51 protein-coding genes (2 of these 51 cut by a window edge) are annotated in these 56,881 nt (G+C 66.3%); 41 read left to right on the forward strand and 10 right to left on the reverse strand.

Annotation, left to right across the window (positions count from 1 at the left end; genetic code table 11):
• The 11 genes from fabG to EBB56_RS11020 form a co-directional block, all read left to right on the forward strand.
• Window positions 1-168, forward strand: the 3' portion of a protein-coding gene (fabG, locus tag EBB56_RS10970; protein ID WP_045993432.1) for a 3-oxoacyl-ACP reductase FabG. It extends 576 nt beyond the left edge of the window; the window shows 168 of its 744 coding nt (coding positions 577-744); its start codon lies off the left edge, out of view; the stop codon is at window positions 166-168.
• 121 nt (window positions 169-289) lie between these two features.
• Window positions 290-523 (forward strand): acyl carrier protein, encoded by a 234-nt coding sequence (acpP, locus tag EBB56_RS10975; protein WP_021820799.1) that lies wholly within the window; start codon window positions 290-292, stop codon window positions 521-523.
• Window positions 524-789: 266 nt separating this feature from the next.
• Entirely contained in the window at window positions 790-2,028 is a 1,239-nt protein-coding gene (gene fabF, locus EBB56_RS10980) for a beta-ketoacyl-ACP synthase II (protein WP_108447679.1), read from the forward strand.
• 3 nt (window positions 2,029-2,031) lie between these two features.
• Entirely contained in the window at window positions 2,032-2,850 is an 819-nt protein-coding gene (pabC, locus tag EBB56_RS10985; RefSeq protein WP_124804365.1) for an aminodeoxychorismate lyase, read from the forward strand.
• Between the two features lie 106 nt (window positions 2,851-2,956).
• Complete coding sequence (gene mltG, locus EBB56_RS10990) at window positions 2,957-3,961, forward strand: endolytic transglycosylase MltG (protein WP_108447681.1); 1,005 nt, start codon at window positions 2,957-2,959, stop codon at window positions 3,959-3,961.
• Window positions 3,962-3,993: 32 nt separating this feature from the next.
• Window positions 3,994-4,674: a dTMP kinase gene (gene tmk / locus EBB56_RS10995; protein WP_124804366.1), complete on the forward strand. Its 681-nt coding sequence runs from the start codon at window positions 3,994-3,996 to the stop codon at window positions 4,672-4,674.
• Window positions 4,665-5,666 (forward strand): DNA polymerase III subunit delta', encoded by a 1,002-nt coding sequence (locus EBB56_RS11000; protein WP_124804367.1) that lies wholly within the window; start codon window positions 4,665-4,667, stop codon window positions 5,664-5,666. Before tmk ends, EBB56_RS11000 begins: the two co-directional genes overlap by 10 nt.
• Before the next feature lie 106 nt (window positions 5,667-5,772).
• Window positions 5,773-6,609 (forward strand): TatD family hydrolase, encoded by an 837-nt coding sequence (locus tag EBB56_RS11005; RefSeq protein ID WP_108132686.1) that lies wholly within the window; start codon window positions 5,773-5,775, stop codon window positions 6,607-6,609.
• Window positions 6,610-6,704: 95 nt separating this feature from the next.
• Window positions 6,705-7,295 (forward strand): DUF1285 domain-containing protein, encoded by a 591-nt coding sequence (locus EBB56_RS11010; protein WP_124804368.1) that lies wholly within the window; start codon window positions 6,705-6,707, stop codon window positions 7,293-7,295.
• Window positions 7,295-9,499, forward strand: coding sequence for an ATP-dependent helicase (locus tag EBB56_RS11015; RefSeq protein WP_124804369.1), 2,205 nt, complete (start codon window positions 7,295-7,297; stop codon window positions 9,497-9,499). Before EBB56_RS11010 ends, EBB56_RS11015 begins: the two co-directional genes overlap by 1 nt.
• Window positions 9,500-9,665: 166 nt before the next feature.
• On the forward strand, window positions 9,666-10,526 hold the full coding sequence (locus tag EBB56_RS11020; RefSeq protein WP_124804370.1) for a sulfurtransferase: 861 nt from the start codon (window positions 9,666-9,668) through the stop codon (window positions 10,524-10,526).
• Between the two features lie 201 nt (window positions 10,527-10,727).
• Here EBB56_RS11020 and EBB56_RS11025 read toward each other — a convergent pair whose 3' ends face one another.
• Window positions 10,728-11,987: a dicarboxylate/amino acid:cation symporter gene (locus EBB56_RS11025; RefSeq protein ID WP_124804371.1), complete on the reverse strand. Its 1,260-nt coding sequence runs from the start codon at window positions 11,985-11,987 to the stop codon at window positions 10,728-10,730.
• A 310-nt stretch (window positions 11,988-12,297) separates the two neighbouring features.
• Complete coding sequence (locus EBB56_RS11030) at window positions 12,298-13,965, reverse strand: electron transfer flavoprotein-ubiquinone oxidoreductase (RefSeq protein WP_045993415.1); 1,668 nt, start codon at window positions 13,963-13,965, stop codon at window positions 12,298-12,300.
• A 379-nt stretch (window positions 13,966-14,344) separates the two neighbouring features.
• Between EBB56_RS11030 and EBB56_RS11035 the strand changes: the two genes are divergently transcribed.
• The 11 genes from EBB56_RS11035 (at window position 14,345) to EBB56_RS11085 (ending at window position 23,347) form a co-directional block, all read left to right on the forward strand.
• On the forward strand, window positions 14,345-15,097 hold the full coding sequence (locus EBB56_RS11035; protein WP_124804372.1) for an electron transfer flavoprotein subunit beta/FixA family protein: 753 nt from the start codon (window positions 14,345-14,347) through the stop codon (window positions 15,095-15,097).
• Entirely contained in the window at window positions 15,094-16,020 is a 927-nt protein-coding gene (locus EBB56_RS11040) for an electron transfer flavoprotein subunit alpha/FixB family protein (RefSeq protein ID WP_045993417.1), read from the forward strand. The genes EBB56_RS11035 and EBB56_RS11040 overlap by 4 nt, the downstream gene beginning before the upstream one ends.
• Before the next feature lie 306 nt (window positions 16,021-16,326).
• A complete protein-coding gene (locus EBB56_RS11045; RefSeq protein WP_124804373.1) occupies window positions 16,327-17,181 on the forward strand; it encodes a DUF3450 domain-containing protein in 855 nt (284 codons plus the stop codon).
• Window positions 17,181-18,647, forward strand: coding sequence for a MotA/TolQ/ExbB proton channel family protein (locus EBB56_RS11050; RefSeq protein ID WP_260425334.1), 1,467 nt, complete (start codon window positions 17,181-17,183; stop codon window positions 18,645-18,647). The genes EBB56_RS11045 and EBB56_RS11050 overlap by 1 nt, the downstream gene beginning before the upstream one ends.
• Window positions 18,625-19,164: a MotA/TolQ/ExbB proton channel family protein gene (locus EBB56_RS11055; protein WP_045993418.1), complete on the forward strand. Its 540-nt coding sequence runs from the start codon at window positions 18,625-18,627 to the stop codon at window positions 19,162-19,164. Before EBB56_RS11050 ends, EBB56_RS11055 begins: the two co-directional genes overlap by 23 nt.
• A complete protein-coding gene (locus EBB56_RS11060) occupies window positions 19,157-19,567 on the forward strand; it encodes a biopolymer transporter ExbD (protein WP_045993419.1) in 411 nt (136 codons plus the stop codon). The genes EBB56_RS11055 and EBB56_RS11060 overlap by 8 nt, the downstream gene beginning before the upstream one ends.
• The gene (locus tag EBB56_RS11065; protein WP_108447688.1) at window positions 19,564-20,385 is read left to right on the forward strand and encodes an energy transducer TonB; all 822 of its coding nucleotides are present in this window, start codon (window positions 19,564-19,566) and stop codon (window positions 20,383-20,385) included. The genes EBB56_RS11060 and EBB56_RS11065 overlap by 4 nt, the downstream gene beginning before the upstream one ends.
• Window positions 20,386-20,418: 33 nt before the next feature.
• Complete coding sequence (locus EBB56_RS11070) at window positions 20,419-21,633, forward strand: lipopolysaccharide assembly protein LapB (protein WP_185696419.1); 1,215 nt, start codon at window positions 20,419-20,421, stop codon at window positions 21,631-21,633.
• A 51-nt stretch (window positions 21,634-21,684) separates the two neighbouring features.
• Window positions 21,685-22,020 (forward strand): hypothetical protein, encoded by a 336-nt coding sequence (locus tag EBB56_RS11075; protein WP_045993471.1) that lies wholly within the window; start codon window positions 21,685-21,687, stop codon window positions 22,018-22,020.
• A 100-nt stretch (window positions 22,021-22,120) separates the two neighbouring features.
• A complete protein-coding gene (locus EBB56_RS11080) occupies window positions 22,121-22,558 on the forward strand; it encodes a copper chaperone PCu(A)C (protein WP_124804374.1) in 438 nt (145 codons plus the stop codon).
• A 135-nt stretch (window positions 22,559-22,693) separates the two neighbouring features.
• Window positions 22,694-23,347, forward strand: coding sequence for an SCO family protein (locus EBB56_RS11085; protein ID WP_311767532.1), 654 nt, complete (start codon window positions 22,694-22,696; stop codon window positions 23,345-23,347).
• Window positions 23,348-23,365: 18 nt separating this feature from the next.
• On the opposite strand, the gene EBB56_RS11090 is transcribed toward EBB56_RS11085, so the two are convergent.
• The 4 genes from EBB56_RS11090 to EBB56_RS11105 all read right to left on the reverse strand — a co-directional run bounded on the left by EBB56_RS11090 (window position 23,366) and on the right by EBB56_RS11105 (window position 25,439).
• The gene (locus EBB56_RS11090; protein WP_260425335.1) at window positions 23,366-23,572 is read right to left on the reverse strand and encodes a type II toxin-antitoxin system Phd/YefM family antitoxin; all 207 of its coding nucleotides are present in this window, start codon (window positions 23,570-23,572) and stop codon (window positions 23,366-23,368) included.
• Between the two features lie 179 nt (window positions 23,573-23,751).
• A complete protein-coding gene (locus EBB56_RS11095) occupies window positions 23,752-23,997 on the reverse strand; it encodes an AbrB family transcriptional regulator (RefSeq protein WP_124804376.1) in 246 nt (81 codons plus the stop codon).
• Between the two features lie 363 nt (window positions 23,998-24,360).
• The gene (gene xthA, locus EBB56_RS11100) at window positions 24,361-25,176 is read right to left on the reverse strand and encodes an exodeoxyribonuclease III (protein WP_124804377.1); all 816 of its coding nucleotides are present in this window, start codon (window positions 25,174-25,176) and stop codon (window positions 24,361-24,363) included.
• Entirely contained in the window at window positions 25,176-25,439 is a 264-nt protein-coding gene (locus EBB56_RS11105; RefSeq protein ID WP_045993474.1) for a hypothetical protein, read from the reverse strand. The genes xthA and EBB56_RS11105 overlap by 1 nt, the downstream gene beginning before the upstream one ends.
• Before the next feature lie 214 nt (window positions 25,440-25,653).
• Between EBB56_RS11105 and rhlB the strand changes: the two genes are divergently transcribed.
• Both rhlB and dinG read left to right on the forward strand, forming a co-directional pair.
• Entirely contained in the window at window positions 25,654-26,928 is a 1,275-nt protein-coding gene (rhlB, locus tag EBB56_RS11110; RefSeq protein ID WP_124804378.1) for an ATP-dependent RNA helicase RhlB, read from the forward strand.
• 102 nt (window positions 26,929-27,030) lie between these two features.
• Window positions 27,031-29,178, forward strand: coding sequence for an ATP-dependent DNA helicase DinG (gene dinG / locus EBB56_RS11115; RefSeq protein ID WP_124804379.1), 2,148 nt, complete (start codon window positions 27,031-27,033; stop codon window positions 29,176-29,178).
• Between the two features lie 157 nt (window positions 29,179-29,335).
• On the opposite strand, the gene EBB56_RS11120 is transcribed toward dinG, so the two are convergent.
• A complete protein-coding gene (locus EBB56_RS11120; protein WP_045993477.1) occupies window positions 29,336-30,409 on the reverse strand; it encodes a 3-deoxy-7-phosphoheptulonate synthase in 1,074 nt (357 codons plus the stop codon).
• A 301-nt stretch (window positions 30,410-30,710) separates the two neighbouring features.
• Between EBB56_RS11120 and rpoE the strand changes: the two genes are divergently transcribed.
• From rpoE to acpS, 12 genes are all read left to right on the forward strand, one after another.
• Complete coding sequence (gene rpoE / locus EBB56_RS11125) at window positions 30,711-31,313, forward strand: RNA polymerase sigma factor RpoE (protein WP_108447692.1); 603 nt, start codon at window positions 30,711-30,713, stop codon at window positions 31,311-31,313.
• Window positions 31,314-31,589: 276 nt separating this feature from the next.
• Window positions 31,590-32,330, forward strand: a complete 741-nt coding sequence (locus tag EBB56_RS11130) for a sigma-E factor negative regulatory protein (protein ID WP_045993479.1) — start codon at window positions 31,590-31,592, stop codon at window positions 32,328-32,330.
• Window positions 32,331-32,421: 91 nt separating this feature from the next.
• A complete protein-coding gene (locus EBB56_RS11135) occupies window positions 32,422-33,525 on the forward strand; it encodes a MucB/RseB C-terminal domain-containing protein (RefSeq protein ID WP_162816352.1) in 1,104 nt (367 codons plus the stop codon).
• Window positions 33,522-33,947, forward strand: a complete 426-nt coding sequence (locus EBB56_RS11140) for a SoxR reducing system RseC family protein (RefSeq protein ID WP_045993480.1) — start codon at window positions 33,522-33,524, stop codon at window positions 33,945-33,947. The genes EBB56_RS11135 and EBB56_RS11140 overlap by 4 nt, the downstream gene beginning before the upstream one ends.
• Before the next feature lie 195 nt (window positions 33,948-34,142).
• Complete coding sequence (locus tag EBB56_RS11145; RefSeq protein WP_124804380.1) at window positions 34,143-35,564, forward strand: DegQ family serine endoprotease; 1,422 nt, start codon at window positions 34,143-34,145, stop codon at window positions 35,562-35,564.
• 206 nt (window positions 35,565-35,770) lie between these two features.
• A complete protein-coding gene (lepA, locus tag EBB56_RS11150; RefSeq protein ID WP_045993482.1) occupies window positions 35,771-37,588 on the forward strand; it encodes a translation elongation factor 4 in 1,818 nt (605 codons plus the stop codon).
• 93 nt (window positions 37,589-37,681) lie between these two features.
• Window positions 37,682-38,485, forward strand: coding sequence for a signal peptidase I (lepB, locus tag EBB56_RS11155; protein WP_108447696.1), 804 nt, complete (start codon window positions 37,682-37,684; stop codon window positions 38,483-38,485).
• A gap of 57 nt (window positions 38,486-38,542) precedes the next feature.
• Window positions 38,543-39,232, forward strand: coding sequence for a ribonuclease III (gene rnc, locus EBB56_RS11160; protein ID WP_045993484.1), 690 nt, complete (start codon window positions 38,543-38,545; stop codon window positions 39,230-39,232).
• Complete coding sequence (era, locus tag EBB56_RS11165; protein WP_045993485.1) at window positions 39,229-40,128, forward strand: GTPase Era; 900 nt, start codon at window positions 39,229-39,231, stop codon at window positions 40,126-40,128. Before rnc ends, era begins: the two co-directional genes overlap by 4 nt.
• Window positions 40,129-40,207: 79 nt before the next feature.
• On the forward strand, window positions 40,208-40,906 hold the full coding sequence (recO, locus tag EBB56_RS11170; protein WP_108132702.1) for a DNA repair protein RecO: 699 nt from the start codon (window positions 40,208-40,210) through the stop codon (window positions 40,904-40,906).
• A 194-nt stretch (window positions 40,907-41,100) separates the two neighbouring features.
• Window positions 41,101-41,916 (forward strand): pyridoxine 5'-phosphate synthase, encoded by an 816-nt coding sequence (pdxJ, locus tag EBB56_RS11175; protein ID WP_124804381.1) that lies wholly within the window; start codon window positions 41,101-41,103, stop codon window positions 41,914-41,916.
• 84 nt (window positions 41,917-42,000) lie between these two features.
• Window positions 42,001-42,381: a holo-ACP synthase gene (gene acpS, locus EBB56_RS11180; protein ID WP_108132704.1), complete on the forward strand. Its 381-nt coding sequence runs from the start codon at window positions 42,001-42,003 to the stop codon at window positions 42,379-42,381.
• A 35-nt stretch (window positions 42,382-42,416) separates the two neighbouring features.
• Here the strand turns inward: acpS and EBB56_RS11185 are convergent, their stop codons facing one another.
• Window positions 42,417-45,311, reverse strand: a complete 2,895-nt coding sequence (locus tag EBB56_RS11185; protein ID WP_185696420.1) for an ATP-binding protein — start codon at window positions 45,309-45,311, stop codon at window positions 42,417-42,419.
• A gap of 149 nt (window positions 45,312-45,460) precedes the next feature.
• Between EBB56_RS11185 and cysM the strand changes: the two genes are divergently transcribed.
• The 5 genes from cysM (at window position 45,461) to ppc (ending at window position 53,679) form a co-directional block, all read left to right on the forward strand.
• On the forward strand, window positions 45,461-46,357 hold the full coding sequence (gene cysM / locus EBB56_RS11190; RefSeq protein ID WP_124804383.1) for a cysteine synthase CysM: 897 nt from the start codon (window positions 45,461-45,463) through the stop codon (window positions 46,355-46,357).
• A gap of 1 nt (window position 46,358) precedes the next feature.
• Window positions 46,359-47,813 carry a TRAM domain-containing protein gene (locus EBB56_RS11195; RefSeq protein WP_124804384.1) on the forward strand — a complete coding sequence of 485 codons (1,455 nt, stop codon included), beginning with the start codon at window positions 46,359-46,361 and terminating at the stop codon, window positions 47,811-47,813.
• A complete protein-coding gene (relA, locus tag EBB56_RS11200) occupies window positions 47,806-50,064 on the forward strand; it encodes a GTP diphosphokinase (RefSeq protein ID WP_045993189.1) in 2,259 nt (752 codons plus the stop codon). The genes EBB56_RS11195 and relA overlap by 8 nt, the downstream gene beginning before the upstream one ends.
• Window positions 50,061-50,942 carry a nucleoside triphosphate pyrophosphohydrolase gene (gene mazG, locus EBB56_RS11205; protein WP_124804385.1) on the forward strand — a complete coding sequence of 294 codons (882 nt, stop codon included), beginning with the start codon at window positions 50,061-50,063 and terminating at the stop codon, window positions 50,940-50,942. The genes relA and mazG overlap by 4 nt, the downstream gene beginning before the upstream one ends.
• Before the next feature lie 88 nt (window positions 50,943-51,030).
• Window positions 51,031-53,679 (forward strand): phosphoenolpyruvate carboxylase, encoded by a 2,649-nt coding sequence (gene ppc, locus EBB56_RS11210; RefSeq protein WP_124804386.1) that lies wholly within the window; start codon window positions 51,031-51,033, stop codon window positions 53,677-53,679.
• A gap of 127 nt (window positions 53,680-53,806) precedes the next feature.
• Here ppc and EBB56_RS11215 read toward each other — a convergent pair whose 3' ends face one another.
• Together EBB56_RS11215 and EBB56_RS11220 are read right to left on the reverse strand one after the other, a co-directional pair.
• Window positions 53,807-55,282, reverse strand: a complete 1,476-nt coding sequence (locus EBB56_RS11215; protein ID WP_124804387.1) for a sigma-54-dependent Fis family transcriptional regulator — start codon at window positions 55,280-55,282, stop codon at window positions 53,807-53,809.
• A gap of 120 nt (window positions 55,283-55,402) precedes the next feature.
• A protein-coding gene (locus EBB56_RS11220; protein WP_108447706.1) for a sodium:solute symporter family protein crosses the window boundary here: on the reverse strand, window positions 55,403-56,881 show its 3' portion. Its footprint extends 114 nt past the window's final position; 1,479 of the gene's 1,593 nt are visible here — the last part of the coding sequence; the start codon falls outside the window, past its right edge — the gene reads right to left on this strand; its stop codon occupies window positions 55,403-55,405.

Below are 56,881 nucleotides of genomic sequence, written 5' to 3' on the forward strand. Positions count from 1 at the left end.
CAGGCGCTGTCCGAGGATCAGCAGACGATGCTCAAGGGGCAGGTGCCTCTGGCGCGTCTGGGGCAGCCCGAGGAAATCGCCGCGGCGGTCGGGTTCTTGACCAGCGATAGCGCAGCCTATATCACTGGCGAAACCCTGCACGTCAATGGCGGGATGAACATGCGCTGAATGCGCTTCCTGCGTGTGTTGCGTCGACCCGAAGGGGTCTATAAACTACCCCGCAGTTTACTTGCGGAATTAACCAGCTGGTCATCAGAACGGCTAACGTGAACGACTGGAGTATGTCTAAATGAGCACCATCGAAGAGCGCGTGAAGAAAGTTGTGGCAGAGCGCCTGAACGTCAAGGAAGAAGATATTCAGAACTCCTCTTCCTTCACCGAGGACCTGGGCGCTGATTCCCTGGACACCGTTGAGCTGGTGATGGCGCTGGAAGAGGAATTCGATACCGAAATTCCTGATGAAGAAGCCGAGAAGATTACCACCGTTCAGGAAGCGATCGACTACGTCAACGCCAACCAGTAAGACCGGCTCGGTGTTCCGAGTCAGTCTGCCGGTGGCGGCGATGGCCGCTTGCTGAAAGGCGGGGATGCAATCCCCGCGGAAGCCGTCCTGGTTCGCCAGGGCGGCTTTTGCGTGTCCAGGCCTCGAAGGCAGGGTCCTGTGCCAGCGTTCCCGGTAAAGCCTCGGCGCCGGGGGGAGCACAGCGGCCTGTGTCTCGGGTATAATGCGCGCAACCGACGGTCCTCCACAGTTGGGCCGTAACTTTTTGGATGTCTGGAGGAAAGCTGATGTCTCGTAGAAGGGTAGTGGTGACGGGCCTCGGCCTGGTCACACCGGTGGGCAACACCGTCAAGGAAAGCTGGGACAGCATCCTGGCCGGCAAGAGCGGTGTGGCGCCCATCGAGCACTTCGATGTCAGCGGCTTCAACACGCGCTTCGGCGGTTCGGTGAAGGACTTTGATATCAGCCCCTACCTGAACCCCAAGGATGCCAGGAAGATGGACCTGTTCATCCAGTACGGTATTGCCGCGGGGGCTCAGGCCATCGAGGACGCCGGTATCGAGTGCACCGAGGAAAATGCCGATCGCATCGGCGTGGCCATCGGCTCGGGGATCGGTGGGCTGCCGATGATCGAGCACAACCACAACGCACTCAACAAGAGCGGCGCCCGGCGTATCTCGCCGTTCTTCGTGCCCGGCTCCATCATCAACATGATCTCGGGCAATCTGGCGATTCAGCACGGCTTCCGTGGCCCCAATATCGCCATCACCACCGCCTGCACCACCGGTACCCACAATATCGGCTACAGCGCCCGCACCATCGCTTACGGCGACGCCGACGTGATGGTCTGTGGCGGTGCCGAGATGGCGACCACACCGTTGGGGCTGGGCGGCTTCTCCGCCGCGCGGGCACTGTCCACCCGCAATGACGATCCCCAGGCGGCCAGCCGCCCCTGGGACAAGGATCGCGACGGCTTCGTGCTGTCCGACGGCGCCGGCGTGGTGGTGCTGGAAGAGTACGAACACGCCAAGGCACGTGGGGCGACCATCTACGCCGAGCTGATCGGCTTCGGCATGAGCGATGACGCCTACCACATGACCCTGCCGCCGGAAGACGGCCGCGGCGCGGCGGCCTCCATGGCCAACGCGATCAAGGACGCCGGCATCGACGCCAGCGAGATCGACTACATCAACGCCCACGGCACCTCGACCGCCGCCGGCGACCTGGCCGAGAGCCGCGCGGTGGAGAAGGTCATGGGCAGCGCCGCCGAGAGCGTCGCGGTCAGCTCCACCAAGTCGATGATCGGCCACCTGCTCGGCGCTGCCGGTGCGGTGGAGGCGGTCTTCAGCATCCTGGCGATTCGTGATCAGGCGCTGCCGCCCACCATCAACCTGGACAACCCCCAGGAAGGGTGTGTGCTCGACTACGTGCCGCATACCGCCCGGGATGCCAAGGTCGACGTGACCCTGTCCAACTCCTTCGGCTTCGGCGGCACCAATGGCACCCTGGTGTTCAAGAAGGCCTGATGGATGAATAGGCCGTCCGAGCCGACATTGCCCCTGAGTGATCGGGGGTTGGCCTACGGCGATGGCCTTTTCGAGACGGTGCTGGTTCGCGACGGCACGCCGCTGTTGTGGTCTGAGCACCTGGCACGACTGCTGAAGGGCTGCCGGGTGCTCGACCTGCCCCCGCCCCGTACAGAGGCCCTGGCATCCGCCCTCGCTGGCGCGGGGCCGGGGCTTGGTGTGCTCAAGCTGGTCTACACCCGGGGCAGCGGTGGACGGGGCTACGCGCCGCCGGCGTCCTCAGACCCCAGGCTTGAGGCGGTGTGGTCGAGCTTCGCACCCGATCAACAGCGCTGGGCAGCCGGGGTCAGGGTGCGTCGCTGCCGCCTGCGCCTGGCACGCCAGCCCGTGCTGGCCGGGATCAAGCATCTGGCCCGCCTCGAGAACGTGCTGGCACGAGCGGAGTGGCGGGATCCCGACATCGCCGAGGGGCTTCTCGAGGATGATCGAGGCCAGCTTGTCGAAGCCACCGCCATGAACGTGTTCTTTCTCGCCCGGGGCGCCGAACAGGTATCGACCCCGCCGCTGGATCAGTGTGGCGTGGCAGGTACCCTGCGGGCCGCCTTGCTGGAACAGGGCGCGGTGGTGGAGGCGCCGTTGCTGGCCGACGAGCTTTCGTCCTGCGAGGCTGTATGGCTTGGCAACAGCGTCCAGGGGGTGTGGCCCGTCGCGCGGCTCGACGACAGCGAAGGGCAGCCCCAGCATGGCTGGGAGCTGAATGATGTCCATCGCGCCTTTCAGCACCGAGCCCACCGCCTGCTGGGGTATGCCGGGGCCGACTGAGTCACCCGGGCGCTTCCAGCCGGGGTGCCTGCATCCGCTTTGCCGTACTATTCTGACCGCTTCAGACAAGCGCCGTGCGCCGGCGCGACCAGACTAAGGAACTTCCATGCGCACCGCGCTCAAGGTCTTGCTCACTCTTGTCGTCATTGCCGCTATTGGCGGCTACGGCGCTTATCACTATTGGCAGACGCGTCTGCAGGCTCCGATCACCCTCGATGAACCGATGCTCTACGAGGTGCCGCCCGGGGCCGGTTTCAATCGGGTGGTGGATGATCTCGAGGCCCAGGGTGTGCTGGCCGACGCCTGGGCCTTCAAGCTGTTGACGCGAGTGGAGCCTGATCGTGTGCCGTCGCTGAAGGTCGGCGAGTACTCGCTGGAGCCAGGCATGAGTGGCATGCAGGTACTCGATAAGCTCGCCAGCGCCGAGGTGGTCACCTACAGCGTGACCATTCCCGAGGGCTGGACCTTCCAGCAGATGCGCGCGGCCCTGGCCGAGGCCGAGAAGCTGGCCCACGCCAGTGCCGAGATGAGCGACGACGAGATCATGACGGCGCTGGGGCACGAGGGCGAGCATCCGGAGGGGCGCTTCTTCCCCGATACCTACACCTACCACAAGGGGGTGGAGGATCTGGAGATTCTGCGCCAGGCCAATCAGAGCATGGAGGCCCTGCTTGAGGAAGTGTGGGCCGATCGCGCCGAGGATCTGCCCATCGATACGCCGTATGAGGCGCTTATCATGGCCTCGCTGATCGAGCGTGAGACCGGCGCCCCCGAAGAGCGGCGTCAGATTGCCGGGGTGTTCAAGCGCCGCCTGGAGCGTGGCATGCGGCTGCAGACCGATCCCACGGTGATCTACGGCATGGGCGATCGCTTCGAGGGCAATATCACTCGGGCCGACCTGCGCGAGGCCACCCCCTACAACACCTACGTGATCGATGGCCTGCCGCCGACCCCGATCGCATTGCCGGGGCGGGCTGCACTGGAGGCCGCCGTCGACCCAGAGGAGGGCGACACCCTGTACTTCGTCGCCAAGGGAGATGGCACCCACCATTTCTCCCGCACGTTGCGTGAGCACAATAACGCCGTCAATCGTTATATTCGGCGCCGTTGACGCGGACGTCTCCCGAACCAGGAGTGGTATCCATGACGCAGACACGACCGGCCGAGCCCACCTCCGGCGCACGCGGGCGCTTCATTACCCTGGAGGGCGGAGAAGGCGTCGGCAAGTCCACCAACCTGGCCTTCGTGGTCGCCGCCCTCGAGGCGCGTGGCATCGAGGTGGTACAGACCCGCGAGCCCGGCGGGACGCCTCGGGCCGAGGCCATTCGCGAACTGCTGCTGGCGTCCAGCGACGAGCCGCTGGACAGTGACGCCGAGCTGCTGCTCGTGTTCGCCGCACGGGCCCAGCATCTTGCCCAGCGCATTCGCCCGGCCCTGGAGCGCGGCGCCTGGGTGGTCAGCGACCGCTTCACCGACGCCACCTTTGCCTACCAGGGCGGCGGTCGAGGCCTGCCGTTCGAGCGCATCGTCCAGCTCGAACGTCTGGTCCAGGGTGAGCTGACGCCGGATCTGACGCTGTTGCTGGACATGCCGCTGGACGCGGCGGAGCGTCGCCTGGCGGGTCGTCTGGACCGCACCGGCACGCGCAAGGATCGCTTCGAGCAGGAGCGCCGCGATTTTTTCGAGCGGGTGCGCCTGGCCTACCTGGCCCGGGCCGAGCAGGCACCGCAGCGGATGGTCAGGATCGACGCTGACGCCAGCCTCGAAGAGGTGCAGCGGCGGATCAAGCGGGTACTGGACGAGCGGGTGGCGCAATGGACGTGAGTAGTAGCGTCGCCCAGCCGCCGATGCCCTGGCTGGCGCCGCGCTGGCACGAACTGGTGCGGCTGATGGACGCCGGTCGTCTGCCCCATGCCGTGCTGCTGTCGGGCCCCCGCGGGCTCGGCAAGCAGTCCCTGGCCGAGGCACTGATTGCCCGCGCCCTGTGTGCCCGCCCAGGCGAGACCGCCTGCGGTGAGTGCCACAGTTGCCATATGCTGGCCTCGGGCTACCATCCTGACCTGCTGCGGGTGGCGCCGGAGGAGGGCAAGCGGATGATTCGCATCGACCCGATCCGTCAGGTCAATGGCTTCGTCTCCCAGACCGCTCAGCAGGGTGGGCACCGGGTCATCGAGATCCGTCCTGCCGAGGCGATGAACGTGGCCGCGTCCAACGCCCTGCTGAAGAGCCTGGAGGAGCCGGGGCAGGACACCCTTTTCGTGCTGGTCTCCGACATGCCGTCTCACCTGCTGCCGACGATCCGTTCGCGCTGCCAGCAGTGGATGCTCAAGCCGCCGGAACTCGAAGACTGCCTGGACTGGCTGTCGAAGGAACTCGGTTCCGAGGACGAAGCACGCTTCTGGTTTCGAGCCGCCGGTGGGTTTCCGCTGGCAGCGCGACAGCTGGCCGAGCCGGGCTCGCGGGCGCTGCGTCAACAGCTGCACGAGACCTTCGACGCCCTGGTACGTGGCGCCGAACCGGTGGCCGAGGCGGCCCGGCTGGACCGCCAGGCCATCGATGCCATCCTGTGGTACGGTATCGCCTGGCTGGAGGATCTGATTCGCCTGGGGCTTTCCGGCGAGCCTGAAGGCCTCAGAAACCCCGACCTGGCACCGCTCTATCGTCAGGCGGTGAAAAATGGCCGGGTGCGCGACTGGTTCCGCCTGCTCGACTACGCCCGTGAGCAGCGTCGGTTGCTCAGTGGAGGCGGCAATCCCAACCCGCAACTGGTGCTCGAGGCCTGGCTGGTCCGCTGGGCGGCCCTGTTGCGTTCCTGAGCGACGTCGTGTGCCCAGACGTCCTCCCCGGAGGCTCACTGGCGTCTCTGATCATCGTCGCCGGTATTCGTCCCTGACATCCGTATTCAAGCCCCGAGAGATCTTCATGTTCGTCGATTCCCACTGCCATCTCGATCGCCTTTCTCCTGATACCCATGGCGGCGATCTGTCGCGGGCCCTGGACGCCGCCCGCGAGCGCGGCGTCCAGCAGTTCCTGGCCATCAGCGTGACCCTCGACGGCGTGCCCGAACTGGCCGCAATTCGCCAGGCCCACGACGATGTGGTGATCTCCGCCGGGGTGCATCCACTGCATCAGGTGGAGCACGAACCCGGCGTTGCCGAGATTGTCGCCTGCGCCAAGGAGCATGGCGCCGTGGCCATCGGCGAATCGGGACTGGACTATCATTACGACAGTGTTCCCGCCGAGGTGCAGCACGAGCGTTTCGCTCGCCATCTGCAGGCCGCCACCGAGCTGTCGCTGCCGATCGTGGTGCATACCCGGGAAGCGAGGGAGGACACGCTCTCGCTGATTCGTCAGTACAGCGATCCCGAGGTCGGCGGGGTGCTGCACTGCTTCACCGAGGACCTCGAGATGGCGCGGGATGCGGTGCGCCTGGGCTTTTATATCTCCTTGTCGGGGATCGTCACCTTTCGCACCGCCGAGTCGCTGCGCGAGGTGGCCAGAAAAGTACCGCTGGATCGTCTGCTGATCGAGACCGACAGTCCCTATCTGGCGCCGGTGCCGCACCGTGGCAAGCCCAACGAGCCGGCCTGGGTGGTCGACGTGGCCCAATGCATCGCCGACGAGCGGGGAATCAGCGTGGAAGAGGTGGCGATGCAGACCACCGCCAACTTCTACCGGCTGTTTCCCAAGGCCCAGCCTGCCGCCCCGGAGGACCTCAAGCAGGCCCTTCGCGACGCGGGCTTTGTGGACCAGGGCTAAGCGGGCTTTGTTGTGAACAGGGCCCACGGCCCCGGTCGGCACTGGCACCGGTCTGTTGGCCGGGCCTTGAGCGATAACTCGACGAGGTAGCCTCCATGCAACTCGATCACATCCTGAACGGCATCGCCGAGCTTGGTGAGCGCCCGCCCTTGTCCGACTGGCAGCCCGAAGCGAGTGGCGAGATGGACCTGGTGATCGCCCGAGACGGGCGCTGGATCCACGAAGGCAGTCCGATCCAGCGTCCTGAGCTGGTGCGCCTGTTCGCGCGCATCCTGCGACGGGAGGACGACGGCCACCACTACCTGGTCACGCCTATCGAAAAGTGGCGGATCAGCGTCGAGGACACCGCCTTCGTGGTATTGGAGGCCGAGCAGGCAGACGCTCAGCGGGAAGGCCAGTCAAAAGGCCAGCCAGAAGACCACGTAGACAAGCGCTGGTGGCTGACCACCAACGTCGGCGAGCGTATCGCCCTGGGTCATGAGTATCGACTGTCGCTGTCGACGACACCGGCGGGCGAGGAGGTGCCCGAGGTGTGCCTGCCCTATGGCGTGAGTGCTCGACTCGGGCGTAACGTCTTCTACCGTCTGGTCGAGCAGGCCGAAGCGTGCACCGAGCGCGGCGAGCTGGGGCTTACCAGCGACGGCGTGTGGCAGCCGCTGGGACGCCTGGAGGGTGACGCGCACTGATGGCTTCACCTGCATTGGAGCGGCTCGCGCTGACGCCCGAACAACGCTGCGTTGTCGCCCACCCGGCAGGCCACGCCAGGGTCGCGGCGGTGGCCGGAGCGGGCAAGACCACCACCCTGGTGGCCAGGGTGCTGCACCTGCTGTCCCACGGAGTCAGCGCCCGGCGCATGATGGTGCTGATGTTCAACCGCGCCGCCCGGGAAGACTTTCAGCGCCGTCTGGTGGCCATGGCCGAACCCGGTATGGAACTGCCGGAGGTGCGTACCTTTCACTCTCTCGGTCATCGTCTGAGTCAGAGCCTGACCCGCTGGGGCGCGCTGCCACGGCGCGAACTGCTGACCGCAGACTGGCAGCAGGAGCGACTGCTGCGCCAGGCGACCCTGGAGGCGTTGGCCCAGGTCGACGAGGATCGCGACGCCGCGCTCGAGCCCGATCGCATCGAAGAACTCGCCCACTTCTGTTCGCTGGTCAAGGCCGAGGTGATCGACCCCCAGTTGCTGTATGAGCGGCTCGAGCTCGGCGAGGGGACTCGCCACTTCGTCGTCGCCCACCAGTGCCTCGAGACCTTGCTGGCCGATCACGGCGTGATGACCTATTCGGATCTGCTGTATCGACCGCTGCTGGCACTCGAAGGTGATCCCGCGCTGCGCCAGCGGGTTCAGGGCTTCCTCGACCATGTGATCATCGACGAGTATCAGGACATCAATGCTGCCCAGCAGCGGTTGTTGGCGGTGCTGGCCGGCGACCAGGCTTCGGTGATGGCGGTGGGTGACGCCAACCAGTGCATTTACGAATGGCGCGGCGCCCACCCGGAGGCCATGCTCGAGAACTTTACCCGGATCTTTGGTGCCGCCACCGACTACCCCTTGTTGACCACCTTTCGCCATGGTCACGCCTTGGCGCTGGCCGCCAATCATGCCATCGCCGGCAACCCGCGTCGCCCGGACCAGCTATGCCTGGCGGCGCCCACCAATCCGCGTACCGAGCTCAAGGTCGCACGGGGCGCCAGTGCCTTCCTCGATGGACTCAAGCGCTGGGTGGAAGCCGGCCGTCGTCTCGACGAAGCCTGTCTGCTGGTACGTAGCTGGACCCTGTCGGTGCCGATGCAGCTGGCGCTGTTGCGCGAAGGCATTCCCTTTCGCCTGGCCCGGGAGGATCGCTTCGTCTTTCGCCTGCCGCTGGTGGAGGCTCTGGCCGGCTATCTATCGCTGGCGCTGTCGCCCGAGCAACTGCGCGACGCCGGTGCGCTGATGCCGATGTTTGCCCAGCCGACCTGCTTCGTACCACGTGAAGTGCTCGCTGGCCTGGTCCAGCGCCTGGCCGACACCCAGACCTGGCCAGGGCCGGGCGACGCGCTGCTGGCGCGACTGAAGCCCCACCAGAAGCGCACCCTCAAGCGTCGCTGGCAACTGCTGTGCGAGCTGCCGAAGCTTGCCCATCTGTCCGCCGACGCGCTGCTCGAGCACGTGGTCGCGGAGGTCGAGGCGGAAAAGGTGCTCAAGCGCGCCGCCTCCCGCCGCGACAAGGGCGAGGAGGACGTGCGCCTGCTCGACGTCCTGATCGAGCAGGCTCGGGAGGTCGGCGACATCGCCACCTTTATCGAGCTGCTGCGGCGCCCGGTGCAGAACCGCAACGAAGGGGTGTTGATCAATACGGTTCATGGCGCCAAGGGCCTGGAGTGGCCGCTGGTGATGGTGGGGGCGGTCAATGAAGAGGACTTTCCCCACTACAGTCGTGACAACCCCCTGTCCCCCGAGCGTCTCGAGGAAGAGCGCAGGCTCTACTATGTGGCCATCACCCGGGCCATCGAACGCCTGGTCATCCTCCACGATGGCGGCGATCATCGTCCCAGCCGCTTTATCCAGGAGAGCGCCTGCCGCGACGCCAGCGCCGTGGCCAGGGCGCTGTACCGATGCGCTGACGGAGCCGACCCCGAGGAGGTGAGCGTCGCCGAGCCGGCACTGGTGGGGCGCTATCTGAATGCCCTGGGGCAGCCGCTGCCGATCAAGGCGCTTGAGCGAGCGCCAGGCAATGGCCATTACCAGGTGGGTGAGCGCATTCGCCACGGCGTCTTCGGTGACGGTGAGGTCGCCTTGGTGGAAGGCGACCCCGCCAATCCGGTCATCGAGGTGCGCTTCGATCGTGCCGGCAAGCGCCGCCTGATCGCCCATCGCGCCCCGATCGAGCGGCTGTCGAGCGCCTGATCAGGGCGGCTTCGCGAGCGGGGCGCCTTCAGGCCTTGCCCCGTGCCGGCTGGACAGGACGCGGGCCTCTTGTCGAGACGCGCAAAAGCGCTTCGATACGATAAGGCTCCGGTGCGATAAAGCCTTGCGCCACCAGACAGTGTTCTGACATGAGAAGGAGTTCGTCATGACCCATCCCTTGATCGACGCCGATAGCCTGCGACACGCGCTAGACGGCGACACCCCGCCGCTGGTGCTGGACTGCCGCGTGCGCTTGAACGACCCCGATGCCGGGGCGGCGCTGTGGCGTCAGGCCCATGTTCCCGGCAGTCTGCACCTGGATCTGGACCGTGACCTGTCCGGACCCAGGGACGCTGGCTCCGGGGCTGGCGGACGACACCCCTTGCCGAGCCACGCCGACTTCACCGCGACCCTTCAGCGGCTGGGCGTTGCGCCTGAGCGCGAGGTGGTGGTGCTCGATGATGCCGGCGGCCAGCTGGCGGCGGCGCGGGCCTGGTGGATGCTGAGCGAGTGGGCCGGCCACCCGCGGGTGCGCCTGCTCGACGGTGGCCTCGCCGCCTGGGAGAGCATCAATGGCGACTGGGAGGTGGGGGAGGGGGCGCCTCCTGCGCCGTCGCAGTGGACACCCGAATTCGACGACAGTCGTTTCGTCGTCCTCGAGGAGATGGCGTCGACTGCGGCGCTTAAGGTGGACGCCCGGGCCGGTGAGCGCTATCGCGGCGAGGTCGAGCCGATGGACCCCCGAGCGGGGCATATCCCCGGTGCGGTCAATCGTCCCTGTAGCCTCAATCTCGACGACAATGGACGCTTCAAGTCGCCGGAGGCTCTAGCAAGAGAACTGCCCCAGACGTCGCAGCAGGATCCTGGCGTGATTGCCTACTGCGGCTCCGGCGTTACCGCCTGCCATGACATTCTCGCCTATCGCCTGGCGGGTCTGCCGGCCCCGCGGCTCTATGTCGGCTCCTGGAGCGAGTGGAGCGGCGATCCCGCACGCCCGGCCGAGACCGGCCCCGCCACCGCTTCCTGACGCCACTGCTGACGTCCCTTGCTGGCGCCGCCTTGTGGCGCCTACAGCGGTCCTTCAGCGCCAGCACCATCAACGAGCACGGCCCCGTCATCAGGTGACGGGGCCGTGCTCGTTGATGGTGCTGGCGCTGAATCAATCATCAGAACCTGGTCGAGGTGGGGCCTGGCTCTCCTGCGCAGCCGGGCCCTGTCGGTTCATCGTCTAGCGGCCGGCCTCGCTGGCGCCTGTCTGGCCAGAGTCTGGGTGAGCGGCTGGGTGGGCGGCGTGGTGGCGGCCCTCCAGACGGCTCAGCAGCATGGCGTTGGCGGTATTGCCCATCACGTTCAGAGAGGTGCGGAAGCCATCGGTGAAGCGGTCCACCCCGGCGACCACGGCGACGCCCTCCAGCGGCAGCCCTGCAGCCGACAGTACGGTGCTCATGGCCACCAGGCCCGCGCCCGGCACGCCAGCGGTGGAGAAGGATACCAGCAGGCCGGTGGTGAAGATGGTGGCGGCCAGGGTCAGGGTCACCTCGACGCCGAACAGCTGCGCCACGAAGAGCGCATTGAAGCCCTGGAGCACGGCGGCGCCGTCGCGTTTGAGGGCGGTCCCGAAGGGCAGGGCGAAGGCGCTGAGCTGGTGTGGTGCACCGTAGGCCCGGGCATTGTTGAGGGCGATCGGCAGGGTGGCGTTGGAGCTGGCGGTGCCAATGGCAAAGCTCAGGGCCTCGCCGAAGTGGCGCAGGTAGGCCAGGGGGCGGGCACCTGTGATCGCCAGCAGGGCCAGATAGAACACCGCCATGGCGCCGATGGCCGCCAGCAGGCCGATCACGTACAGGCCGAGCTTCAACAGCAGGTCGAACCCCTGGGTGGCCACCACCGAGGCGATCAGCGCGAACACACCGATGGGGGCGAGCTTGAGTACCATCGACAGGATCTTGAGGGTCACGTCGTAGCCGCTCTGCAGCAGCGAGACCAGCGGCCGGCTCTGTTCCGGTAGCTGGCGGGCGGCCACGCCGACCAGGGCGGCGGCCAGGATGATCTGCAGCAGGTTGGCCTCGGCCAGCGCCTCAAAGGGGTTTTTCGGTACCAGGCCCACCAGCCACTGGGCCAGCGGGGTCGGGTCGCGGGCCTCGACGCCGGCGGCCTGAGCGCTGTCCACGCCGAGGCCCGGGGTCAGCCAGGCGGCCATGCCCATACCGATGGCCAGGGCCACCGCGCTGGTCAGCACATAGAGCACCAGCAGCTTGCCGGCGTAGCGCCCGACGCTTTCGCTGCGATCGACCTGGGTAAAGCTCAGTACCAGAGCGCAGAATACCAGCGGCACCACGATAAACTGCAGAAGGCGCAGAAATACCTGACCCAGCGGGGTCAGTAGTTGGGTATCCAGGACTCCCGCCCACTGGGGCAGGAACAGATTGACGGCGCCGCCGGCCAGGATCCCGAGGATCAGGGCCAGCAGTATTTGACGGGTGTGGGCCATGGTATCTCCCTGTAGCGGCCTCGATCACGGCTGCCGTGTCGCTGTCCCTGGCCTGGAGCTCGGCCGGATAGGCCGATGACAAGGCGGGTGTTCGGCAGCGGGGGCGATCGATAAGGGGGCACACTATTAGGGCTCGGCGATGTCTTGGCAAGAAGCCCAATAGACCGATTTGTTATGACGTTAAGTGTATGCCCTGCAATAAAAAAACGGACGGGGCTGGGCCCGTCCGCTGAGGGTGTTGGCTAACGGGCGTGTCAACGCCCTGGGTCATGGTTGGGCCGCGTTCGGCAGCGACGCGGCCCGCCCGCGATCACATATTGGGATAGTTGGGACCACCGCCGCCTTCCGGGGCGACCCAAGTGATGTTCTGGGCGGGGTCCTTGATGTCGCAGGTCTTGCAGTGGACGCAGTTCTGGAAGTTGATCTGGAAACGCGGCTGGCCATCGTCACCCTCGACCACTTCGTAGACCCCGGCGGGGCAGTAGCGCTGAGCGGGCTCGGCGTACTCCGGCAGGTTCTTGTGGATCGGAATTTCCGAATCCTCGAGCTTGAGGTGGCAGGGCTGGTCTTCCTCGTGATTGGTGTTGGACAGGAACACCGAGGAGGGCTTGTCGAAGGACAGCTTGCCGTCGGGCTTGGGGTAGTCGATCTTCTCGAACTCGCTGGCGGGCTTGAGCGCCGCATGGTCCGCAGTGGTGTCGTGGACCCTGGGCAACTTGCCGCCGAGCAACTGATCGACGAAGTTGTAGGCGCCACCGCCCACGGTGCCGTACTTGTGGATCGCGGGACCGAAGCTGGCGGTCTGCTCGAGTTCCTTGTAGGCCCAGCTGTCCTGCCACCTGGCCTCGAACGCCTTGAGTTCGTCGCCGCCCTCGTTGCCGTCCTTGAGCGACTCGAACACGCTTTCTGCCGCCACCAGACCGGACTTCATGGCGGTGTGGATGCCCTTGATCTTGGCGAAGTTGAGGGTGCCGGCGTCACAGCCGATCAGCAGCCCGCCGGGGAAGGTCATCTTCGGCAGGCAGTTGAGGCCGCCCTTGGCGATGGCACGGGCCCCGTAGGCCACCCGCTTGCCGCCTTCCAGGTAGCGCTTGAGCACCGGGTGGTGCTTCATCCGCTGGAACTCGTCGAACGGCGACAGGTAGGGGTTCTGGTAGGCCAGGTCCATGATCAGGCCGACCACCACCTGCTGGTTCTCGGCGTGGTAGAGAAACCAGCCGCCGTGGGTGTTCTTGTCCAGCGGCCAGCCGGAGCCGTGCAGCACCAGCCCTGGCTCGTGCTGTTCCGCCGGTACGTCCCACAATTCCTTGAGACCGATGCCGTAGTGCTGGGGATCCTTGCCCTCGTCCAGGCGGAATTCGCGGATCAGGCGCTTGCCGATGTGGCCACGGGCGCCCTCGGCGAACAGAGTGTATTTCGCACGAAGCTCCATGCCCGGTGCGTAGCCACCTTTCTCGCTGCCGTCGGCGGCCACGCCCATGTCGCCGGTCAGGATGCCGCGTACCACGCCGTCCTCGACGATGGCGTCCTGGGCGGCGAAGCCCGGGAAGATCTCGACGCCCAGGGACTCTGCCTGTTCGGCCAGCCAGCGGCACAGGTTGCCGGCGCTGATCACATAGCGGGTGATGTCGCCCCCGGTGTTGTGCATGCTCTTGGGCACCAGCGCGTTGGGCAGCTTCTGGGCCTTCTCGGCGTCCTTGAGCAGGTACAGCTCGTCACGTACCGCCGGGGTGGTCAGCGGGGCGCCGCGCTCCTCCCAGTCGGGGAACAGCTCGAATAGCGCGCGGGGCTCGAGCACCGCTCCGGACAGAATATGGGCGCCCACCTCGGAGCCCTTCTCGACCACGCAGACGGTCAGCTCCTGCTCGGCCTCGTTGGCCTGCTGCATCAGTCGGCAGGCGGCGGCCAGTCCAGACGGACCAGCGCCGACGATGACCACGTCGAACTCCATGGTGTCGCGTTCTACTTGTTCTGCCATCGGGTGCTTTCCTCCTCGGCGTGACGTCGGGGTGCCACCAACGTCGTACAGATTTTAAACGGTCGTTTGCTTCACGGTGTGTCCCATGATAGGCATAATAGCGTCGTCGGGTCATCCTTACGATGGTCGACCCTCCCCAATGGTCGACTCGGCATGCGGGGATTGTTGCCAAGGCCCGGCCTGTGGCACATTGAAGGTACGCACCGAGCCCCTATCAAACGCTTGCATGAAACGCATAAGGGCATAGCGAAAAGTTCTCAATCGTGGTGTCCTCTCGGGACACGCGATGCGTAAATCGATGCGGTGCCCGTCACCGCCAACGTGTTGATGGTTCCTTCCTTACATTCAAGGTTCCCCAGATGAACCAAGCGAGGACAACATGAAAGTACTCGTCGCGGTCAAACGCGTCATCGACTACAACGTCAAGATCCGGGTCAAGCCGGATGGCAGCGACGTTGACTTGACCAACGTCAAGATGGCCATGAATCCCTTCTGCGAAATCTCCGTGGAAGAGGCGGTGCGCTTGAAGGAGAAGGGCGTGGCGACCGAGGTGGTGGCGGTGACCGTGGGGCCGAAGGCGGCGCAGGAACAGCTGCGCACGGCCCTGGCGCTGGGGGCCGATCGCGCCATCCACGTCGAGAGCGACGAGCGCGTTGAATCGCTGGGCGCGGCCAAGGCACTGGCCAAGGTGGTCGAGAAGGAAGCGCCGCAGCTGGTCATCCTCGGCAAGCAGGCGATCGACTCCGACAACAACCAGACCGGCCAGATGCTTGCCGCGCTGACCGGCATGGCCCAGGGCACCTTCGCCTCCGAGGTGGAAGTCGAAGGCGAGACCCTCAAGGTCATCCGCGAGATCGATGGCGGCCTGCAGACGGTGTCGCTGAAGCTGCCGGCGGTGGTTACTACCGACCTGCGCCTGAACGAGCCGCGCTACGCCAAGCTGCCTGACATCATGAAGGCCAAGAAGAAGCCGATGGACGTGATGACCCCGGCCGATCTGGGCGTCGAGGTGGCCAGCCGTCTCAAGCTGGTCAAGGTCGAGCCGCCGGCCGAGCGCCAGGGTGGCGTCAAGGTGGGCTCGGTGGACGAGCTGGTGGACAAACTGAAGAATGAAGCGAAGGTGATTTCATGAGCATTCTGGTTCTGGCAGAACACCACGACGGCCAGCTGGCCGACGCCACCGCCCACGTGGTGGCCGCCGCCCAGGCTATCGGTGGTGATATCGACGTGCTGGTCGCCGGTCAGGACGTAGCCGCCGTGGCCGAGGCCGCCGCCAAGCTGGATGGTGTCAGCAAGGTGCGTGTCGCCGACAGCGAGACCTTCGCTCACCTGCTGGCCGAGCCCACCGCCGACCTGCTGGTGGCCCTGGCCGACGACTATAGCCATGTGCTGGCGGCCGCCTCCACCACCGGCAAGAACGTGCTGCCGCGCCTGGCGGCACTGAAGGATGTGGCCCAGATCTCCGAGATCATCGCGGTGGAGAGCGCCGACACCTTCAAGCGTCCGATCTACGCCGGCAACGCCATCGCCACCGTCCAGAGCGAGGACGCGCTCAAGGTCATCACTGTGCGTTCCACCGCCTTCGACGCCGTCGGCCAGGGTGGCTCCGCCGCCATCGAACCGGTCGAGGCGAGCATCGACAACAGCCTGTCGAGCTTCGTCGGTGAAGAGCTGGCCAAGAGCGATCGTCCCGAGCTGGGGGCTGCCCGAGTGGTCATCTCCGGTGGTCGCGGCATGGGCAGCGGCGAGAACTTCAAGATCCTCGACAACATCGCCGACAAGCTGGGCGCCGCCATCGGTGCGTCTCGTGCGGCGGTGGATGCCGGCTTCGTGCCCAACGACATGCAGGTCGGCCAGACCGGCAAGATCGTGGCGCCGGACCTGTACATCGCCGTGGGCATCTCCGGTGCCATCCAGCACCTGGCCGGGATGAAGGACTCCAAGGTCATCGTTGCCATCAACAAGGACGAGGAGGCGCCGATCTTCCAGGTCGCCGACTACGGCCTGGTGGCCGATCTGTTCGAGGCCATTCCGGAACTCGACAGCAAGCTCTGAGTGCAAGATGTAGAAACGGCTGTGCCGGCAAGGCCGGCAACGCTGACAAACGCCGTGGCGGCCAACGCCACGGCGTTTTTATTGGTGGGTGTCTGGCATCGATGTGCATGGCCGCCAACCCCTCGCCAGGCGTGCCGATCCGCTGTCGGGCAGGGGCGTCGATGCGCTTGCCCGAGAGGTGTTGACAGCGATGAACTCGGGGTAGAGGCACCTTGCTCGCATTGATAACAATTCGTGTTTCGGGTACTGTCGTGGCATTTGACGCGGCGCCCCAAGGCGGCGCGAGAGCAGGTCGGAGGCCTTGGAATGGCGAACAAGCAGATCAACGGGCGGCCCGTCGCCGGGCCATCACAGGCTAGCCCCAGCGATGTGGTGACGGCTGGCGCAGCGGCAAGGAACAGCCTGCTGGGCGTCTCCTGTGCGCTGGCGCTGGCGCTGGGGCACAGCGGGGTAGCCCAGGCACAGAACACGGCGGACAATCTCGGCGATGAGGCCCTGGCGGCACAGACCACCCAGGCCGAGCTGCAGGCGCGGATCGACCAGGCCGACGACGAGGTGCGTCAGCGTATCGAGGCGCTGCGCCAGGCCGAGCAGGAGGCCCAGCGGCTTCAGTCCTACAACCAGGCGCTGGCCCCCCAGCTCGAGCAGCTCAAGGCGACCCTCGAGCAGCGCAGTCAGGGCATGGCGACCATGGCCGAGACCCGCGACGCCCTGCCGGGCCTGTTGAACGACATGACCCGCCGCCTCGACGCCTGGGTCGATCAGGACGTGCCATTCCTCCATGGCGAGCGCAAGGCCCGGGTGGCGTCGCTCGAGGCCTCCCTGGCCAACCCCGAGCTGACCGCAGCCGAGAAGCTCGAGCGGGTGCTGGCGGCCTGGCGTGCCGAGCTCGACTATGGGCGCGATCTCGATGCCTGGCGCGGCACCCTGGAAGAGGGAGATCAGACCCGCGAGGTCGACTTCCTGCGACTGGGACGCGTGGGCTGGTACTACCTGACCCCGGATGGCCAGAACGGTGGCGTATGGAACGACGGAGATTGGCAGTCGCTGTCCGCTGCCGAGCGCGACCAGGTGGAGAAGGGCCTGCAGATCGTGCGTGACCAGCGTGCACCGGAACTGCTGACGCTGCCGCTGACCCAACCGATCGAGGAGCGTTCCTGATGGTGTCTTTGACGGATTTCCCGGTGTCGCTGAACCGGCACAACTCGATGGGCAAGGGCCTCGCCCGCAGGCTGGTGCTGGGTGCCGCCGTGACCGCGCTGCTGGCCGCCGTTGCGCCTGCCGCCATGGCCCAGCAGGACAGCGATAGCGACAGCGTACTGTCGAGCTTCAAGCTGGAGCGAGAGGCCGCCGAGGCGCGTGATCAGGCGAGGTTGGCCGAGCTGGTGGAGGACAGTGACGCGCTGTCGGCCGCGCTCGAGGAGGCCGAGGCCCGTCGTGACGCCGCCCGGGAAGAGCGTGAGCGTCTGGAGGCCGAGATGGCCGAGGCGCGTCAGGCGCTGGACGAGATCGGTGCACAGCGTGATGCCGAGGGCGGCGACCTCAACGCGGTGTTCAGCGCGGTGGCCGGCACCAGTGGTGAACTGAGAGACGATCTCGGCCAGAGCCTGCTGACCCTGGGCGCCGACGTCGATTTGCCGCCGCGGCTGGACGACGACGCCATCCTGACCGTCGCCCAGATCGAGACCCTGGCCGACAGCCTGATGGGGCTGACCGCCGAGACCGGGCTGGTGCGTCGATTCGAGGCGCCGGTGGCCGCAGGCAGCGGTGAGGTCGCGCCACGTCAGGTGACCCGTGTGGGTGACCTGATGGCCTTTGGCGGCGGCCAGTTGCTCGAGCGGGTCGGCGAAGAAGGGCGGCTCTCCGCCCTCGAACACACCCCGGAGCGCGTCGGCGCTGTGCTCGACGCTTATCAGTCAGGCGATGGCCAGCTGCTGCCGGTGGATCCTGCCGACGGACGGGTGATCGAGGCGCTGTCGCGCCAGCCCACGCTGCTCGAGCGCTTCCATCAGGGCGGCGCGGTCGGCTATGTGGTGGTCGCCCTGGGCGCCCTGGGCCTTTTGATCGCCCTTGGCCAGTATCTGTACCTGCTGCGGGTCAGCATGACCACCCGTCGCCAGCTCGCCAACATGGATGAGCTGTCCAATGACAACCCCCTGGGCCGGGTGCTTCAGCGCTTCCACGCCTTTGGTGCAGGCCATGCTCCCGAAGCCCTGGAGGCACGTCTGGACGAGTCGATGCTGGCCGAGCAGCCGCGTCTCGAGCGCGGCCAGGCACTGGTCAAGATGCTCGCTGCGGTGGCGCCGCTGCTGGGCCTGCTGGGCACGGTGACCGGCATGATCGTGACCTTCCAGTCGATCACGGTGTTCGGCACCGGCGATCCCCAGTTGATGGCCGGCGGTATCAGTCAGGCGCTGGTGACCACGGTGCTGGGCCTGATCACCGCGGTACCGCTGCTGTTCGCCCATACCGCCATGTCGTCACGCTCGCGCGCCCTGATCGGCACCATGGAAGGCCGCGCCAGCGCGGTGCTGGCCGACCGTCTGGAAGCCGATCGCAAGGCGCTGCAGCCGGCCACCGACGCAAAGCAAGGAAGCAGGCGCCATGCCGATGCACCCCTGGCTTGATCCCCTCGTCCGGCTGATCGACGCCGGCGGGCCGGTGCTGGTGGTGATCGCCGTGGTGGCCATGCTGCTGTTCTCGGTGGGGCTCGAGCGCTGGTGGTTCTTTCGCTTCCACTATCGCCCGGCCCGGGCCGAACTGATGCGCCGCTGGGTCGAGCGGCCCGACCACCAGAGCTGGAGTGCCCGCACCCTGCGCGAGGTCTGGGTAACGGAGCTGATCAGGCGCCTGCGTGGCCCCTTGCCCTGGTTGAAGCTTTTGGTCGTGATCTGCCCGCTGCTCGGGCTGCTCGGCACCGTGACCGGCATGATCACGGTATTCGACAGCCTGTCCATGGCCGACAGCAACCAGGCCCGCGCCATGGCCGACGGCGTCGCCCGGGCCACCTTGCCGACCCTGACCGGGATGGCGGTGTCGGTGGTGGGGCTTCTGTTCATTACACGGCTTGAACATATCATTCGGCGCGAGGATCAGCGGCTGCACGACCGCCTTGCCCGCGCCGCGGAGGATGCACATGCGTAGACGTCGACTGTCCGCCGGCGCCGAAGAGGCCAGCGAGGTCAACCTGACCCCGATGCTGGACGTGGTCTTCATCATGCTGATCTTCTTCATCGTGACCACCAGCTTCATCAAGGAGAGCGGGGTAGAGATCGAGCGGCCCGAGTCCAGCGCCGCCTCTTCCCGTCCCGACGTCCAGGTGCTGGTGGCGATCACACCGGAAGGCGCCTTGTGGGTGGACGGTGAGCCGGTGGACATCCATCGCGTCGGCACCACCGTCGCCGGCATGCTCTCCGAGGATGGCTCGGTGGTGATCCAGGCCGATCGCAACGCCGCCACCGGGGTGCTGATCGAGACCATGGACCGGCTGCGCGACGCCGGTGTCGAAAAGGTTGCCGTCGCCGCCGAAAGGAGCTCCGACGCATGAGGCGAGTGGTCTCTCTGGCGGCGGGTAGCCTGCTGACCCTGGTACTGTTCGCCCTGCTGGCGCTGCTGGTGGTGCCACCGGAGGCCGAGCCTGAGCTGCGCGAGGAAATCACTCTGAGCCTGGCCGAGGCGGTGGCGCCCCAGGCCGAGGCCCCGGCGGAGGCCTCCGCTGCTTCGGCATCGGCGCCGCCACCTCCACCGCCGGTGGCCGCCGCGCCGCCGCCGCCGAGCCCGGCCCAGACCGCTGTCAGCGAGATCCAGTTGCCGGACCCCGAGGTGGTACCGCCGCCACGAGAGCCCAAGGCGCTGGACAGCGCCTTGCCGGAGCTGACCGAGACGCCGCCAGAACCTGAACCTGAGCCCGAACCGAAACCCCGGCCGGAGCCGACGCCGCAGCCTGAGCCCGCACCGCAGCCCGAGCCCGCACCGCAGCCCGAGCCCGCACCACAGCCAACGCCAGCGCCCAGCGTGGCCACCAATGCGACCAGCAACACGGGCAGCGCCAGTGCGGCGGGGGCCGGCGCCGCCGCGCCTGCCTCCAACGAGCCGGTGGACGTGGGCACCTCGGCCCGGGCCACGCGCAAGGTGCCGCCGGAGTACCCGCGCCGGGCCCAGCGTCGTGGGCTCGAGGGCTATGTGGTGATGCAATTTATCATCCGCGCCGACGGCAGCGTCGATCGCGGCAGCATTCAGGTACTCGAGGCCAGCCCCCGCCGGGTATTCGAGGACGCTGCGCGTCAGGCCATCGCCGGCTGGCGCTTCGAGGCGGCGTCAGGGCTTCGGCGGGCGCGTCAACGACTCGAGTTCCAGTTGAGATAGATGTCGAGATAGCCACACAAGGGGTCGATCGCCATGGCAGTACTGTTGAAGACCACCCCGCTGGGGCGCTACCTGCAAGGCACTGGTGCCGCCTTGGCGCTGGGCCTGATGGCGGGTCTGGCCGGCGCGCTGGCAAGTCCTGCGGCAAGCGCCGCGCCGACCCTGTCCGGTGGCATCATCGCCGACCTCAAGGGCCTCGAGCAGCGCCTGGCCGACGACCCGGCAGGGGTCGAGGCCAAGGCCGAGAGCCAGGCCGAGCGGCTCACCGGAGGCAACGCCTCGGACCGCTGGGCCAGGGCGCTCTACCTGCAGCTTGCCGCCGGGGCGGCGTCGGCCCAGAACCGGCCCGAGGAGGCGGCCGATCACCTGGCCAGCGCCCGCCGGATCGATGGGGTCGAGCAGGCCCAGCGAGATCGCTGGCTGCGCCAGGAGATTGAACAGCGCATCCAGGCGCAGCAACGTCAGCAGGCGCGGGCGCTGCTGGAGGACTGGCTGTTACGCCACGAGGATGTCGAGGCACTTTGGACCCTGGCCGAGCTGGCGGCCGCCGACGAGGACTGGGAGGCCGCCGCCGATGGGGTCGAACGGGCCAAGGCGGCGGACCCGCAGCCGAGTCAGGCGCGGCTCGATTTCGCCGGTGGCGTGATGCACAAGAGCGGTCGTCTCGATCAGGCCCTGGCGGCCCTGGAGGCGCGGCTTGCCACCGATCCTGCTGATGCCGATGCCTGGCGCCGGGCCGCGGCCATGGCCCAGCGCCTGGGTGATCCGGTCCGGGCCGCGGCGCTGTGGGAGGCCGGCTGGCGTCAGGGCGCCCTGTCCGGCAACGATGACCTTGAACGTCGCATCGAGCTCCACCTGGCCGCCGGTACCCCCGCACGCGCCGCCGAGCTGCTCGAACGGGCGCTGGCGGAAGGCGTCCTCGAGGATAGCGAGCAACGTCGCCGGTTGCTGGCCGAGGCCTGGTTTCAGGCTCGCGACCATGACCAGGCGCTGCACGCCTGGCAGACTCTTGCCGAGCGTTCCGACGCTGGCTCGGACTGGCTCCGGTTGGGACAGATTGCCGCAGGCTGGGGCCGCGAGCAGACCGCGCGCGAGGCATTGAACCGCGCACTCGCCAAGGGCGAAGACGAGGCGAAAACCTGGCTGGGCGCGCTGTCCGCGGGCTCGCAGACGGGGCAGGGCGCGGCCGCTGAACCTGGCGCTGGCGCCACGGATTCACCTCGACCCTCCGATGAGGGCGCTGGCTGAGGCGGCTCGCTGCCTTGTGGCAAAAATGACCCTCAGCGTAGAATTCGCCCCATGAAGAATTCCAGAAGCCTTATATTGCTGGTCATCGTTCCCGCGGTGGCCGTGGTGCTGCTCGGGGCGGCCATCTTTGGCTCCCAGGCGATGTCCGACAGCCGTCTGGACGATGACGCGCGCGCCGCCCTGGCGGCGTCCCTTCAGACCTCGGCACCGATCGAGCTCGCCAACTTGCAGGAGGTGCGCTACGGCTATGGCGTGTGCGGCTCCTATCGCCTGGCATCTGACGAAGGCTTTGCCTCCTTCTATCTTGATACCCAGAGCGGCGAGGTGGAGCTGGACGTCAACTCCCGTCGTTTCAATACCCACTGTGGCCTGTCGGCGCTGTGCTGATGGTTTCCATCGACGGTGACCGGTGTTGGTTGGCGGTTGACGACTGACCCACCTTCGTCGACACAGGCTCGTGCCGGCACTTTCTCAAGGAGACGTTTTCATGCGCATGTTCAAGGGCACCCTGGTTGCCGGATTGCTGTCGCTGCTGGCGACTACCCCGGTGCTTGCCGCCGAGCTAGAGATCAGCGACGCAAGGCTGCGCATGCTGCCCGGCGACCGCCCTGGCGCCGGTTACTTCAAGCTCTACAATGCGGGCGACGAGCCGGCAGCGGTGGTCGGAGCAGAGACCGACGCCTACGCCTCGGTGGAGCTGCACATGAGCATGGAGGAAGACGGCATGGCCATGATGCACGGCGTCGAGCGCTTCGAAGTGCCCCCCGGCGAGACCCGCGAGTTCGCCCCCCAGGGTTATCACCTGATGTTCATGAAGCCGCAACAGTCGCTGAACGTTGGCGATGAAGTCGAGGTCCGCCTGATCCTCGAAGGGGACGAGCGCGTCGAGACGACCTTCGAGGTGGTCTCGCCGGCGGCGCTGTAACGACGGTCTTGAGACAGCTTAGACAGCTGAGACAGTTAGGTCGGCAAAGTGATGTCGAGAGAACGGTGTCGGGAGCAGGGGCTGCAAAGTAGAGCCCAGTCAACGGCCCATGAAATGAAAGCTACGAGGTTGGCAATGCGACAGGGCAGGACCGGCGGCAATGGCAAGGTGCAGAGAAGGGGAGCTGGTGCGAGCCAGGCATTCGCCAGGGCTGGTGCGGCACTGCTGCTGACGGCTACGCTGTTTGCCCTTGCCGGCTGCGAGGACGTCAACTGGCGTGGCACCGACATCTCCGACGCCATGCCGGCGCTGGACTTCGAACTGATCGACGAGAACGGCCAGCAGGTCGATGAGGGTGACTACGCCGGCAAGACGACACTGGTCTACTTTGGCTTCACCCACTGCCCGGACGTCTGTCCCACCGCGCTGGCGCGGCTGTCAGCGGCGATTCGGGAACTCGACGAGCCCACCCGCGACGCCGTCCGGGTGCTGTTCGTCTCGGTGGATCCCGAGCGCGACAGCCCCGAGGTGCTCGACGCCTATACCGAAGCCTTTGGGCCGCGCTTTATCGGCCTGACCGGCGACAAGGCGGCCCTCGACGCGGTCACCAACCGCTACCGCGTCAGCTATCGTCTAGGCGAACCCGAGGCCGACGGCAGCTACGACGTCGATCATTCCAGCGCCATCTTCGCCTTCGATTCTGGCGGCGACGCCCGTCTGTTGATGCGTGACACCGACCCGGTGGACTCCATCGCCGCAGACATCCGAAGGCTGGTGGAGAAGGGGTAGGCGAGCGTCGACAGCGGATCAGCGCATCGCTTCCCAGTCGTCGGCGTCCACCGCCGGGTCGAAGGGCGTATCGTAGCGAAGGACGCTGCCCCGCAATTGCTCGAGGTCGGCAAGAACGGCGGCATCGTCGGGACAGTAGCGACGCATCTCGACGCCAGGGTGTCCGCGCTCGTCGGTGACGATGACCGAGTCTCCGGTGGTTTCCACCTGGCGAAGGATGTGCATCGCGTGCGTCTTGAAGTGGGACTTCGATACCATTTTCTTCATCGGGTCGCCCCTTCGGCCTTGTCGTGAGCAAGCTCGGCGTCGCGATGGGTTCTCGACCATCTCTCGGGCGGCTCTCGATCGGTTCTCAATCGGCTCTCAAGCGGTTCTCGATCGGTTCTCGATCGGCGCTAGGCCCGTTACAGATGAAATCTGTCTTCATCGACGATAACGCTGGGCCTCTCTTGCAGGAGATCCTCGTCGGCCCTCGGCAGGTCGCGCAGGGAGCGCCAGGATGGCCGAACGGGGCGCAGCGTGATCACGTCTCCTTCCTTGGTGATCGCCAGTTCCCCAAGACCTTCATAGGTCATGTCGGCGGGAAGCTCGATGGTCTGCTTCTTGCCGTTCTGCTTCTTGCCGTTCTGGATGATTTTCACGGTACGCATGTTGCACCTCCTGCATGTGCGCTACCTGGGCAACGGTAGTCTCCTTGCAGGCCACTGCAAAGCAGATACCTTGCTTTATGGCGCAAGCCAAGGGGCACCTGGCGGACCGCTAGTGTGAACGGCGGTTTCGACAGAAGTGAACGGTGGCGAAGGGATCGGTCGGTTCGAGAGCTGGCTTGTGCAGGAGGGGCATCAGGAGAGGTGCATTAGACGATACCAGCGATATCAGCAAACGAGGGTCCTTGGATCAAGCGACCGCTGGTGCTGGTTCAGGGCGCTGGTTCAAGCCTCGGGTTTGAACACAAGGGCCGGCCGGTGGGCGGCCCTTGTTGCTGTTCGGGTGTCGAGACGGGGAGGGTGGCGCTAAAGATCCAGTTCGGTCCACACCGGGGCGTGGTCCGAGGGCTTTTCCATGGCGCGCAGGTCGTAGTCGATGCCGGCGTCGGTGACGCGCTCGGACAGCGATGCCGTGGTCAGGATATGGTCGATGCGAAGGCCCCGCTTGGGTTCGCGATCGAAGCCCTTCGAGCGATAGTCGAACCAGCTGAAGCGATCGTCCACCTCGGGGTAGAGGCGGCGATAGCTGTCCTCGAGGCCCCAGGCCTTGATGCCATCCAGCCATTCGCGCTCGATCGGCTGAAAGCTGGTCTTGCCTTCGCGCAGCCAGCGTTTGCGGCTGGCCTCGCCGATGCCGATATCGATGTCGGCGGGCGAGATGTTGAAGTCGCCCATCACGGCCAGGCGTTCGCTGGGGGAGTGGTCCTCGTCGAGCAGGCGCTGGAGCTGGGCGTAGAAGGCGCGCTTGTGGGGAAACTTGGTCGGGTGCTCGATGTTCTCGCCCTGGGGGAAATAGCCGTTGTAGACCCATACAGGCTCGCCGTCGGCGGCGCGCAGACGCACGCCGATCATGCGGCGCTGGGCGTCTTCACCGTTGTCGGGAAAGCCATAGCGAACCTCCTCCGGGGCCTCGCGGGTCAGCATGGCGACGCCGTAGTGACCCTTCTGGCCATGGAAGTGCACCTGGTAGCCCATGGCTTCCACCGCCTCGCGGGGGAATTCACTGTCCTGGACCTTGGTTTCCTGCAAACCGATCAGGTCGGGCTGGTGGGAGGCGATCAGCGCCTCGAGCTGGTGCAGGCGTGCGCGGATGCCGTTGATGTTGAAGCACACCAGGCGCATTACTGCTCTCCCTTGTTGCTGTCGCTGTTACTGCTGTCCGGCCCCTTGCCTTCGGGGTGAATCTCGATCGACGGGGCGGCGCGCATGCGCTCCAGCCGGCGTGCGGCCTGGGCCTTGCGCTGCTGGCGCTTCTTGGCGGAGAAGCGCCGTGATGAGGTGACCTCATCGGGATTTTCGTGGCGCCACTGCTTGTAGTCCTTGCGCCGACCGGTACGGATGGTCACCTTGTCGGCCAGGGAACGGGTCTTCTTGCGGCGTGTCATGACGCGGGGCTCCTGTATTCAATGGGCACATTCTATCAGTGCGGGGCCGCCAGGACAGCCGCTAGACACGATTCGATGCGCATCGGGCAAGCCCAAACGGCCAGACGCTGGTACAATACCCGGCTTGAGGAAACTCGAGGGGGCCCTGTGCCGTTGCCTCGACGCTTTCCGCTTTCCTTCAACTTCTCTTCGAGACGGACACACAGCACAGCCTATGAGCGAGTCGGAACAGACCACCGCACCGGCCGAGAGCCGCAAGCCCAAGCGTCGTCGCCGCAAGCCGAGGCGCCGCCAGTCCAACTGGGATCTGCGCCAGTTTCAGGTGCCCGCCGTGGCGGGCAAGTGGCGGTTCCACGACTTCGATCTGCCGCTGCCGCTGATGCGCGCCATCCATGCGCTCGGGTTCGAGTACTGCACGCCGATTCAGGCCGAGGCCCTCACCCACACCCTGATGGGTGGAGACGTGGTGGGCAAGGCCCAGACCGGTACCGGCAAGACCGCCGCCTTCCTGATTTCCATGATGGCCTACTTCCTCGAGGAGGAGGTGCCGGATGGCCAGAAGCCGGGGACGCCGCGCGCACTGATCGTGGCGCCGACCCGCGAGCTTGCCTTGCAGATCGAGAAGGACGCCAAGGCCCTGGCGCGCTTCACCTCGCTCAAGGTGACCAGCGTCGTCGGTGGCATGGACTACCAGAAGCAGCGCGAGGGGCTTGCCGGCAACGTCGATATCCTGGTGGCCACTCCGGGCCGCCTTCTGGACTTCCAGCAGAAGCGAGACATCGACCTCGGTCAGGTCGAGGTGTTGGTGCTGGACGAGGCCGATCGCATGCTGTCGATGGGCTTCATTCCCGACGTCAAGCGCATCATCCGCTACACGCCGAAGACCGAAGAGCGGCAGACCTTCCTGTTCTCCGCGACCTTCACCGAGGACATCCTCAACCTGGCCAGCCAGTGGACCCATCAGCCGGCCCACGTCGAGATCGCGGTCACCGTGGATAACGCCGCCGATATCGATCAGCGGGTGTACATGGTGGGCGACGAAGACAAGCAGCGACTGCTGGTCAACCTGCTGCAGCAGGAGTCGTTCGACCGGGTGATGGTGTTCGGCAATCGCCGCGATCTGGTGCGCAAGCTGCTGGACCTGCTGAAGAAGGCCGACATCAATGTGGCCATGCTGTCCGGCGATGTGCCGCAGAACCAGCGCATCCGCACCCTGGAGCAGTTCCGCGAGGGCGAGATTCAGGTGCTGGTGGCCACCGACGTGGCCGGCCGTGGCATCCATATCGAGGACGTCAGCCACGTGATCAACTACACCCTGCCCGAGGATCCGGAGGACTACGTCCACCGCATCGGGCGCACCGGCCGTGCCGGCGCCAAGGGCGTGTCGATCAGCTTCGTGGGTGAAGAAGACGCCTTCTCGCTGCCCGAGATCGAGCGCTTCATCGGCGATAAGCTGCCCTGCGAGCATCCGCCGGAAGGGCTTCTGTAAGCCCGTCAGGCGTTTGACGCTTGTACGCAGTCAGGGCCGGCCCAGCGCCGGCCCTTTGCGTCTCTCCCCCTTGTCCTTTTTTTCAATTGTCGTGGACCCGCCATGCTAGACGACGCCCTCAAGAGCGAGATTCAAAGCGCCTATCGTCGGGTGCTGGAGGCGCTGGAGCTGACCCCGCGCTACGGCCAGCGGCTGATGATCGCCGAGATCTCCCGCACCCTGGCCGGCATCGAGACCGACGAGGATGGCAAGCGGGTGAGCGATGAGCACGTCTGCGTGCTGGAGGCGGGCACAGGTACCGGCAAGACCCTGGCCTACCTGCTGGCGGCGTTGCCGGTGGCCAAGGCGCGCGGCAAGCGCCTGGTGCTGGCCACCGCCACGGTGGCGCTGCAGGAGCAGGTGCTGCACCAGGACCTGCCGTCGCTGAAGGCCCACAGCGGACTGTCCTTCGACTTTGCCCTGGCCAAGGGGCGCGGGCGCTATGTGTGCGTGGCCAAGCTCGACGCGGCCATGGACGGCGCCGAGGAAAACCCGACCCTGTCGCTGTTCGAGCAGAGCCTGGACGCCGCCACCGGCGATGACTTCAAGGCGCTGGTGGCCGCCATGGGGGATGCCTACGGCAACGGTCGCTGGGAAGGGGATCGCGATAGCTGGGGCGAAGCCATCGACGATAGCCATTGGCGGCGACTGACGGTGGATCACCGCCAGTGCACCAATCGCCGCTGCGGGCACTTCGGTGCCTGTGCCTTCTTTCGTGCTCGGCGCGACCTGGATCAGGCCGACGTCATCGTCGCCAACCATGATCTGGTGCTGGCGGATCTGGCGCTCGGCGGCGGCCTGGTGCTGCCCGACCCTGCCGACTGTATCTACGTCTTCGACGAGGGCCACCACCTGCCGGACAAGGCGATCTCCCACTTTACCCATCGCTTCAGCGTGGGCGGCGGGCTGCGCTGGCTGAGAAACCTCAGGGGCTCGCTGACCGAGCTGAATACGGCCCTGGGCGTGCAGCCGACCCTGGCGCGACTGCTGGGCGCGCTGCCCACCGCGATGGAAGCGCTGGAGCCACGCCTGGGCGAGGTGTTTGCGCTGGGCCACCAGCTGGCCGAGCGGCCCCATGGGCTCAACGACGACGAGGACGGTGCTCAGCACCGCTTCGAGATGGGGCGTGTGCCCGAGGCCCTGCGGGCCCAGGCCGAGGCGCTGGTGGTGCCCTTCGCCGAGCTCTGCCGTCTGCTCGAGTCGATGACCGACATCCTGCGCGAGAGCCTGGACCCGGAGAAGTCCACCGGCCTTGCCCGGGAGCAGGCCGAGGCCTGGCTGCCGCTGCTGGCGCTGCTGCACGGCCGGGCGCTGGAGGCCCACGCCCTGTGGCAGGCCTTTGCCGAGGGCGATCCGGCGGACGCGCCGCCGCGGGCACGCTGGCTGACCCTGGAGCGCTTCCAGGGCGAGCCGGAGCTGATCTTCTCGGCCAGTCCGGTATCTGCCGCCCACACCCTGGCGCGTTCGTTGTGGGGGCGCTGTCACGGCGCCGTGGTGACCTCGGCCACCCTGACCGCCCTGGGCCGTTTCGAGCGCCTGCAGGAGAGGGCGGGGCTGGCCAACCGCTATCGCTACCAGCGTCTGCCGAGTCCCTTCGACTATTCCCGAGCGGTGCTCAGCGTGCCCCGGGAGGCGGTGGACCCCGCCGACCGTGACGGCCACGAGCGGGCCATCGTCGACTTCGTCCAGGCTCTCGACGACAAGGAAGCGGTGCTGGTGCTGTTCTCGTCCCGGGCCCAGCTGCGCGGGGTGGAGAAGGCCCTGTCGCGGGAGCGTCGAGAGCGAGTGCTGGCCCAGGACCGTCTGCCCAAGCGTGAGCTGGTCAGCCGCCATCGCCAGCGTATCGACGCCGGCGAGGGCAGCATCCTGTTCGGTCTGGCGAGCTTCGCGGAGGGCATCGACCTGCCCGGCGACTACCTGACCCACGTGGTGATCACGCGGCTGCCGTTCGCCGTGCCGGACGACCCGGTGGGAGCGACGCTGGCGGAATGGATCGAGAGCCAGGGCGGCAACCCGTTCATGCGCATCAGCGTGCCGGATGCCTCGATCAAGCTGGTCCAGGCCTGTGGCCGGTTGATCCGCAAGGAGGCCGACCGTGGCCGCATCACCTTGCTGGATCGCCGCGTGCTGACCCGTCGCTACGGCCGCGCGCTACTCGACGCATTACCGCCCTTCGTGCGCGAGATCGACGGTGTAAGCCAGGGCGGCTGAGGGAAGCCGCGCCTCGCGAGCAGGCGTGATATGCCCGTCAAAAGCAAAGAGCCCGCCAACTTGGCGGGCTCTTTGCTGTCGTGGGCGTTGCTTCTGCAGGCGTCGCTGGCGCCTGGCACCGGGACCTTTCAGCCCCTTGTCCCGCACCAGGGACGAATCAATTCACCCGCTTTGCCAGCTCCGGGGCCAGGCGTTCGTTCATGCTGCGGAAGGCCTCCACGGTGGTGTCCCAGTCGATGCAGGCGTCGGTCACGGAGACGCCGTAGGCCATTTCGCTCAGGTCCTCGGTGATCTTCTGGTTGCCCCAGCCGATGTTGGACTCGACCATCAGGCCGATGATCGAACGGTTGCCGTCGAGAATCTGGTGGGTGACGTTGTCGAGCACCAGCGGCTGCAGGGCGGCGTCCTTGTTGGAGTTGGCGTGGGAGCAGTCGATCATGATGTTGGGCTTGACCCCGGCCTTCTTCAGCTCCTGCTCGGCCAGCGCTACGCTCACGCTGTCGTAGTTCGGCTTGCCGTTACCCCCGCGCAGCACCACGTGAGCATAGGCGTTGCCACGGGTGCGGATGATCGCCACCTGGCCCTGCTGGTCGATGCCCAGGAAGTTGTGCGGGTGAGCGACCGACTGCAGCGCATTGACGGCCACGTCGAGGCTGCCGTCGGTGCCGTTCTTGAAGCCCACCGGGCATGACAGGCCGGAGGACATCTCGCGGTGGGTCTGGGACTCGGTGGTGCGGGCGCCGATGGCCGACCAGCTGATGCAGTCCTGCAGATACTGGGGCGAGATCGGGTCGAGTGCCTCGGTGGCCAGCGGCAGGCCCAGCTCGGAGAGCTCCACCAGCAGGCGACGGGCGATGTGCAGGCCTTCCTCGATCTCGAAGGAGCCGTTCAGGTGGGGGTCGTTGATCAGGCCCTTCCAGCCCACGGTGGTGCGCGGCTTCTCGAAGTAGACGCGCATCACGATGTACAGGCTGTCCTTCACCTCGTCGGCCAGGCGGCGCAGGCGACGAGCGTAGTCCAGCGCGGCGTCCACATCGTGGATCGAGCAGGGGCCCACCACCATCAGCAGCCTGGGATCGGTGCCGTCGAGGATGTTCTGCACGGTCTTGCGGCCCTCGATCACCGTGGCCTCGGCCTCGGGAGAAAGAGGAATTTCCTGCTTCAACTGCTCAGGAGTGACGAGAACATCCTGGGCCAGGACGTTGAGGTTGTTCACCTGCTTGTCGGACATGAGGTCTACCTGTGTGTATCGTGTCAGCGCTGACGTTTCTGCGTGGCTCTACTATCCCTTGAGGGAGGGGTAAATTCAATCGCCTGAGGGAACCTTGTCGCGCACCCGATGTCGGAGCGGCGTCGAGAGATGCACTTAGAGAACGCTTGATGCGAGCCAAGGAAACAGGAACACTTGTGCCTTTTATCATGACGAGACCCATGACCTATACATCGCCGACAGGCGAAAGGTGGCACCCTGTTGCCAAGGGCCAGACCGAGGGTCCGGCGTCGTCAGCCCGACATCGTCGGGGAGGAGAGACATGACGCCCAAGGAAACGGACCAGCAGCTGGTGGCACGCGCGCAGAAGGGCGATACCCGAGCCTTTGACCTTCTGGTCAAGAAGTACCAGCACAAGATTCTGGGCCTGATCGGCCGCTATATCAGCGACCATGCCGAGGTGCAGGACGTGGCCCAGGAAGCCTTCATCAAGGCTTACCGGGCGCTTGGCAAGTTTCGCGCCGAGAGCGCCTTCTATACCTGGATGTACCGCATCGCCATCAACACCGCCAAGAATCATCTAGTGTCCCGCGGGCGTCGTCCGCCGGGCAGCGATCTGGATATCAATGACGCCGAGATCGTCGACATGAGTGGCCGGCTGGCCGATATCGAGACACCGGAGGCGTCCATCGCCAGGGACCAGCTCGAGGCGGCGGTATTCGAGGCGATCGAGAATCTTCCCGATGACCTGCGCACCGCCATCACCCTGCGCGAACTCGATGGTCTTTCCTATGAAGACATCGCCCAGGTCATGCAGTGCCCGGTGGGTACCGTGCGCTCGCGCATCTTTCGCGCCAGGGAGGCGGTGGATCAACATATTCAGCCGCTGATGACGACCTCGCGAAACGCCGAGTCACTTTCCTGATTCGCTATCGCGAGCCTGCGAGCTGGTCGTGGGCGCAGGGGTGAGGCAGGGCGACCCCTTTTGTTGCCGAATTCCCCATTTTTTTCAAATTGGGATGAACTGTTCGCCAGATTGGGCGTCTTACCCAGTGACCGGCCCGATGCAATAATCAACGACGGTCGTCACCTGGCGCTCGAGCCGGTGGCGAGTAACCGAGAATCGGTGGCGGAACCTGGCGCATCTCCGGTGGTCTATGGAGCTGGAGGCGCGACGCTTCGTCGAAATGAGGTGTGGAGAATGAGTCTGAACGCACGGGAATCGCTTTCAGCCCTGATGGACAATGAAGGTGACGAGCTGGAATTGCGTCGAGTGCTGAAGTCGCTCGAGAGCGACCAGGACAGCGCCGAGAGCTGGCGTCGTTACCATTTGATGCGTGCCGCGCTGCGCCGCGAGACCGATAGTGACCCCTCGGTGGATCTGTCCGCCGGTATCCTGGCTCGCCTCGAGGATGAGCCTGCGCCGCAGATGGAGGCTCCCGCCGACGGCGCGGTCGCCAAACGCGGCGGAATGGGGCTCGCACGCGGTGCCGGTATTGCCGCGGCGGTCTCGTTGATGGTGATCAGCGGGGTTCAGTTCTACAACGGCGCCTTCGATGGCTCCATCGACGGTTCCGGTGCCGGTGTGGCCAGCAGCGGGGCTGCGGGTGGCGTAAGCGGCGGCGTAAATAGCGGCGCAGCACAGACAGCGTCCGCCGTGCCAGGTGCAGAGCTCGCCAGCGTAGCGGCGTCTCGGCCTTCGCTGATGGATCTGCCGATGTTTCAGTCCGGCACAGGCTCCAGCAATGGCCTGATGACCGTCGGCGCCCAGGTGGCCTCGCCGATGATGCTGTCGCCATCTGCCCAGCAGTCGCGGGTCAGTGACCAGGCGCAGGCCCAGTTGTTGCAGTCGTACCTCGATCGTCATGCCCAGGGGGCGGCCTTCAGCAGTGCCGACAACTGGATGCCGATGCTGCGCAGCACCCCGGCGGAAGCCCGTTGAGGTGATCGATCTGGCATCGAGATAGCAATGATCTGCTCGGCCCTGAGGGGCCGAGCGCATTCTCAGCAGTGCCTGTCAGGACATGATTTCTATGCCACATCAGGGGTCGCTTGCAGCGTTGGCCGGCTGGCTGACGCTTTCCCTTGTCTGTCTTTCTCTTCCCGCCCAGGCCGTTGCCGACCCTGGTGTCGACGCCGTAGCGGCGAACGCCAAGGCCTCGGCTGACTCGGTAGCTGACCCGAATAGTATCCAGAGCGTCTACGACTGCAGCGCCTTGACCGCCTTGTCACCCCCCGAGTCTCCGGGAGACTGGTTCGAGCGCAGTGTCTGGGCTTCCCATTGCTACCAGTATCAGGCGCGCGCCGTTCGCATCGTCGATGAAGAGGTGGTGACGCTGTCGGTGGCCCGCGACATCCAGCAGGGCGTCGAGCGCGATCGCCTCCACTTCCTCGATGGCCCCAGTCGCTCGCTGCTGCGAGAGGGGGGCGCCTTTCGCTTCGAGCTCGGTGATAGCCAGGGGGCGGCGCCGGCCTCTCCCCAGGCGCTGGTCGAGCACCTGTCACGCTTCTATCGGCTGCGCTTCGACGGCGAGGAGCGCATCGCCAATCGTCACGCGATCCGTCTGGAACTGTTGCCGCTTGACGCCATGCGCTACGGCTATCGCATCTGGCTCGACCGCGAGACCGCCATCCCCTTGAAGCGCACCCTGATCGACGAGCGGGGCCAGGTGCTGGATACCTTCCAATTGGTGGCGATGACGCCGCCGGAACGCTACGACGGCAAGGTGGAGCTGCGCCGGCCGCCGTCCTCGGCCAGGCTCGACTGGCGCGCAGGCTGGCTGCCTCGCGGCTTTGTTGCCCAGCCGCTGATGGCGATGGCATCGGACAGCGATGGGCCTCGCCGCCACAAGTTGTACAGCGACGGCCTGTCGACCATCAGCCTGTTCGTCGAACCGGTAGCGGGTTCACGGGTACTAAGGCCGGGTGTCCATCGACTGGGTGCCAGTCACGCCGCGGTGCGCCGAGTGCAGCGTGAAGGCCAGTTGCTTCAGGTGGTGGCCGTCGGCGAACTGCCCCCCAGCGTGCTGGTCAAGGTGGCCGAAACCCTTGAACTGGCCGAGGGGCAGTCGCAGGGCGTTAGCGATGGTGCGCGCCCTGAGGCGGTGAGCAACGTCCACCAGGAAGCGTCGTCATGAGCACCGACTGCGCGACCGCAGAGGCGCGAGTGGTGGGTTGGACGACCGCCGGGGTCAGGGTAGCGCTGGCGGCAACCGGCGGCTGCGGGCGCTGCGCTGCTCGGGGCGGCTGCGGGGCGCGTTGGCTGCTGCGCAGGAGCGACGATCGGCGTGAGCTCGAGATCGATACCGAGCAGCGTCCCGCCATCGGGCAGACGGTGACCCTGGCCCTGTCCCGGACGAGCCTGGTGCGCGCCAGCGTGCTGGTCTACGGCCTGCCGCTGTGGTTGGCGCTGGGGGCGACCCTTGCCGTCAACGTCCAGTCGCCGGATCACTGGTCGCTGCCGCTGGTGTTTATCGCGGGCCTGGCCCTCGGCGGCGTGGTGCTGCGCCGGCATCTGCGCCGCCGCGCCGAGGCGTATCGGCCCACCTTGGTGCCGTAGCCCCGTTGTGATAGCCCCGTTGTGATAGCCCTGTTGTGATAGCCCTGTGCCCGAACACTTCACGGGCCCTTGGCGCGTTATTTTGCCCGCTAATGACTGAACCTTTTGGCGGCGTGACGGTACTACAAGAAGCGACCCTCGAGGTTGCGTTCGATGCACTCTGAGTCCTATCTGAGTCTTACGCAGGAGCCTTGCATGAAGCCAATGACTCGCACCCTGTCCATGTGGATGACGCTGGTGGTGGGAATGGTTGTCGCCCAATCCAGCCTGGCCAGGGATCTTCCTGATTTTACCGAACTGGTCGAAGAGGCCGCCCCCGGCGTGGTCAACATCTCGACGACCCGGGTCACCGAGGGCTACTCCACGCCCTTCGGCGATCTCGGTGGCCAGGAAATTCCCGACATCTTCCGTCATTTCTTCGGTGATCGCTTCCCGGTGCCGCCCGGGGGAGGCGGTGGTCGCACCGAGGAACGTCAGTCGCTGGGCTCCGGCTTCGTCATCGACGCCGACGGCTACATCATGACCAACGCCCACGTGGTGGAGGGCGCCGACGAGATCATGGTGCGCCTCAATGACCGTCGTGACCTCAAGGCCGAGCTGGTCGGGGCCGACGAGAAGACCGACGTGGCGGTACTGAAGGTCGATGCCAGCGATCTGCCGACGCTATCCCTGGGTGACTCCGACGACCTCAAGGTGGGGGAGTGGGTGGCCGCCATCGGTTCGCCGTTCGGCTTCGATCACTCGGTCACCGCAGGCATCATCTCGGCGATCAACCGCACCCTGCCGCGTGACGCCTATGTGCCCTTCATCCAGACCGACGTGGCGATCAACCCGGGTAACTCCGGCGGACCGCTGTTCAACCTCGACGGCGAGGTGATCGGCATCAACTCCCAGATCTTCACCCGTAGCGGTGGCTTCATGGGGCTGTCCTTCGCCATTCCGATCAATGTCGCCATGGACATCGCCGACCAGTTGCGAAGCGAAGGTCACGTCACCCGGGGCTGGCTCGGTGTGATGATTCAGCCGGTGTCCAAGGACCTGGCCGAGTCGTTCGGCATGGACCGCCCCGAGGGTGCTCTGATCGCCGACGTCGATCCCGACGGGCCGGCGGCGCGTGACGGCGTCCAGGCCGGTGACATCGTGCTCGCGGTCAATGGCGAGACGGTGGAGCGCTCCAGCAACCTGCCGCGGTTGATCTGCCGTGTCGCTCCGGACAGCGAGGTCGAGTTGACCGTGCTGCGCGCCGGGGATCGCAAGACCCTCAGCGTCACCGTTGGCGACTGGCCCGAGGAACTGGCCGGTGGCAGCGGTCAGTCGTCCGGCAGCGCGTCGCCGGCGCGCCTGGGTCTGGCGGTGCAGTCGCTGTCCGACGCCGAGCGTGACAAGTACGGCATCGACGCCGGCGTGCGGGTCAGCGACGTCGACCCGCGTGGCGTGGCGGCGGCTTCCGGCATCCGGCGTGGCGATATCATCGTCAGCGTCAACCAGGTCGCGGTGGAAAGCGGTCGCCAGCTGAGCCAGCTGGTGCGTGAGCTGCCCGCCGATCAGGCGGTGCCGGTCCGTCTGTACCGCGATGGTCGCTCGTTGTTCGTGGCGCTGCGACTGGCCGACGACTGAGGCGCGTCCCGCTGACCGACGACGCCCGAGGGCCGCCATGGCCCTCGGGCGTTGTCGTCCTGTGATATCGAATCGAGCCGCCGCAACGGCTTGGGATGCGCGGGGCAGGGGATGCCGGTACAATAGCGCCAACTTTTTTTTCCGCGTCATCGGGGCAGGGCGAGCCTGTCGCTGTCCGGTGCGTTCTCAAGATGGAATCATCCTGCATGTCTGATCCTGATAACCGCAAGGTAATCAATAATATACGTAACTTCTCGATCATCGCTCACATCGACCATGGCAAGTCCACCCTGGCCGATCGCCTGATCCAGAGTTGCGGTGGCCTGTCAGAGCGCGAGCTCAAGGATCAGGTGCTGGACTCCATGGATCTGGAACGCGAGCGCGGCATCACCATCAAGGCCCAGTCGGTGACGCTGGACTACCACGCCAACGATGGTGAGACCTACCAGCTCAACTTCATCGATACCCCGGGGCACGTCGACTTCTCCTACGAGGTGTCGCGCTCGCTGTATGCCTGCGAGGGCGCACTGCTGGTCGTGGACGCCGCCCAGGGTGTCGAGGCCCAGTCGGTGGCCAACTGCTACACCGCCATCGAGCAGGGTCTCGAGGTGTTGCCGGTGCTCAACAAGATGGACCTGCCCCAGGCCGACCCCGACAAGGTCGCCCACGAAGTCGAGGAGATCATCGGTCTCGACGCCACCGACGCCTGTCAGGTGTCGGCCAAGAGCGGTCTGGGCATCGATGCGCTGCTCGAGCGGCTGGTGCGCGATATTCCGCCGCCCAAGGGTGACCCCGAAAAGCCGCTGCAGGCGCTGATCATCGACTCCTGGTTCGACAACTACCTGGGCGTGGTATCGCTGGTACGGATCTTCGACGGCGTGCTCAAGAAGGGCGACAAGATTCGCATCCTGTCCACCGGACGTGATTGGCAGGCCAACGAGGTCGGCATCTTCACCCCGCTGCGCAAGGAGACCGACATCCTGCGCGCCGGTGAAGTGGGCTTCGTGGTGGCCGGTATCAAGGACATTCAGGGGGCTCCGGTGGGGGATACCATCTCCCACGCCAAGACGCCGGACGTCAAGCGGCTGCCGGGCTTCCAGAAGGTCAAGCCCCAGGTCTACGCCGGCATGTTCCCGGTCAGCGCCGACGACTACGAAGACTTCCGCGACGCGCTCGAGAAGCTGGCGCTCAACGACGCTTCGCTGGACTACGAGCCGGAAAACTCCGACGCCTTGGGCTTCGGTTTCCGCGTCGGCTTCCTCGGCACCCTGCACATGGAGATCGTGCAGGAGCGTCTGGAACGCGAGTACGACCTGGACCTTTTGACCACCGCGCCGACGGTGGTCTACGAACTGGCGATGAAGAACGGTGACGTCAGCTACGTCTCCAACCCGTCCAAGCTGCCGGACATGGCCGACGTCGAGGAGATGCGCGAGCCCATCGTGCGCGCCAGCATCCTGGTGCCCCAGGAATTCGTCGGCAACGTCATCAGCGAGTGCGAGCTGCGTCGCGGCACCCAGAAGGACATGCTGTTCCTGGGTAGCCAGATCCAGCTGACCTACGAATTGCCGATGAGCGAAGTCGTCATGGACTTCTTCGACCGGCTCAAGTCCATCTCCAAGGGCTATGCTTCGCTCGAGTACAACTTCGAGCGCTTCGAGGCGGCCAAGCTGGTACGCCTCGACGTGCTGATCAACGGCGACCGGGTCGATGCCCTGGCGGTGATCATCCATCGCGATCACGCCCACAGCCGTGGTCGTGTGCTGGTCGAGAAGATGAAAGAGCTGATCCCGCGTCAGATGTTCGACGTGGCGATCCAGGCCGCCATCGGTGGCCAGGTCGTGGCCCGTTCCACGGTCAAGGCGCTGCGCAAGAACGTGACCGCCAAGTGCTACGGCGGCGACATGACCCGCAAGAAGAAGCTGCTCGAGAAGCAGAAGGCCGGCAAGAAGCGCATGAAGCAGGTCGGTCGCGTGGAGATCCCTCAGGACGCCTTCCTCGCCGTGCTCAAGGTGAACGACTGATGCCCCAGCGGCGGTCGATCCGTCCCGGTGTGACGCCGGGACGGCTTGCCCCTCCCTCAGATACCGACTTACAAGCCACCTGGAAACACTGATATGGACTTCTCCCTGCTGCTGGTGATCGCGGTCGCCGTCACCGGTCTGATCTGGCTGCTCGACCTGGTCTGGTGGCGCCCCCGGCGTCAAGCCGTCACCGCAGCCGCCGAAACCGGCACTACCGAAGGCGTGGATCTGTCCGCTCAGGAGCTTTCGCGCAAGGACCCCTGGCCGGTCGACTACGCCAAGTCGTTCTTTCCGGTGCTGCTGGTGGTGCTGGTGCTCAGAAGCTTCGTGGTGGAGCCGTTTCAGATTCCGTCAGGCTCCATGCGTCCGACGCTGGAGGTCGGCGATTTCATCCTGGTCAACAAGTTCACCTATGGCCTGAGGCTGCCGGTGGCCAACACCAAGATCCTCGACCTGAACGAGCCGGAGCGGGGTGACGTCATGGTCTTCCGCTATCCCCAGGACCCGGCGGTGAATTTCATCAAGCGCGTGGTGGCGCTGCCCGGCGATACCCTGCGCTACGTCGACAAACAGCTCTACGTCAACGGCGAGCCGGTGCCCAAGACGCTGCTCGACGACGCTCCGGAGAGCGCGCCAGGTGAGCTGCTGTTCTCCGAGCAATTGGGCGAACATCAGCATCAGATCTACAATAATCCCCGCGATCGCGGCCCGCTGGTCCACGACGTCGTGGTGCCCGAGGGCATGTACTTCGCCATGGGCGACAACCGGGACCACTCCAATGACAGCCGCTACTGGGGCTTTATCCCGGAAGCCAACATCGTCGGCAAGGCCTTCGCGGTATGGATGCATTGGGACGGTGGACTGCCGAGTTTTTCCAGCGTGAGGACGATCCCGTGATCGCTTCAACGCCGCTTGGTTCTTCCATCGTCAGCACAAAGAGTTAACAGGAGCGTCGTGAGCAATTCCCTGACCCCCTTCAGTCGCCGCATCGGCCATGAATTCCAGGACGCGAGTCTGCTGGAACTGGCCATGACCCACCGCAGCTTCGGTGGGCGCAACAACGAACGCCTCGAGTTTCTGGGTGACTCGATCGTCAACTTTGTCATCGCCGAGGCGCTGTTCGAGCGCTTTCCCGAGGCCCGTGAAGGCCAGCTTTCGCGCCTGAGGGCGCGCCTGGTCAAGGGCCAGACCCTGGCGGAGCTGGCCCGGGAAATGCGCTTCGGCGAATGCCTGCGCCTGGGTTCCGGCGAGATGAAAAGTGGCGGCCATCGGCGTGAATCGATCCTCGCCGACGCCGTCGAGGCGGTGATCGGTGCCATCTACCTGGACGCCGGCATGGACGCGGTACGCACGCGGGTGCTGGCCTGGTTCGAGGAGCGCCTGGCGCGCATCGACCTCAAGCAGTCCCAGAAGGACCCCAAGACCCGCCTGCAGGAGTTTCTGCAGTCCCGTCAGGCACCGCTGCCTCGCTACGAGGTGACCTCGGTGGAAGGCGAGGCCCACGCCCAGACCTTTACCGTGGAGTGCCACGTCGAGATGCTCGACGAACACACCGTCGGCACCGGCGCCAGCCGCCGCCACGCCGAACAGATGGCCGCCGAAAGCGCCCTGCAACGCCTCGATCCCAAGGGAGTCAGCGCATGAGTCAGACCTGTGGATTCGTGGCCATTGTCGGCCGTCCCAACGTCGGCAAGTCCACCCTGATGAACCGTATTCTCGGACAGAAGATCTCGATCACCTCGCGGCGGCCGCAGACCACCCGCCACCAGGTGCTGGGGATCAAGACCGAAGGCGACGCTCAGGCCATCTTCGTCGACACCCCGGGTATCCATATCCTCGGCAAGGACCGCAACAAGGCGATCAACCGCTTCATGAACCAGGCGGCGGTGCAGGCCCTGCGGGACGTGGACTGCGTGGTCTTTCTGGTCGACCGCACCCGCTGGACCGAGGAAGACCAGATCGTGCTGGACCGTCTGGCCAACGTCGAGGCGCCGGTGATCCTGGCGGTCAACAAGGTGGACCGCCTGCAGGACAAGGCCACCCTGCTGCCGTGGTTGGCCGAGCTCGGCAACAAGCGCGAGTTCGCCGCGGTGGTGCCGATCGCCGCCCAGCACGGCACCAATGTGCCGGAGCTCGAGGCCGAGATCGACAAGCACCTGCCCGAGGGTATCCACTTCTTCCCGGAAGATCAGGTCACCGACAAGAGCATGCGTTTTCTGGCTGCCGAAATGGTACGCGAGAAGGTCATGCGCCAGCTCGGCGACGAGCTGCCTTATCAGATGACCGTCGAGATCGAGGAGTTTCGTGACGAGGCCCGGGTGGTGCACATCAGCGCGCTGATCCTGGTCGAACGTCAGGGCCAGAAGAAGATCCTGATCGGCGACAGCGGCGATCGCATCAAGAAGATCGGCCGCGAGGCACGCCTGGATATGGAGCGGGCGCTGGACAAGAAGGTCATGCTCAACCTGTGGGTCAAGGTCAAGCGTGGCTGGTCCGACGACGAACGCGCCCTCAAGAGCCTCGGCTACGACCTCGACTGAGCCGTTCCCCCGCGCCCCGGCAGGATCATCGACGACGATGGTCCTGTTGTGATCCTGTTGCCCCGACGTCGGGATCCCCATGCAGCCCCAGCCCGCCTTTCTGCTCCACAAGCGTCCCTACCGCGAGACCAGTGCATTGGTCGAACTGCTGACTCTGGACCACGGGCGTGTGCGCGCCGTGGCCCAGGGCGTGCAGCGTCCCGGTAGTCGCTCGCGCAGTCAGATGCAGCCGTTCGCGCCCCTGCACCTGACCTGGCAGGGCGATCGCGAGCTCAAGCGGCTGCGTTTGATCGAGTCCCGTGGCCCGGCGGCGATGCTCGCCGGCGAGGGACTGCTGTGCGGTCTCTACGCCAACGAATTGCTGACCCGACTGCTGCCGGTGGAGTTGCCGGTGGGGCAGGTGTTCGCCTTTTACACCTCGGCGCTGGACGAGTTGGCGACGCCGGCCTCTCGCGCCGCGGCCCTGCGTCGGCTCGAGTTTGCGCTACTCGATGCGCTGGACGCCGCGCCGCGTTTCACCACGCCCGACGGTGGCGGCCTGGATCCCCAGCGGCGCTACCGCTTCGAGCCCGGCAGCCGGGCCTTTGTCGTCGCAGAGCGCGGCATCGACGGGCGCACCCTGCGCCTGCTGGCCGGGGCCGACTGGGGCGAGGCCGGGCTCGCCGGGCCGGCCAAGGCGCTATCGCGTGCGGCCCTGGCGCCGCTGCTGGGCGACCGGCCGCTGCGCTCCCGTGCGCTGATGGTCGCCATGGCCGAGCGTCGCCGCCAGGCGCGCTGACCCTTGTCGCCCTGGCGCCGCTGCTGGGCGACCGTCCGCTGCGCTCCCGTGCGCTGATGGTCGCCATGGCCGAGCGTCGCCGCCAGTCTCGCTGACGTTTCAGCGCGCTGATATCGCCTTGCCGCGGGTGACCGCCGGCCTGTCGGCGGTGCTACCATAGGGCTCGTCTTTCATCCCCATGACGGAGAACCCTGATGCATCCCCCTCGACTGCTGCTCGGCGTCAACATCGACCATATCGCGACCCTGCGCCAGGCCCGCGGTACCCGCTATCCCGACCCGATTCAGGCGGCCCTGGTCGCCGAAGAAGCCGGCGCCGATGGCATCACCGTCCATCTGCGGGAGGACCGCCGTCATATCCAGGAACGCGACGTGCGCCTGCTGGCCGAGGTTCTCAACACCCGCATGAATCTCGAGATGGCCGTGACCGAGGAGATGCTGGCGCTGGCCGAAGAGGTACGTCCGGCCCACGTCTGTCTGGTGCCGGAGAAGCGTGAGGAGCTGACTACCGAAGGTGGCCTGGACGTGGTCGGCCAGTTCGACGCCATCGAAGCCGCCTGTCGCCGACTGGCCGCCGTGGGGGCAGAGGTATCGTTGTTCATCGATCCCGATCCGGATCAGATCGCCAGCGCCAGGCGCGCCGGTGCTCCGGCCATCGAGCTGCACACCGGCGCCTTCGCCGAGGCCGATAACGACAGCGAGCGGGCTCGCGAGTACCAGCGCATCGTGGCCGCCGCCGAAATGGGCGTCGAGCTCGATCTGATCGTCAACGCCGGTCACGGCCTGCATTACCACAACGTCGAGGCCATCGCCGCCATCCCCGGCCTCAACGAGCTCAATATCGGTCACGCCATCATCGCCCGGGCGCTGTTCGTCGGCCTCAAGGAGGCGGTGGCGGAGATGAAGCGACTGATGCTGGCCGGCTACGAGGCGGGGCTGGTCGCGGCCATCGACGAATTTGAGCAAGAGCACGAGCATGAGCACGACCACGACCACGACCATCAGCACTGAGGCGTTGCCGATGTCAGCGCCGGCTCGAGGAGGCCTGTCTGTCGGGGCCTTGCCCGGGAATACCGGGTCTCTCGGAGCCCTGGCATGATCCTCGGCATCGGCACCGACATCGCGCGGATCGAACGCTTCGATGCGGCCATTGCGCGCCATGGCGCGCGCTTCGCCGAGCGCATCCTGGGGCCGCTGGAGGCCGAGCGCTACACCGAGGCGCCACGGCCTTCGGCCTTTCTGGCCAAGCGCTTCGCCGCTAAGGAGGCCTGGCTCAAGGCACTGGGCACCGGTCTTCGCCACGGCATGCGCTGGACCGAGATACAGGTGGTCAACGATCCCCTGGGGCGGCCGGAGCTGGTGGTCTCGGGGGAGGCGCTACGTCTGGCCGACCAGGCGGGCGTCGGCGCCTGTCACCTGAGTCTCAGCGACGAGAGCGATGTGGCACTGGCCTTCGTGGTGCTCGAAAGGCGTTGAGCGCTGCAGGGGGGCGCGACAGTTGCCCGCGTCGGCTAAACCGGTCCCTTCAGTGGGGTTTCTCCGCTGTCCTGCTGCCAGCGCTCGACCTGGGTCATGGCCTGCTCCAGGGTGGGCAGCAGCGGACGAACCCCGTCGATCCCGCGTGAGCGAAGTCGGGTCTCGAGGGTTTCCACCAGCAGCGCCATGCGCGGTACACCGCAGTAGCGGCAGGCACCGTTGAGGGCGTGGATGCTATCGAGCAGGGCTTCTTCGTCCTCGGCCGCCAGCGCCGCCTCGATCTCTCGACGGGTCTCGTCCAGCGATGCCCCCAGGCTCGCCAGCAATTGCCTGGCCAGCGCTTCGCGCCCACCCGCCAGGCGGGTGCCCAGGGCGATGTCGATGTCGGGCAGGTCGTTGCCCTGGTCATCGCTGTTGTCACGGGTCTGGCCCTGGTCCTTGCCAAGGTCCTTGCCATGGGCCTGGTCTCGGACGGCCGGCTCGACCGAGTCATCAGCGTCACTGGCGTCCTGTCGATACTTGTCGGTGACCGGCGAGTTCGGCGCCGGGGTCATCTCCGTCAGGCCGCTGCCCAGCCTTTCTCTAAGCAGGCGGTCGAGGCACTCGGTGTCGAGTGGCTTGATCAGCACATCGTCCATGCCGCTTTGCAGAAGCGCTCGGCGCTGGTGTTCCAGCACGTGGGCGGTCACCGCGATGATCGGTCGCTTCGCCCAGGCGGGGCTGAGTTGGCGGATCGCCTGGGTCGTCTCCACACCGTCCATGCCACCCATGCGAATATCCATCAGTACCATGTCATAGAGCTGCTGCTGGGCCAGCGCCAGGGCTTCTTCCCCACTGGTGGCCAGGGTCACGCGCCGCTCCGGGCCTTCCACCAGTTCTCGCAGCAGCAGGCGGTTGGTCTCACTGTCATCGACGATCAGCAGGCTGGCCATAGAGGTTTGCGTGTCCGGCGAAGGCGGTGGGGTCTGCGAGTTGTTCCACTGGGGCGGTGCAGCCGGGGCCGCTGTCGACGTCTCGTCGGGCACATAGGGCTGGCGAGAAGGTAGCGCCGGCGTGGACGTCGGCGCAGGCAGGCTCGGCCTGTGGCGAGTACCGGCGAGGGCGCCCTCCACCGCTTCCGCCAGGGTCTGGCGAGCCAACGGCTTGGACAGTACGCTCGAGCCATCGGGCAGGCCCAGTCCGGGCACATCCGGAAGTCCCGCATTGATCAACAGCAGGGTGGGGCAGTTGCGCTGCCTGAGTCGAGCGCGCAGCTCGCCGATGCGGCCCTCTTCGAGCTCCTCGATGGCGATGGCTTCCAGTGCCAGCGCGGCCTGCTGGGGGCTCGCCACAACCCGGGCGTCCCACTGTTCGAGCATATGCAACAGGGCCCTGCGGGTGGGGCCGTGGGGTTCCTCGACAAAGATCGAGGCCTGGTCGAGCGCCAGTTCGGGCGCACGCACCTGGCTTGCGGTGCTGGTCAGGGGCAGGGTGAAGTGGAAGGTGGAGCCGTGGTCGAGGGTGCTGTCCACGCCGATGGTGCCGCCCATCTGCTCGATCAGCTGCCGCGAGATGGCCAGCCCCAGGCCGGTGCCGCCGTACTGGCGACTGTGTCCGGCGGTGGCCTGGCGGAAGGCCTGAAACAGCCGTCGCTGCTGGCTGTCACTGAGGCCGATGCCGGTATCGCTGACGCTGATGCGCAGGGTGAAGCGCTCGTGGCGGGACTGTTCGACCATGACCCGCACGATGATCTCGCCGCGGTCGGTGAACTTGATGGCATTGTTGACCAGGTTGGTGATGATCTGGCGCAGTCGCAGCGGATCACCGGTAATTTCCGCCGGTACGTCGTCATAGATCAGGCTGAGCAGCTGCAGGCCCTTCTGCTGGGCCAGTGGCGCCTGGAGCCCCAGCACCTCGTCGACCAGCGACTGGAGGTCCACCGGCACCTGTTCCAGTACCAGACGACCGGCTTCCAGCTTGGAGAAGTCGAGCACATCGTTGACCAGCGACATCAGGTTGTCGCAGGCCCGTTGCACCTGGTCGAGCCACTCGCGCTGACGCGGGTCCAGCGACGAGCGCCCCAGCAGCCGGCAGAAGCCGATGATGCCGTTGAGCGGCGTGCGGATCTCATGGCTCATGTTGGCCAAAAACTCCGACTTGACCCGGTTGGCCTCCACCGCCTGGCGATGGGCCATGTCGAGCTCGATGTTCTGCACCTCGATGGTCTCCATGGACTCCTGAAGTTCCGAGGTGGCGTGTTCGATCTGCTGCTGCAGGTCTTCGCGCGCCCGCGCCTGGTGGTCGATCAGGGCGTTGACCCGGCGCCCCAGCTCGGCCAGCTCCAGCGGGTGGTCCAGCGGCAGGTGGTGGGGCTGACGACCGGCGGCCAGCTGGTCGAGCAGGTGGGCGATGTCATCCAGCGGCTGGGTCAGGCGGCGGCCCAGGGTGAAGGCCACCAGAAACAGCAGAAGGCCGCAGACCAGCAGGATCATGGCGCCCCTGGCGATATCGCTGTAGGTGGCGAGCAACAGCAGCGAGGCGTCGATATCGAGGATCAGGTAGGCGCCGTCCACGGCAGTGATCGGCGTCGTCAACACCCACTGGCGATAGTGCTGGGTCAACAGCCCCTGGCTGGGAGCCTCGACGTTCAGCGCTTCGGCCCGCAGTCGACCGAGTTCAAGCACCACCTGATCCTGCTGCACCAGGCGCAGGGCACGGACGCTGGGAATATCCATCAGGCGATTGGCAGCGGCCTGAACGCCGGCAATATCGTCCAGCGACAGGGCCTCGCCCAGCTCCGGGGCCACCAGCCGCGTGGCGGTAGAGAGGTTTTCTTCCATGGCGGCCTCGCGCAGGCCATGGTCCTGATACAAGGCGAGGCTGATCGCCAGCCCCAGCAGCAGCAGCGGCAGCCCCACGAGGGCTAGCATCAACCGTGTTCTCAAACTCATAGGCGCTGCGTTCCTGGCCGGGAATAGGCGCGGACGAAGAGCGGCCACCGCCGCCTCGTACGTCTCCATGTCACCCCATGGGACCATGCCTGTCCAGTGGCGAGGGGCGTCGATATAATGGCGTCAGATGACGTTACAAGGAAAGTCTTATGGAATTCCCCTACCTCGACCAGCTGGTCGGCAAGACCCCGCTGGTCCGCCTCAAGCGCATCAGCGCCGGGCGCAACAATGTGCTGCTGGCAAAGCTCGAGGGTGACAATCCGGCGGGCTCGGTCAAGGATCGGCCGGCCCTGTCGATGTTCGACGAGGCCGAAAAGCGCGGCGAGATCGCCCCCGGCGACACCCTGATCGAGGCGACATCCGGCAATACCGGCATCGCCCTGGCCATGGTCGCGGCGATGAAGGGCTATCGCATGGTGCTGATCATGCCGGAGAACGCCTCCAGCGAGCGGAAGCAGGCCATGGCGGCCTATGGTGCCAGGCTGATCGAGGTCAGCAAGGAAGGCGGCATGGAAGAGGCCCGTGACCTGGCCGATAGCATGGTCGCTCGAGGCGAGGGCAAGTCGCTGGATCAGTTCGCCAATCCCGACAACCCGCTGGGTCACTATCGCACCACCGGCCCCGAGCTGTGGCAGCAGACCGACGGTCGGATTACCCACTTCGTCAGCTCCATGGGGACCACCGGCACCATCATGGGGGTGTCGCGTTACCTGAAGGAGCAACGCGCCGACATCGAGATCATCGGCCTGCAGCCCGAGGACGGCGCCAGCATCGCCGGGATTCGTCGCTGGCCCGAGGCTTACCTGCCGAAGATCTTCGAACCCCAGCGGGTCGATCGGGTACTGGACATCGGCCAGCACGAGGCCGAAGAACACATGCGCCGACTGGCCCGGGAAGAAGGAATCCTGGCGGGGGTGTCCTCTGGGGGCGCCCTGGCCGGGGCGCTCAGGGTGGCCGAAGAGGTCGAGAACGCGGTGATCGTGTTCATCGTCTGCGACCGGGGAGATCGTTATCTCTCCACCGGTCTGCTGGCGCCGGAGTCCTGAGGTGGCTGGACTGGGAAAACGCCGTCCGCCGCGTCAGCGCTCCGGTGTCTCGGGGCTTGCTCACAAGCGCCCGTCCGACACTCGCCGGGCCTACCAGACCGACACGTCCGATGAGCTGCCCGACGAGCTCGAGATTCAGGGGCTGTCCCACGATGGCCGCGGGATTGCCCGTTCGCCCGCCGGCAAGACCCTGTTTGTCGAGGGGGCCTTGCCCGGCGAGCGGGTCAGGGTGGCGGTGCATCGCACCCGCAAGCGCTACGACGAGGCTCACCTGCGTGAGCTGATCGAGGCCGCGCCGACCCGGGTGACGCCGCCCTGTCCCTACATCGAGCGCTGTGGCGGCTGTGATCTGCAGCATCTGGAACTCGACGCCCAGCGTCGTCACAAGGCCGTCGTACTGTCGGAGCTGCTGGCCCGTCAGGGCGTCGAGGTCGACCTCGAGCGCATCGAGGTGCTGGCCAGTGATGACGTCGCCTATCGCCGCCGTGCGCGCCTGGGCGTCAGGGTCGATGCCGACGGCGGCATCCATCTGGGCTTTCGCGCCAGGCGCAGTCACCGACTGGTATCGGTGGAGAGCTGCACCGTTCTGGTGCCGGAGCTGTCGTCGCTGCTGGCACCGTTGCACCAGCAGCTGGCGAGCCTCGAGGCGCCACGCCAGGTCGGCCATCTGGAACTGCTGGCCAGCGACGGCCAGGTGACCCTGGTGATCCGCCAACTGCGTGAGCAACCCGCGGACCTGGCACGCTGGCGTGAATGGGCCGGTGAGCGAGGCATCGCCGTCGGCGTGCTGGCAGGCCGTGAACAGGTGCGCTTCGAGTGGCTGGTGACCCCGCCCCGAGGACTCCAGGTGACGGTGCCGTCGGCGCGTGGCCCGCTCAGCCTCGGCGTCGGACCGAGCGACTTCCTGCAGGCCAACGCCCAGGTCAACCAGCGCATGATCGAGACCGCGCTGGATTGGCTGGGGACACCTCGCCGGGTCGATGAACCCCTGCTGGATCTGTTTGCCGGGATCGGCAATTTCAGCCTGCCGCTGGCGGCGTCGGGCTACGCGGTGAGCGCGGTGGAAGGCTCGCCGGAGATGACCGCACGCCTGGCCGACAACGCCGCGGGCGCGGATCTGGACGTGGCTGCCCTCCAGGGCAACCTGCATGACGAAGGGCAGGTGGCGAGGCTGTTGCGTACCCATGATGCCGAGGTGGTGGTACTGGACCCACCGCGCGAAGGGGCCGAGGCGCTGTGCCGGGCACTGGCCAAAAGTACGGTGTCCCGGGTCTTGTATATTGCCTGTGATCCCGCCACGCTTTCTCGCGATGCGGCACACTTGTTGCAGGGGGGTTATTGTCTGCAACGGGTCGCCATGGCGGACATGTTCGTGCACACCTCGCACCTCGAGTCGATGGTACTGTTCGAACGCCAGGGGCCGTCGCCACGCCAAGGAGTCAGGAAAGATGGTTAAAGTGCGGGAAGACCAGCCGTTGACCGCGGATGGTCGGGTCGATATCGATCAGTGGGTCGCGCGGCTGCAGGACGACGTCAAGCTGGCCGACGCCGGTGAACTGGTCGAGGCCTGCCAGCTGGCGCAGTCGCTGGAGCAGGCCTCCGAGCGGCCCCACAAGTCCTGGTTGAAGGACGGCTCGAGCTTTCGCATGGGCCTCGAGATGGCCGATATCCTCGGTGAGCTGCGCCTGGATCAGACCGCCATCGAAGCCGCCGTGCTGTATCGCGCGGTGCGTGAGAACCTGATCAAGCCCGAGCAGGTGGCCAAGCGTTTCGGCCGCGAGGTGGCGAGCCTGATCGAAGGCGTGCTGCAGATGGCCGCGATCAGCAATACCCAGGCCACCACCGCCGGCCTGCAGCAGCAGGATCAGCAGGACAACCTGCGCAAGATGCTGGTCAACATGATCGACGACGTCAGGGTGGCGTTGATCAAGATCGCCGAGCGCACCTGCGCCCTGCGCCAGGTCCGCGATGCCCCGCGCGAGAAGCAGGTGCGGGTCGCCCGCGAAGTGTTCGACATCTACGCTCCGCTGGCCCACCGCCTGGGCATTGGCCACCTCAAGTGGGAGCTCGAGGACCTGTCCTTCCGCTACCTCCACGAGGACGACTACAAGACCGTCGCCCGGCAGCTGGCCGAGAAGCGACTGGATCGCGATCGCTACATCCAGGAGGTGGTGGAGACCCTGAAGTCGCTGATGTCGGCCCAGGGCATCCACCAGTTCCAGGTGGACGGTCGGGCCAAGCACATCTTCTCCATCTGGCGAAAGATGAAGCGCAAGCGCATCGACTTCTCCCAGGTCCACGACGTACGCGCGGTGCGCATCCTGGTGCCCACGGTGCAGGACTGCTACACCATGCTCGGCATCGTCCACTCGCGCTGGCACACCGTGCCCGACGAGTTCGACGACTACATCGCCAACCCCAAGAAGAATGGCTACCAGTCCCTGCATACGGCGGTCATCGGCCCCGAGAACAAGGTGCTGGAAATCCAGATACGCACCTTCGCCATGCATGAAGAGGCCGAACTTGGGGTCTGCGCCCACTGGCGCTACAAGGGCCACGATACCAATGCCCGCAGCGACAGCTATGAGGAAAAGATCGCCTGGTTGCGTCAGGTGCTCGAGTGGCACGAGGAGATCGGCGAATTCGGCGACCTGCGCGAGGGCCTGACCAGCGACGTGGCGCCGGATCGCATCTATGTGTTCACCCCGGACGGTCACGTCATCGACCTGCCCAGGGTGGCCACCCCCATCGACTTCGCCTACCGCGTGCACACCGAGGTGGGCCACCGCTGTCGCGGCGCCAAGGTCAACGGTCGCATCGTGCCGCTGACCTACAAGCTCAAGACCGGTCAGCAGGTCGAGATCCTGACCGCCAACAAGAGCGCCCCGAGCCGTGACTGGCTCAATCCCAACCTGGGCTTCGTGCGCACCTCCCGGGCCAGGGCCAAGATCCAGTCCTGGTTCAAGCACCAGGCGCGAGACCAGAACCTGGAAGAGGGCAAGGCGCTGTTCGAGCGCGAGATGAAGCGTCTCGATGTCCACGACATGGACCTCGCCACCCTGGCCCAGAAGGTCAACTACGCCAATGCCGACGACATGTACGCCGCGCTTGGCGCCGGCGACCTGCGTATCGGTCAGGTGCTGCACCAGGCCCAGCAGCTGTTCGGCGACAGCGATGAGCAGGAGCACCTCGACCGGCTGCTGGCCAAGCCGCGTCAGAAGCCGGCCAAGACCCCGGACGGCGAGATCACCGTGCTGGGCGTCGGCAACCTCAAGACCAACATGGCCAACTGCTGTCATCCGGTCCCCGGCGAGCCGATCGTCGGCTTCATTACCCAGGGCCGTGGCGTGTCGATCCATCGCCAGGACTGCCCCAACATCCTGCAGCTTAGGGTCGACGAGCCCCAGCGGGTGATCGAGGTGGAGTGGGGCGCGCGCTCCAGCAGCCAGTACCCGGTGGATATCGAGATCCAGGCCTGGGACCGCTCCGGTCTGCTGCGCGACGTCACCGCCGTGCTCGGCCAGGACAAGGTCAACGTGCTCTCGGTCAACACCCTGACCAACACCGACGACGGCATCGCGCGCATCTCGATCACCGCCGAGGTGGACGGACTGGAGACCCTGGGCCGGCTGTTCTCCCGCATCCAGCAGCTGCCCAATATCATCGAGGTCAAGCGCAAGCGCGGTCAGGGAGGGCGTCGCACATGAGCCGGCGCTATTCCATCGATGACCTGCTGACCCTGATGGCGGTACTGCGGGACCCCCAACAGGGCTGCCCCTGGGACGTCAAGCAGCACTGGGACACCATCGTCCCCCACACCCTCGAGGAAGCCTACGAGGTCGCCGACGCCATCGAGCGACGCGCCTTCGACGAGCTGCCGGGGGAGCTCGGCGACCTGTTGTTCCAGGTGGTCTATTACAGCCAGTTCGGCAGCGAGGAAGGGCGTTTCGATTTCCATGACGTGGTGCACACGCTGACCGACAAGATGCTGCGTCGCCATCCCCACGTGTTTCCCGACGGCACCCTTGAGTCCCGCCGCCAGGGCGTCAGTGCCGCCGAGGTCGAGACCCGTCAGGTCCACTCCCGCTGGGAGGCGCTCAAGGCCGAGGAACGGGAAGGGCGCAGCGGTCCGCCGCAGGGCGAGGCCGAGGCGGTGGTTTCTGTCTCGGCGCTGGATGACGTGCCGCGGACCCTGCCGGCGCTTAGCCGCGCCGCCAAGCTGTCCAAGCGCGCGGCCCGGGTGGGCTTCGACTGGCCGGACACCGACGGGGTGCTCGACAAGCTCGAAGAGGAGCTCGGTGAGATTCGCGATGCGCTCTCGGCCGGGGATCGCGACCACGCCGCCACCGAGGTGGGCGACCTGCTGTTCGCCACCGTCAATCTGGCGCGCGCCCTGGGCGTCGACCCGGAAGCCTGCCTGAGAGGCACCAATCACCGCTTCGAGAGCCGCTTTCGCCATATGGAGCGGTCCCTGGAGGCCCAGGACACGCCGCTCGGTCGGGCCTCGCTGGAGCGCATGGAAGAGCACTGGCAGCAGGCCAAGCGTGCCGAACGCGCCGAGCCGTCCGATCCGACCACGGACTGACGAGGCCGGCCAGACCCCCAGACCCTATCGATAACAAGGCGGGGCCGCACGCTCGGGACCCGCTGGACACCACACCCAAGGAGACCCCATGAGCCACGATCTGCACGAATCCTTGCGCGATAACGTCCGCATCCTCGGCGACAGCCTGGGACGCACCATCGCCGATGATCTCGGACCCGAGTTCGTGTCACGCATCGAGACGATTCGCGGACTGGCCAAGCGGGGCCGCCAGGGCGAAGAGGCCGGCCAGCAGGAGCTGATCGAGTACCTGCGCCGGCTGCCGGAGAAAGACCTGTTGCCGGTGACCCGGGCGTTCAATCAGTTCCTCAACCTGGCCAACATCGCCGAGCAGCACTACCGTGCCCGCTTTCGTCGGGTTGAGGACTACAAGCCGGGGATGCAGCCGGTGCTCGGTGAGCTGCTCGAGCGCGCCCGGCGCGAAGGCCACTCGTCGCGCACCCTGGTCGAGACGCTGGCCAACATGCGCGTCGAGCTGGTGCTGACCGCCCATCCCACCGAGGTCATCCGGCGCACCCTGATTCAGAAGTACGACGCCATCGATGACTGCCTCAGCGCCATCGAGTCCTCCAGCGAGTACCCCGAGCGGGCGGCCCGGGCCAAGGGTCGGCTCGAGGAGCTGATCAGCCAGGCCTGGCACACCGACGAGATCCGACACGACCGGCCGACCCCGGTGGACGAGGCCAAGTGGGGCTTTGCGGTGATCGAGAATTCGCTGTGGCAGGCGGTGCCGGACTTCCACCGGGACCTGGATAACCTGCTGCTGGAAAGCGCCGGCGAGCGGCTGCCGCTGGACGCCGCGCCGCTACGTTTCGCTTCCTGGATGGGTGGCGATCGCGACGGCAACCCCAACGTCACTGCCCGGGTCACCCGGGAGGTGCTGCTGCTGGGCCGCTGGATGGCGGCGGACCTGTACCTGCGTGATCTCGAGCAGCTCAAGATCGAATTGTCCATGTGGAGCACCAACAGTGCCCTGCGTGCCGAAGTCGGCAACGTCGCCGAGCCCTATCGCGAGCTGCTCAAGCGTCTGGTGGCGAAGGTCGAGGCCACCCGTGACTGGGCCAAGGCCGAACTGGACGGCAAGAGCTATGACGGCGGGCCGATCATCGAGACCCGGGACCAGCTCTATGCGCCGCTGCTGGCCTGCTACCGTTCGCTGTGCGACGTCGGCCTGGACACCATCGCCAACGGTGTGCTGCTCGATACCCTGCGCCGTGTGGCGGTATTCGGCGTCACCCTGACCAAGCTCGACCTGCGCCAGGAGGCCAGCCGCCACGCCCTGGTGATGGAAGAACTGACCCACGACCTGGGCCTGGGCAACTACCGCGAATGGAGCGAGGAGCAGCGCCAGGCCTTCCTGCTGGCGGAGCTCGAGTCGACCCGCCCGCTGATCCCGCGGCGTTGGGAGTGCTCCGCCGAGACCCGCGAGACCCTGGACACCTTCCAGGTGGTCGCCGCCGAGCACGGTGAGGCGCTGGGCACCTACATCATCTCCATGGCCGCGCAGCCCTCGGACGTGCTCACCGTGGCGCTGTTGATGAAAGAGGTGGGGGGCCGTGTCGGCATGCCCATCGCACCGCTGTTCGAGACCCTGGACGACCTCAATCGCGCCGGCGACGTCATCGATCGGCTGCTGGCGCTGCCCGGCTACCGCCAGTTCGCAGGTGATAGCCAGGAGGTGATGATCGGTTACTCCGATTCGGCCAAGGACGCCGGCCAGCTGGCGGCGGCCTGGGCCCAGTACCGCGCCCAGGAGGCGCTGGTCGATGTCTGTGAAAGCCACGGTGTCGACCTGACCCTGTTCCACGGCCGCGGTGGCACCGTGGGCCGTGGCGGCGGTCCGTCCCACGCCGCCATCCTGTCCCAGCCGCCAGGCTCGGTGAACGGCAGCCTCAGGGTGACCGAGCAGGGCGAGATGATCCGCTTCAAGTTCGGCCAGCCCGATATCGCCCTGCGCTCCATGGAGATCTACGCCTGCGCGGTACTGGAGGCGTCGCTGCTGCCGCCGCCCAAGCCCAAGCCGGCCTGGCGCGACGAGATGGACCGCCTGGCCGAGATCGCCCACGGTGCCTACGTCGGTGTGGTACGCCAGGACCCCGATTTCGTGCCGTACTTCCGTGCCGTCACCCCGGAAGGAGCGCTCGGTCGCCTGCCGCTGGGCTCACGGCCGACCAAGCGGCGTCAGGACGGTGGCGTCGAGACCCTGCGCGCGATCCCCTGGATCTTCGCCTGGACCCAGATCCGTCTGATGCTGCCGGCCTGGCTCGGCACCGGCGAGGCCTTCGCCACCCGCCTGGCCGAGCCCGGCGGACTCGAGGTGCTGCAGGAGATGCGCGAGCAGTGGCCGTTCTTCGGCACCTACCTGGACATGCTCGAGATGCTGCTGGCCAAGGCCGACGTGGAGCTGGCCGCCTACTACGAGCATCGTCTGGTGGACGAGCCGAGTCTAGAGGCCCTGGGCAACCGCCTGCGCGAGCGTTTCGGCAGGCTCAACGAGGAGCTTCTGAAGATCCTCGATCAGCAGGAGCTGCTCGAGAAGACGCCGCTGATTCGCCAGGCCATCGAGGTGCGCAACCCCTACATCGACCCGCTGCATGGCCTGCAGGCCGAGCTGCTGCAGCGTAACCGCGACGCCGACGGTGCCATCAGCGCGGACCTGTCCCGCGCCCTGATGGTGACCATGGCGGGAATCGCCGCTGGCCTTCGCAACACCGGCTGACGCCACCGCAAGCGTTACCCTGAACACCCAGCGCCCGGCCAGATGGCCGGGCGCTGGCGTCTTGGGTGAGCGTATCGGTTGGGTGTGTCGGTCGGGCGTTTCGGGATGTGTTGTGGATGCCGACGTTTCAGTCGGACGAGCTCGACCGATCACGCTTGAGCCGTCGCATCAACCAGGACTGGCTGACGCCGAGGTCCTGGGCTGCCTTGCGGGTGCTGCCGGCGCGGGACAGAGCGTCATCGATGGCCTGGCGTTCGATCTCGGCCAAGCGCTCGGGCAGGGGGCGGGAATCGTCCAGTGGCAGCGATAGAGCACCGTCGCTTTGGCCGTCGTCTTGCCAGGAGCTCTTGCGCGAGCTGTTGAGGGAAACGCGGTCGGCAAGGCTAGCGGGCACAAGCTCCGGGTGGTCGAGGGCGAGATCGTCGATGCCGATGGTGTCGTCTTCACAGAACACGCTGAGCCGCTCGAGCAGGTTTTCCAGTTCGCGCACGTTGCCAGGCCAGGAGTGGTGGGTCAGCGCCCTCAGCGCGTCGCGCTCCAGGGTGATACGGCGCTTGAGGCGGCGGGATATCCTGGCCAGCAGTTGATTGGCCAGACCGGGGATGTCCTCGGCGCGCTCGCGCAGCGGTGGGATCTCGATGGGCACGATATTGAGTCGGTAGTACAGGTCGGCGCGGAAGCTGCCATCCCGCACCCGGGCGGCCAGGTCGGCGTTGGTGGCGGCGACGATACGCACCTCGGCCTTGCGCGGCTTGCCGCCCAGCGGGTGGTACTGACGTTCCTGCAACAATTGCAGCAGTTTGGGCTGCAGCGTCAGCGGCAGTTCGCCTATCTCGTCCAGAAACAGGGTGCCGCCCTCGGCCAGGGCCACGTAGCCGACCCGCCCGTCGCGATGGGCGCCGGTGAAGGCGCCGCTCTCGTGGCCGAACAGCTCGGCTTCCAATAGGGCCTCGGGGATCGCCGCGCAGTTGACGTGAATCAGCGGCTTGTCCGAGCGCGGGCTGAACTGGTGCAGGCGATTGACCAGCCAGCTCTTGCCGACGCCGGTCTCGCCGCTGAGCAGCACCGTGGTGTCACTGGCGGCGGCGCGCTCGAGGCGCTCCAGGCACCGGCGATAGCGCGGGCTGCGGCTGGATGAGGCGGGACTGGCCTCCGCCGCTACCTGCTCCTGACGGATACGCTTGAGCTGATGCATGACGTGATCGAGCAGCGCCTGGGTGGTGTCCGGCGAGCGCGAGGCCAGTACATCGCGGTCCAGGTTGCGGGCCTGGACCAGCACCGCATCGGGTTCACCGGAAGGGTCGCCGCCCAGGTGAAACAGGCTGCCGTTGACCAGGTAGTCCTTGCCGCGATAACGGTGGACCACGCTGACCGGTCGCCGCTCCTCGATCACGAAGCGGGTGACCGAGGGCGAGAATACCCCTTCCTCCTCGAGCTGATAGACGTCGCTCTGGTAGAGGTGTTCTGCGCTGGCCTCGAGCTGCGACAGGCTCGCCTGGTTGACCCACAGCGGGCGTCCCTTGAGGTCGGTGATGAAGATGCCGTCCTCGAGGGCGTTGAGGATGGCCAGTAGCTGTCGGGGCATGAGGGGGCCGTGGTTCATCGAGGCTCCAGGCAGGGTCCAGAACGTCAATGGTGTGCCGGGAGCGCGTGTTAGTAAAGCCAGGCCGGCGCCTCACGGCGCCGGCCTGGTGGATCAGTGACAGCAGCGGTGACGGTGGGCTCAGGTCCCCAGCTTGCTGAACAGATAGCCCCACAGGGCGCCTGCGATGATCACGAACAGCACCATGATGCCCCACACCTGGCGGTATTCGCGCACCAGTTCGCGGGCGCCATCGGGGCGGGCCAGGATGTCGCGGATGGTGGTATCGGACAGTCGCCTTGCACGAATGTCGTCGAACACCTTGAGCTCGTACTCGGAAGGCTGGCTCTTCAGTCCCACCGCGATCAGCGCCAGGGTGCCGAGCAGGATGGCCACCTGCAGGTTGTCGATATGCAGCGGCAGGCTGATCAGGCCGTGGCGCTCGAGTTCGCCCACCACGATGAAGGTGATCGAGCCCACCAGCATGCAGGCCAGCGCGGCGTTGGCGTTCATCCGACGCCAGTGCATGGCGGCGACGATGGTCGGCAGCCAGGCCACGGCAAAGATCGCGCCGGCGTAGATCGAGATCCAGTAGATGCCCGCCGGGCGCGAGATCGCCACGGCGCACACTACCAGCGCTACCACCGCCTGGGAGATGCGGCCGAGTACCACGCCCTTGCGTTCGCTGACCTCACGGTCGAACAACTTCTCGTAGAGGTCGCGGGCCAGGGCGAAGCCGGTCAGCACGAACAGTGTCGAGGCGGTGGACATGATCGACGCCATCAGGCCGGCCAGGCCGATACCGGCCAGGGTCGGGTTGGTGTGTTCCATGAAGCCGACGATCATGGCGCGGTCGGTGGGCTCGATGCCGGGCTGGATCACCTGCATGGCGCTGGCCGCCAGAAACACCAGCAGCTGCATGGCCGGGGCGAAGAACACGCCGATCACCGCCACCTTGAGGATGACGAAGTCGTTCTTGGCCGGAAAGACGCGGGACACCAGCGCCGGGGTGCAGGCAAAGAACAGGATCCACACCAGGAACTGGGAGATCGACCAGCCCAGCGGGCGGTCGTTGGCGCCCCCCACGGTCCAGAAGCCGGGCAGGGTCTCGCCGAGGCCCTTCATCGCCTCGAAGCCGGCGTCGCCGATCAACATCGGTGCGATGACGAAGGCGATGGCCAGCATGGTGAAGAACATCATGGTGTCGGTGTAGACCACCCCATACATGCCGGACAGCGAACAGAACGCCAGCAGTGCCAGGGTGAAGGCGACGATGATCACCGGGAAGGGGATATCGATGATCTCGGCCAGCACCAGGCCGGCGCCGATCAGCTGGATGATGCCGTAGCCGAGCAGGCCGATCACCATCAGGATCAGTGCGACCACGCTGACCCACTTGTTGTTAAAGCGGTAGTCGAAGAAGTCCATCATGGTGCGGCAGTTCAGCGCCTTCAGCTTGCGACCGATGAACACCACCGCGATCAGGGTGCCGACCCAGGCGCCGAAGGAGCCCAGCGCCGCGATCACCAGCGGGCCTTCGCTGTAGGAGATGCCGGCGATCCCCATCAGGGTCACGGCGCTGAGGAAGGTGGCGGCCAGGGTGCCGACGATCAGCAGCGT

The organism is Halomonas sp. YLB-10, assembly GCF_003856855.1.
In the GTDB taxonomy this organism is placed as follows: Bacteria; Pseudomonadota; Gammaproteobacteria; order Pseudomonadales; family Halomonadaceae; genus Halomonas; species Halomonas litopenaei.

Bases quoted from the DNA above. Each gene is read 5' to 3' on its own strand.
- acpP (WP_021820799.1), top strand. From the start codon at position 290: ATGAGCACCATCGAAGAGCGCGTGAAGAAAGTTGTGGCAGAGCGCCTG.
- fabF (WP_108447679.1), top strand. From the start codon at position 790: ATGTCTCGTAGAAGGGTAGTGGTGACGGGCCTCGGCCTGGTCACACCG.
- pabC (WP_124804365.1), top strand. From the start codon at position 2,032: ATGAATAGGCCGTCCGAGCCGACATTGCCCCTGAGTGATCGGGGGTTG.
- mltG (WP_108447681.1), top strand. From the start codon at position 2,957: ATGCGCACCGCGCTCAAGGTCTTGCTCACTCTTGTCGTCATTGCCGCT.
- tmk (WP_124804366.1), top strand. From the start codon at position 3,994: ATGACGCAGACACGACCGGCCGAGCCCACCTCCGGCGCACGCGGGCGC.
- EBB56_RS11000 (WP_124804367.1), top strand. From the start codon at position 4,665: ATGGACGTGAGTAGTAGCGTCGCCCAGCCGCCGATGCCCTGGCTGGCG.
- EBB56_RS11005 (WP_108132686.1), top strand. From the start codon at position 5,773: ATGTTCGTCGATTCCCACTGCCATCTCGATCGCCTTTCTCCTGATACC.
- EBB56_RS11010 (WP_124804368.1), top strand. From the start codon at position 6,705: ATGCAACTCGATCACATCCTGAACGGCATCGCCGAGCTTGGTGAGCGC.
- EBB56_RS11015 (WP_124804369.1), top strand. From the start codon at position 7,295: ATGGCTTCACCTGCATTGGAGCGGCTCGCGCTGACGCCCGAACAACGC.
- EBB56_RS11020 (WP_124804370.1), top strand. From the start codon at position 9,666: ATGACCCATCCCTTGATCGACGCCGATAGCCTGCGACACGCGCTAGAC.
- EBB56_RS11025 (WP_124804371.1), bottom strand. From the start codon at position 11,987: ATGGCCCACACCCGTCAAATACTGCTGGCCCTGATCCTCGGGATCCTG.
- EBB56_RS11030 (WP_045993415.1), bottom strand. From the start codon at position 13,965: ATGGCAGAACAAGTAGAACGCGACACCATGGAGTTCGACGTGGTCATC.
- EBB56_RS11035 (WP_124804372.1), top strand. From the start codon at position 14,345: ATGAAAGTACTCGTCGCGGTCAAACGCGTCATCGACTACAACGTCAAG.
- EBB56_RS11040 (WP_045993417.1), top strand. From the start codon at position 15,094: ATGAGCATTCTGGTTCTGGCAGAACACCACGACGGCCAGCTGGCCGAC.
- EBB56_RS11045 (WP_124804373.1), top strand. From the start codon at position 16,327: ATGGCGAACAAGCAGATCAACGGGCGGCCCGTCGCCGGGCCATCACAG.
- EBB56_RS11050 (WP_260425334.1), top strand. From the start codon at position 17,181: ATGGTGTCTTTGACGGATTTCCCGGTGTCGCTGAACCGGCACAACTCG.
- EBB56_RS11055 (WP_045993418.1), top strand. From the start codon at position 18,625: ATGCCGATGCACCCCTGGCTTGATCCCCTCGTCCGGCTGATCGACGCC.
- EBB56_RS11060 (WP_045993419.1), top strand. From the start codon at position 19,157: ATGCGTAGACGTCGACTGTCCGCCGGCGCCGAAGAGGCCAGCGAGGTC.
- EBB56_RS11065 (WP_108447688.1), top strand. From the start codon at position 19,564: ATGAGGCGAGTGGTCTCTCTGGCGGCGGGTAGCCTGCTGACCCTGGTA.
- EBB56_RS11070 (WP_185696419.1), top strand. From the start codon at position 20,419: ATGGCAGTACTGTTGAAGACCACCCCGCTGGGGCGCTACCTGCAAGGC.
- EBB56_RS11075 (WP_045993471.1), top strand. From the start codon at position 21,685: ATGAAGAATTCCAGAAGCCTTATATTGCTGGTCATCGTTCCCGCGGTG.
- EBB56_RS11080 (WP_124804374.1), top strand. From the start codon at position 22,121: ATGCGCATGTTCAAGGGCACCCTGGTTGCCGGATTGCTGTCGCTGCTG.
- EBB56_RS11085 (WP_311767532.1), top strand. From the start codon at position 22,694: ATGCGACAGGGCAGGACCGGCGGCAATGGCAAGGTGCAGAGAAGGGGA.
- EBB56_RS11090 (WP_260425335.1), bottom strand. From the start codon at position 23,572: ATGCACATCCTTCGCCAGGTGGAAACCACCGGAGACTCGGTCATCGTC.
- EBB56_RS11095 (WP_124804376.1), bottom strand. From the start codon at position 23,997: ATGCGTACCGTGAAAATCATCCAGAACGGCAAGAAGCAGAACGGCAAG.
- xthA (WP_124804377.1), bottom strand. From the start codon at position 25,176: ATGCGCCTGGTGTGCTTCAACATCAACGGCATCCGCGCACGCCTGCAC.
- EBB56_RS11105 (WP_045993474.1), bottom strand. From the start codon at position 25,439: ATGACACGCCGCAAGAAGACCCGTTCCCTGGCCGACAAGGTGACCATC.
- rhlB (WP_124804378.1), top strand. From the start codon at position 25,654: ATGAGCGAGTCGGAACAGACCACCGCACCGGCCGAGAGCCGCAAGCCC.
- dinG (WP_124804379.1), top strand. From the start codon at position 27,031: ATGCTAGACGACGCCCTCAAGAGCGAGATTCAAAGCGCCTATCGTCGG.
- EBB56_RS11120 (WP_045993477.1), bottom strand. From the start codon at position 30,409: ATGTCCGACAAGCAGGTGAACAACCTCAACGTCCTGGCCCAGGATGTT.
- rpoE (WP_108447692.1), top strand. From the start codon at position 30,711: ATGACGCCCAAGGAAACGGACCAGCAGCTGGTGGCACGCGCGCAGAAG.
- EBB56_RS11130 (WP_045993479.1), top strand. From the start codon at position 31,590: ATGAGTCTGAACGCACGGGAATCGCTTTCAGCCCTGATGGACAATGAA.
- EBB56_RS11135 (WP_162816352.1), top strand. From the start codon at position 32,422: ATGCCACATCAGGGGTCGCTTGCAGCGTTGGCCGGCTGGCTGACGCTT.
- EBB56_RS11140 (WP_045993480.1), top strand. From the start codon at position 33,522: ATGAGCACCGACTGCGCGACCGCAGAGGCGCGAGTGGTGGGTTGGACG.
- EBB56_RS11145 (WP_124804380.1), top strand. From the start codon at position 34,143: ATGAAGCCAATGACTCGCACCCTGTCCATGTGGATGACGCTGGTGGTG.
- lepA (WP_045993482.1), top strand. From the start codon at position 35,771: ATGTCTGATCCTGATAACCGCAAGGTAATCAATAATATACGTAACTTC.
- lepB (WP_108447696.1), top strand. From the start codon at position 37,682: ATGGACTTCTCCCTGCTGCTGGTGATCGCGGTCGCCGTCACCGGTCTG.
- era (WP_045993485.1), top strand. From the start codon at position 39,229: ATGAGTCAGACCTGTGGATTCGTGGCCATTGTCGGCCGTCCCAACGTC.
- recO (WP_108132702.1), top strand. From the start codon at position 40,208: ATGCAGCCCCAGCCCGCCTTTCTGCTCCACAAGCGTCCCTACCGCGAG.
- pdxJ (WP_124804381.1), top strand. From the start codon at position 41,101: ATGCATCCCCCTCGACTGCTGCTCGGCGTCAACATCGACCATATCGCG.
- acpS (WP_108132704.1), top strand. From the start codon at position 42,001: ATGATCCTCGGCATCGGCACCGACATCGCGCGGATCGAACGCTTCGAT.
- EBB56_RS11185 (WP_185696420.1), bottom strand. From the start codon at position 45,311: ATGAGTTTGAGAACACGGTTGATGCTAGCCCTCGTGGGGCTGCCGCTG.
- cysM (WP_124804383.1), top strand. From the start codon at position 45,461: ATGGAATTCCCCTACCTCGACCAGCTGGTCGGCAAGACCCCGCTGGTC.
- relA (WP_045993189.1), top strand. From the start codon at position 47,806: ATGGTTAAAGTGCGGGAAGACCAGCCGTTGACCGCGGATGGTCGGGTC.
- mazG (WP_124804385.1), top strand. From the start codon at position 50,061: ATGAGCCGGCGCTATTCCATCGATGACCTGCTGACCCTGATGGCGGTA.
- ppc (WP_124804386.1), top strand. From the start codon at position 51,031: ATGAGCCACGATCTGCACGAATCCTTGCGCGATAACGTCCGCATCCTC.
- EBB56_RS11215 (WP_124804387.1), bottom strand. From the start codon at position 55,282: ATGAACCACGGCCCCCTCATGCCCCGACAGCTACTGGCCATCCTCAAC.